At 58.2% G+C, this 56917-nt stretch carries 54 protein-coding genes and 1 pseudogene (1 of these 55 cut by a window edge); 26 read left to right on the top strand and 29 right to left on the bottom strand.

The window, feature by feature from the left end; all coding sequences use genetic code 11:
- The 10 genes in view from atzF to ALO80_RS23915 are tightly spaced (at most 26 nt apart) and all read left to right on the top strand, a layout consistent with a single transcriptional unit that may run on beyond the window.
- Positions 1 to 604 carry the final stretch of an allophanate hydrolase gene (gene atzF / locus ALO80_RS23960; RefSeq protein ID WP_055010780.1) on the top strand. It extends 1202 nt beyond the left edge of the window, so only the last 604 of its 1806 coding nucleotides appear in the window; the start codon falls outside the window, past its left edge; the stop codon is at positions 602 to 604.
- 15 nt (positions 605 to 619) lie between these two features.
- Complete coding sequence (locus ALO80_RS23955; RefSeq protein WP_055010779.1) at positions 620 to 1729, top strand: BMP family ABC transporter substrate-binding protein; 1110 nt, start codon at positions 620 to 622, stop codon at positions 1727 to 1729.
- A 9-nt stretch (positions 1730 to 1738) separates the two neighbouring features.
- Entirely contained in the window at positions 1739 to 2848 is a 1110-nt protein-coding gene (locus ALO80_RS23950; RefSeq protein ID WP_055010778.1) for an ABC transporter permease, read from the top strand.
- The gene (locus tag ALO80_RS23945; protein WP_055010777.1) at positions 2841 to 3761 is read left to right on the top strand and encodes an ABC transporter permease; all 921 of its coding nucleotides are present in this window, start codon (positions 2841 to 2843) and stop codon (positions 3759 to 3761) included. The genes ALO80_RS23950 and ALO80_RS23945 overlap by 8 nt, the downstream gene beginning before the upstream one ends.
- A 26-nt stretch (positions 3762 to 3787) precedes the next feature.
- Positions 3788 to 4804: a formamidase gene (locus tag ALO80_RS23940; protein WP_055010776.1), complete on the top strand. Its 1017-nt coding sequence runs from the start codon at positions 3788 to 3790 to the stop codon at positions 4802 to 4804.
- 4 nt (positions 4805 to 4808) lie between these two features.
- Complete coding sequence (biuH, locus tag ALO80_RS23935) at positions 4809 to 5495, top strand: biuret amidohydrolase (protein ID WP_054985868.1); 687 nt, start codon at positions 4809 to 4811, stop codon at positions 5493 to 5495.
- Positions 5496 to 5497: 2 nt separating this feature from the next.
- Entirely contained in the window at positions 5498 to 7033 is a 1536-nt protein-coding gene (locus ALO80_RS23930) for an ABC transporter ATP-binding protein (RefSeq protein WP_055010775.1), read from the top strand.
- Positions 7030 to 7707: a cysteine hydrolase family protein gene (locus ALO80_RS23925; protein WP_055010774.1), complete on the top strand. Its 678-nt coding sequence runs from the start codon at positions 7030 to 7032 to the stop codon at positions 7705 to 7707. The genes ALO80_RS23930 and ALO80_RS23925 overlap by 4 nt, the downstream gene beginning before the upstream one ends.
- Positions 7707 to 8102 (top strand): oxalurate catabolism protein HpxZ, encoded by a 396-nt coding sequence (gene hpxZ, locus ALO80_RS23920; protein ID WP_054985871.1) that lies wholly within the window; start codon positions 7707 to 7709, stop codon positions 8100 to 8102. The genes ALO80_RS23925 and hpxZ overlap by 1 nt, the downstream gene beginning before the upstream one ends.
- On the top strand, positions 8099 to 8785 hold the full coding sequence (locus ALO80_RS23915) for a GntR family transcriptional regulator (protein WP_054985872.1): 687 nt from the start codon (positions 8099 to 8101) through the stop codon (positions 8783 to 8785). The genes hpxZ and ALO80_RS23915 overlap by 4 nt, the downstream gene beginning before the upstream one ends.
- A 14-nt stretch (positions 8786 to 8799) precedes the next feature.
- On the opposite strand, the gene ALO80_RS23910 is transcribed toward ALO80_RS23915, so the two are convergent.
- Together ALO80_RS23910 and ALO80_RS23905 are read right to left on the bottom strand one after the other, a co-directional pair.
- Positions 8800 to 9918 carry an HWE histidine kinase domain-containing protein gene (locus ALO80_RS23910; RefSeq protein WP_055010773.1) on the bottom strand — a complete coding sequence of 373 codons (1119 nt, stop codon included), beginning with the start codon at positions 9916 to 9918 and terminating at the stop codon, positions 8800 to 8802.
- A 132-nt stretch (positions 9919 to 10050) separates the two neighbouring features.
- Entirely contained in the window at positions 10051 to 11421 is a 1371-nt protein-coding gene (locus ALO80_RS23905) for a GntT/GntP/DsdX family permease (protein WP_055010772.1), read from the bottom strand.
- Positions 11422 to 11810: 389 nt separating this feature from the next.
- Here ALO80_RS23905 and ALO80_RS23900 point away from each other — a divergent pair, with 389 nt between their 5' ends.
- Complete coding sequence (locus ALO80_RS23900; protein WP_055010771.1) at positions 11811 to 13088, top strand: sensor domain-containing diguanylate cyclase; 1278 nt, start codon at positions 11811 to 11813, stop codon at positions 13086 to 13088.
- A 64-nt stretch (positions 13089 to 13152) separates the two neighbouring features.
- Here ALO80_RS23900 and ALO80_RS23895 read toward each other — a convergent pair whose 3' ends face one another.
- The 3 genes and pseudogenes from ALO80_RS23895 to ALO80_RS23885 form a co-directional block, all read right to left on the bottom strand.
- Positions 13153 to 14166, bottom strand: coding sequence for an SMP-30/gluconolactonase/LRE family protein (locus ALO80_RS23895; protein ID WP_055010770.1), 1014 nt, complete (start codon positions 14164 to 14166; stop codon positions 13153 to 13155).
- A gap of 17 nt (positions 14167 to 14183) precedes the next feature.
- Positions 14184 to 14756: a cupin domain-containing protein gene (locus ALO80_RS23890; protein WP_055010769.1), complete on the bottom strand. Its 573-nt coding sequence runs from the start codon at positions 14754 to 14756 to the stop codon at positions 14184 to 14186.
- A gap of 151 nt (positions 14757 to 14907) precedes the next feature.
- Positions 14908 to 16646 (bottom strand): annotated as a pseudogene (locus ALO80_RS23885) (dipeptidase).
- Between the two features lie 131 nt (positions 16647 to 16777).
- Between ALO80_RS23885 and ALO80_RS23880 the strand changes: the two are divergent.
- Positions 16778 to 17740, top strand: coding sequence for a DUF6508 domain-containing protein (locus ALO80_RS23880; RefSeq protein WP_055010768.1), 963 nt, complete (start codon positions 16778 to 16780; stop codon positions 17738 to 17740).
- Between the two features lie 54 nt (positions 17741 to 17794).
- Here ALO80_RS23880 and ALO80_RS23875 read toward each other — a convergent pair whose 3' ends face one another.
- Positions 17795 to 18232, bottom strand: a complete 438-nt coding sequence (locus ALO80_RS23875) for a GNAT family N-acetyltransferase (protein WP_055010767.1) — start codon at positions 18230 to 18232, stop codon at positions 17795 to 17797.
- A gap of 152 nt (positions 18233 to 18384) precedes the next feature.
- Between ALO80_RS23875 and ALO80_RS23870 the strand changes: the two genes are divergently transcribed.
- Positions 18385 to 18594, top strand: a complete 210-nt coding sequence (locus tag ALO80_RS23870) for a hypervirulence associated TUDOR domain-containing protein (protein WP_055010766.1) — start codon at positions 18385 to 18387, stop codon at positions 18592 to 18594.
- Between the two features lie 167 nt (positions 18595 to 18761).
- Positions 18762 to 19997 (top strand): DUF1835 domain-containing protein, encoded by a 1236-nt coding sequence (locus tag ALO80_RS23865; RefSeq protein WP_055010765.1) that lies wholly within the window; start codon positions 18762 to 18764, stop codon positions 19995 to 19997.
- A 222-nt stretch (positions 19998 to 20219) separates the two neighbouring features.
- On the opposite strand, the gene sodC is transcribed toward ALO80_RS23865, so the two are convergent.
- The 3 genes from sodC to ALO80_RS23850 all read right to left on the bottom strand — a co-directional run bounded on the left by sodC (position 20220) and on the right by ALO80_RS23850 (position 22348).
- Positions 20220 to 20738, bottom strand: a complete 519-nt coding sequence (sodC, locus tag ALO80_RS23860) for a superoxide dismutase family protein (RefSeq protein WP_054985884.1) — start codon at positions 20736 to 20738, stop codon at positions 20220 to 20222.
- A gap of 234 nt (positions 20739 to 20972) precedes the next feature.
- Positions 20973 to 21983: a zinc-dependent alcohol dehydrogenase family protein gene (locus ALO80_RS23855; RefSeq protein ID WP_055010764.1), complete on the bottom strand. Its 1011-nt coding sequence runs from the start codon at positions 21981 to 21983 to the stop codon at positions 20973 to 20975.
- A gap of 56 nt (positions 21984 to 22039) precedes the next feature.
- Entirely contained in the window at positions 22040 to 22348 is a 309-nt protein-coding gene (locus ALO80_RS23850; RefSeq protein ID WP_082427165.1) for an ArsR/SmtB family transcription factor, read from the bottom strand.
- Positions 22349 to 22494: 146 nt separating this feature from the next.
- On the opposite strand from ALO80_RS23850, the gene ALO80_RS23845 reads away from it, so the two are divergent.
- Positions 22495 to 23283, top strand: a complete 789-nt coding sequence (locus tag ALO80_RS23845) for a transporter substrate-binding domain-containing protein (protein WP_055010763.1) — start codon at positions 22495 to 22497, stop codon at positions 23281 to 23283.
- A gap of 293 nt (positions 23284 to 23576) precedes the next feature.
- The gene (locus tag ALO80_RS23840; RefSeq protein ID WP_055010762.1) at positions 23577 to 24569 is read left to right on the top strand and encodes a hypothetical protein; all 993 of its coding nucleotides are present in this window, start codon (positions 23577 to 23579) and stop codon (positions 24567 to 24569) included.
- A gap of 54 nt (positions 24570 to 24623) precedes the next feature.
- Here ALO80_RS23840 and ALO80_RS23835 read toward each other — a convergent pair whose 3' ends face one another.
- The 9 genes from ALO80_RS23835 to ALO80_RS23795 form a co-directional block, all read right to left on the bottom strand.
- A complete protein-coding gene (locus ALO80_RS23835) occupies positions 24624 to 25643 on the bottom strand; it encodes a branched-chain amino acid aminotransferase (protein WP_055010761.1) in 1020 nt (339 codons plus the stop codon).
- 148 nt (positions 25644 to 25791) lie between these two features.
- Complete coding sequence (locus ALO80_RS23830; protein ID WP_055010760.1) at positions 25792 to 26433, bottom strand: CatB-related O-acetyltransferase; 642 nt, start codon at positions 26431 to 26433, stop codon at positions 25792 to 25794.
- 43 nt (positions 26434 to 26476) lie between these two features.
- Positions 26477 to 27361, bottom strand: coding sequence for a glycosyltransferase family 2 protein (locus tag ALO80_RS23825; protein WP_054985892.1), 885 nt, complete (start codon positions 27359 to 27361; stop codon positions 26477 to 26479).
- A gap of 255 nt (positions 27362 to 27616) precedes the next feature.
- Complete coding sequence (gene cyoE, locus ALO80_RS23820) at positions 27617 to 28504, bottom strand: heme o synthase (protein WP_054985893.1); 888 nt, start codon at positions 28502 to 28504, stop codon at positions 27617 to 27619.
- Between the two features lie 10 nt (positions 28505 to 28514).
- The gene (gene cyoD, locus ALO80_RS23815; protein ID WP_024643949.1) at positions 28515 to 28847 is read right to left on the bottom strand and encodes a cytochrome o ubiquinol oxidase subunit IV; all 333 of its coding nucleotides are present in this window, start codon (positions 28845 to 28847) and stop codon (positions 28515 to 28517) included.
- Entirely contained in the window at positions 28847 to 29491 is a 645-nt protein-coding gene (locus tag ALO80_RS23810; RefSeq protein WP_055010759.1) for a cytochrome o ubiquinol oxidase subunit III, read from the bottom strand. Before ALO80_RS23810 ends, cyoD begins: the two co-directional genes overlap by 1 nt.
- Before the next feature lie 3 nt (positions 29492 to 29494).
- Positions 29495 to 31507, bottom strand: a complete 2013-nt coding sequence (cyoB, locus tag ALO80_RS23805) for a cytochrome o ubiquinol oxidase subunit I (protein WP_011266851.1) — start codon at positions 31505 to 31507, stop codon at positions 29495 to 29497.
- 3 nt (positions 31508 to 31510) lie between these two features.
- On the bottom strand, positions 31511 to 32452 hold the full coding sequence (gene cyoA, locus ALO80_RS23800) for a ubiquinol oxidase subunit II (protein ID WP_054985894.1): 942 nt from the start codon (positions 32450 to 32452) through the stop codon (positions 31511 to 31513).
- A 464-nt stretch (positions 32453 to 32916) separates the two neighbouring features.
- Positions 32917 to 33426 carry a disulfide bond formation protein B gene (locus tag ALO80_RS23795; RefSeq protein ID WP_055010758.1) on the bottom strand — a complete coding sequence of 170 codons (510 nt, stop codon included), beginning with the start codon at positions 33424 to 33426 and terminating at the stop codon, positions 32917 to 32919.
- Positions 33427 to 34037: 611 nt separating this feature from the next.
- On the opposite strand from ALO80_RS23795, the gene ALO80_RS23790 reads away from it, so the two are divergent.
- The 3 genes from ALO80_RS23790 (at position 34038) to ALO80_RS23780 (ending at position 36332) form a co-directional block, all read left to right on the top strand.
- Positions 34038 to 34934, top strand: a complete 897-nt coding sequence (locus ALO80_RS23790) for a chemotaxis protein (RefSeq protein WP_055010757.1) — start codon at positions 34038 to 34040, stop codon at positions 34932 to 34934.
- 65 nt (positions 34935 to 34999) lie between these two features.
- On the top strand, positions 35000 to 35461 hold the full coding sequence (locus tag ALO80_RS23785; RefSeq protein ID WP_055010756.1) for a GNAT family N-acetyltransferase: 462 nt from the start codon (positions 35000 to 35002) through the stop codon (positions 35459 to 35461).
- Positions 35462 to 35576: 115 nt separating this feature from the next.
- The gene (locus ALO80_RS23780; protein WP_054985898.1) at positions 35577 to 36332 is read left to right on the top strand and encodes a YkgJ family cysteine cluster protein; all 756 of its coding nucleotides are present in this window, start codon (positions 35577 to 35579) and stop codon (positions 36330 to 36332) included.
- Positions 36333 to 36350: 18 nt separating this feature from the next.
- Here the strand turns inward: ALO80_RS23780 and ALO80_RS23775 are convergent, their stop codons facing one another.
- From ALO80_RS23775 to ALO80_RS23745, 7 genes are all read right to left on the bottom strand, one after another.
- Positions 36351 to 36575: a hypothetical protein gene (locus tag ALO80_RS23775; protein WP_055010819.1), complete on the bottom strand. Its 225-nt coding sequence runs from the start codon at positions 36573 to 36575 to the stop codon at positions 36351 to 36353.
- 93 nt (positions 36576 to 36668) lie between these two features.
- Entirely contained in the window at positions 36669 to 37667 is a 999-nt protein-coding gene (locus ALO80_RS23770; RefSeq protein ID WP_055010755.1) for a fimbrial protein, read from the bottom strand.
- A 1-nt stretch (position 37668) separates the two neighbouring features.
- Positions 37669 to 38454, bottom strand: a complete 786-nt coding sequence (locus ALO80_RS23765; RefSeq protein ID WP_055010754.1) for a fimbrial biogenesis chaperone — start codon at positions 38452 to 38454, stop codon at positions 37669 to 37671.
- Positions 38451 to 40994, bottom strand: coding sequence for a fimbria/pilus outer membrane usher protein (locus ALO80_RS23760; protein WP_055010753.1), 2544 nt, complete (start codon positions 40992 to 40994; stop codon positions 38451 to 38453). Before ALO80_RS23760 ends, ALO80_RS23765 begins: the two co-directional genes overlap by 4 nt.
- A gap of 131 nt (positions 40995 to 41125) precedes the next feature.
- Positions 41126 to 41878, bottom strand: coding sequence for a fimbrial biogenesis chaperone (locus ALO80_RS23755; RefSeq protein ID WP_055010752.1), 753 nt, complete (start codon positions 41876 to 41878; stop codon positions 41126 to 41128).
- A 63-nt stretch (positions 41879 to 41941) separates the two neighbouring features.
- On the bottom strand, positions 41942 to 42526 hold the full coding sequence (locus ALO80_RS23750) for a fimbrial protein (protein WP_055010751.1): 585 nt from the start codon (positions 42524 to 42526) through the stop codon (positions 41942 to 41944).
- A gap of 332 nt (positions 42527 to 42858) precedes the next feature.
- Positions 42859 to 43236 carry a hypothetical protein gene (locus ALO80_RS23745; protein WP_055010750.1) on the bottom strand — a complete coding sequence of 126 codons (378 nt, stop codon included), beginning with the start codon at positions 43234 to 43236 and terminating at the stop codon, positions 42859 to 42861.
- Positions 43237 to 43529: 293 nt separating this feature from the next.
- Here ALO80_RS23745 and ALO80_RS23740 point away from each other — a divergent pair, with 293 nt between their 5' ends.
- The 5 genes from ALO80_RS23740 to ALO80_RS23720 all read left to right on the top strand — a co-directional run bounded on the left by ALO80_RS23740 (position 43530) and on the right by ALO80_RS23720 (position 51576).
- A complete protein-coding gene (locus ALO80_RS23740; RefSeq protein WP_055010749.1) occupies positions 43530 to 44696 on the top strand; it encodes an efflux RND transporter periplasmic adaptor subunit in 1167 nt (388 codons plus the stop codon).
- Positions 44693 to 47797 carry a multidrug efflux RND transporter permease subunit gene (locus ALO80_RS23735; RefSeq protein ID WP_055010748.1) on the top strand — a complete coding sequence of 1035 codons (3105 nt, stop codon included), beginning with the start codon at positions 44693 to 44695 and terminating at the stop codon, positions 47795 to 47797. Before ALO80_RS23740 ends, ALO80_RS23735 begins: the two co-directional genes overlap by 4 nt.
- Before the next feature lie 10 nt (positions 47798 to 47807).
- Positions 47808 to 48485, top strand: coding sequence for a heavy metal response regulator transcription factor (locus ALO80_RS23730; RefSeq protein ID WP_002552331.1), 678 nt, complete (start codon positions 47808 to 47810; stop codon positions 48483 to 48485).
- Positions 48475 to 49839 carry a heavy metal sensor histidine kinase gene (locus tag ALO80_RS23725; RefSeq protein WP_083493391.1) on the top strand — a complete coding sequence of 455 codons (1365 nt, stop codon included), beginning with the start codon at positions 48475 to 48477 and terminating at the stop codon, positions 49837 to 49839. The genes ALO80_RS23730 and ALO80_RS23725 overlap by 11 nt, the downstream gene beginning before the upstream one ends.
- A 207-nt stretch (positions 49840 to 50046) precedes the next feature.
- On the top strand, positions 50047 to 51576 hold the full coding sequence (locus tag ALO80_RS23720) for a sensor domain-containing diguanylate cyclase (RefSeq protein ID WP_055010746.1): 1530 nt from the start codon (positions 50047 to 50049) through the stop codon (positions 51574 to 51576).
- Positions 51577 to 51646: 70 nt separating this feature from the next.
- Here ALO80_RS23720 and ALO80_RS23715 read toward each other — a convergent pair whose 3' ends face one another.
- Complete coding sequence (locus ALO80_RS23715; RefSeq protein ID WP_055010745.1) at positions 51647 to 52117, bottom strand: PA2169 family four-helix-bundle protein; 471 nt, start codon at positions 52115 to 52117, stop codon at positions 51647 to 51649.
- A gap of 214 nt (positions 52118 to 52331) precedes the next feature.
- On the opposite strand from ALO80_RS23715, the gene ALO80_RS23710 reads away from it, so the two are divergent.
- Positions 52332 to 52571, top strand: coding sequence for a DUF3820 family protein (locus ALO80_RS23710; protein WP_055010744.1), 240 nt, complete (start codon positions 52332 to 52334; stop codon positions 52569 to 52571).
- Positions 52572 to 52715: 144 nt separating this feature from the next.
- Here ALO80_RS23710 and ALO80_RS23705 read toward each other — a convergent pair whose 3' ends face one another.
- From ALO80_RS23705 to zwf, 3 genes are read right to left on the bottom strand one after another with little or no spacing between them, the layout of a single operon-like run.
- Entirely contained in the window at positions 52716 to 53390 is a 675-nt protein-coding gene (locus ALO80_RS23705; RefSeq protein WP_054988043.1) for a bifunctional 4-hydroxy-2-oxoglutarate aldolase/2-dehydro-3-deoxy-phosphogluconate aldolase, read from the bottom strand.
- Between the two features lie 17 nt (positions 53391 to 53407).
- Entirely contained in the window at positions 53408 to 54121 is a 714-nt protein-coding gene (gene pgl, locus ALO80_RS23700; protein WP_055005244.1) for a 6-phosphogluconolactonase, read from the bottom strand.
- The gene (zwf, locus tag ALO80_RS23695) at positions 54108 to 55577 is read right to left on the bottom strand and encodes a glucose-6-phosphate dehydrogenase (protein ID WP_054988045.1); all 1470 of its coding nucleotides are present in this window, start codon (positions 55575 to 55577) and stop codon (positions 54108 to 54110) included. The genes pgl and zwf overlap by 14 nt, the downstream gene beginning before the upstream one ends.
- A 218-nt stretch (positions 55578 to 55795) precedes the next feature.
- Between zwf and ALO80_RS23690 the strand changes: the two genes are divergently transcribed.
- A complete protein-coding gene (locus tag ALO80_RS23690; protein WP_002552324.1) occupies positions 55796 to 56662 on the top strand; it encodes a MurR/RpiR family transcriptional regulator in 867 nt (288 codons plus the stop codon).
- The last annotated feature ends 255 nt before the right edge of the window (positions 56663 to 56917 follow it).

The raw sequence follows: 56917 nt of genomic DNA, 5'->3' as shown, positions 1-56917 counted from the left end.
CTTCGTCAACCTGATGAACATGTGCGCCATCGCCATCCCGGCAGAGCGCCGTGCCGACGGGTTGCCTGCGGGCATCACGCTGATTGGCCCGGCCGGTGCCGATCAGCGCCTGGCAGAGATCGCCGCTGCCTGGCAGCCGCTGTTCGGCCAGGCTGACCAGCGTGACGCCGTGGCGATGGCTCCCCTGCCCTATAACAGCCCCACTGTGCAGGTTGCGGTGGTCGGTGCACACCTCGTTGGCCAGCCACTCAACTGGCAATTGCTCGAAGGCGGCGCACGTTTACTGCGCACCACAACCACCAGCGCGGATTACCGCCTGTATGCGCTGGCAGAAACGTCGCCGCCGAAGCCGGGACTGGTGCGCGTAGCTGAACAGGGCGCGAGCATCGAGATAGAAGTCTGGGAAATGCCACTGAGCCAGTTCGGCGCTTTCGTCGCGGCCATTCCCGCACCACTGGGCATCGGCTCGCTGCAATTGGCCGATGGCCAGTGGGTCAAGGGTTTCATCTGTGAGCCTGGCGGCCTTGAGGGCGCGCTGGACATCACCGACTACAAAGGCTGGCGCGCCTACCGCGCCGCGCACACATCTTCCATCGCTCATTGATCAGGGGTAGTAGGCATGTCGAACGTTGATCGTCGCAGTTTCATCAAGTTGGCAGGCATTATCGGCCTGAGTGCGGCGCTGCCTTTTGGTCGCGCCTACTCAGCCGATGCCCCGCTGGTGGTGGGTTTCATTTACGTCGGTGCTCGCGACGACTTTGGTTACAACCAGGCACACGCCCAGGCGGCCGCCATCATCAAGTCGCTGCCCAACGTCAAAGTGATTGAAGAGGAAAATGTTCCGGAAACGGTGGCCGTGCAAAAGACCATGGAAGCCATGATCCGTCAGGACGGTGCAACGCTGATTTTCCCGACCTCGTTCGGCTACTTCGAGCCGCACGTGGTCAAGGTCGCGAAAAAGTACCCGGACGTACGTTTCGCGCACTGCGGTGGTCTGTGGCAGAAAGGTCGCGACCCGATGAATGCGGGGAGCTTTTTCGGTTACATCGACGAAGCGCAATACCTCAACGGCGTGATTGCCGGACACATGAGCAAGAGCAAAAAACTTGGTTTCGTCGCCGCCAAACCTGTGCCTCAAGTGCTGCGCAACCTGAACGCGTTCGCCCTGGGGGCCCGTTCGGTCGACCCGAGCATTGTCACCACGGTGATCTTCACCGGCGACTGGTCGTTGCCGGTCAAGGAAGCGGAAGCGGCCAACGGCTTGATCGACCAGGGCTGTGACGTGCTGACCTGCCATGTCGACGGCCCCAAGGTGATCGTCGAAACGGCTGAAAAACGCGGCGTCATGACCTGTGGCTATCACGCCAGCCAGGCTGCGCTGGCTCCCAAGGGCTACCTGACCGGCGCCGAGTGGAACTGGGAGACGCCTTATCGTGCTCACGTCGCGGCAGCCCAGAGCGGCGCGCCGATGATCAACTTCTTGCGCGGCGGGCTGAAGGAAGGCTTCGTCAAAACGTCTGCCTACGGGCCTGCGGTAACAGCCGACGCCAGGCAGAAAGCAGATGCCATCAAGGCGCAGATGATGGCGGGCCAGTTCGTGATTTTCAAAGGCCCGCTCAAGGACAACAAAGGGGCCGTGGTGATTGCCGATGGCGTCGCACAAGGCCAGACCGACATTGCTCTGGAGAGCATGAATTACCTGGTCGAAGGCGTGCTTGGCCAGCTCTGAGGGACGTTCATGAGTTCATCGAGAAGTCTGCGCCGCCTTGCCAGCGCGTTGTTGCCGGGACTGCCGACGGTGCTGGCGGTGTTTTCTTCGTGCGTGCTGTTCGGTCTGTTTCTGGCGGTTCAGGGCAAGCCTGCGTGGCAAGCCCTGCAACTGGTCGGCGAAGGCGCGTTTGGCTCATGGTTCGCGCTGGAAAACACCTTGCAGCGCGCAGCCCCGTTGATGTTGACCGCACTCTGCGTCGCCCTGCCGGCAAGGGCCGGGCTGATCATCATCGGCGGCGAAGGCGCGCTGGTGCTGGGCGGCCTGGCAGCGGCAGTGACGCCCTTGTGGCTCGGCCAGTTGTCATCCGGGCCGATGCTTGTCTGCATGGCCTTGGCGGCGATGACCGTGGGCGCGTTGTGGATCGGCCTGAGTGGCTGGATGCGCCAGCGCCGCGGGGTCAACGAAACCATCAGCAGCCTGCTGCTTTCGTATATTGCGCTGGCGCTGTTCCGGCAATTGGTCGAAGGACCATTGCGCGATCCGGCAAGCCTGAACAAGCCCTCGACCCCGCCGCTGGACGAGCCCTATCTGATCGGCACCATCAGCGAAAGCCTTGAAGTGCACTGGGGTCTGGTGGCAGGCGTGGCAGCCTGCCTGCTGGCGTATGTGCTGGTGCGCCACAGTATCAAGGGGTTTGCCCTCGCCGTGGTGGGCGGCAATGTTCGCACGGCATTGATGATCGGCCTGCCGGTAGACCGTCTGATTCTGCTCAGTTGTCTGCTGGGCGGTGCTGCGGCGGGTCTGGCCGGAATGTTCGAAGTCACTGCCGTGCAAGGCAGCGCCAACGCCGCGCTGATTGCAGGTTATGGCACCAGCGGCATTCTTGTCGCCTTCGCCGCACGCCATCATCCGCTGGCAATCATCGTTTGCGCGGTACTGCTTGGCGGGCTGGAAGCCAGTGGCGGGCTGCTGCAACGACGGCTTGGCCTGCCGGACGCCACCACGCTGATTCTTGAAGGCTTGCTGTTCACCAACCTGTTGCTCTGGGAAGCCCTGAGTGGCCGTATCGCTGCCTGGAAGATCAGGCTGGCGGCCGTCAGCGCGCCTGCGGGGAAAGGAGCGCTGCAACATGGCTGATATCGACCTGAGCACTTTTCTGCTGGCATTACTGGCTGGCGCGATCCGCGTCGGTACACCTTTTCTGTTCGTCAGCCTGGGCGAATGCCTGACCGAGAAAAGCGGACGGATCAACCTGGGGCTGGAAGGCATTCTGGTTGCCGGCGCGATGTCTGGGTACGCCGTGGCGTACCTGAGCGGTTCGGCATGGCTGGGCGTCGGCGCAGCCGCCGGAGTCGGCATTCTGTTAGGGCTGCTGCACGGCCTTGCATGCTCGTTGCCACGGGTCAACGACATCGCATTCGGCATCGCGCTGATTCTGCTCGGCACCGGGCTGGCGTTTTTTCTTGGCAAAGCCTTCATTCAGCCGCAAGCCCCCATGTTGCCCTCACTGGCACTGGGAGCCTGGAGCAACGAAGAACGCGTGCGCTCGGCGCTGAACATCAATGTGCTGTTCTTCGTCGGCGTAGCGCTGGCGTTCATCCTGCACTGGGGGCTGCGCGCAACGCGCTGGGGGTTGATGTTGCGCCTGGTCGGTGATCATGGCGAAACGGCCCAGGCGCTGGGCTATCGACCGCTCAAGGTACGCATTCTGGCCACGGCAACTGGCGGCGGGCTGGCCGGGATCGGCGGTGCCTACCTGTCCCTTTACTATCCCGGCAGCTGGAATGAAGGCCTGTCCAGCGGACAAGGGTTGATGGCCGTGGCGCTGGTGATCTTTGCCCGCTGGCGTCCACTGGCGTGCCTGTGGGCATCGTTGCTGTTCGGCGCTGCCGGTGCCATCGGCCCGGCCTTGCAAGCGGTGGGCATCAGCTCCGGTTATTACCTGTTCGCAGCAACACCTTATGCGCTGACGCTGGTGGTGATGTACGCCACCTGCCGCCGTGGACGCACCCTGAACGGTGCTCCTGGCGAACTCAGCCTGACGCGATGAACTGATCTTTTCGAGGAGGCATGCACATGGCCAGTGGTCTTGGCGGTTTGAACAAGTCGCCCAATGGGGTGGTGATCGGCCTGGCGCAACTGGCGCTGCCCGATCCGCATACCCGCGAGGCGTTGTGGGCACAAACGCAGAAAGTGGTCAGCATGGTCGCCAAGGCGCGGCGCAGCAATCCGGGCATGGACCTGATCGTGTTTCCTGAATATTCCTTGCACGGTCTGTCCATGAGCACCGCCCCGGAGATCATGTGCAGCCTCGACGGGCCGGAAGTCATGGCGCTGCGTCAGGCGTGTCAGGAGCACCGGATATGGGGCTGCTTCTCGATCATGGAGGCCAACCCCCACGGCAATCCATTCAACAGTGGCCTGATCGTCGATGACCTCGGTGAGATTCGCCTCTACTACCGCAAGCTGCACCCGTGGGTGCCGGTCGAGCCGTGGGAACCTGGCGATCTGGGCATTCCGGTGTGCGACGGCCCGCGCGGCAGCAAGCTGGCCCTGATCATTTGCCACGATGGCATGTTTCCGGAAATGGCCCGCGAGTGCGCCTACAAGGGGGCCGATATCATGCTCCGCACTGCGGGGTACACCGCGCCGATTCGCCACGCCTGGAAAATCACCAATCAGAGCAACGCCTTCACCAACCTCATGCAGACCGCGAGCGTCTGCATGTGCGGCTCCGACGGCACATTCGACTCCATGGGCGAGGCCATGTTTGTCGACTTCGACGGTACGGTCATGGCCGAAGGCGGTGGCCGGGCCGACGAAATCGTCTGCTGTGAACTGCGCCCCGATCTGGTCCGCGAAGCCCGCGTGCACTGGGGCGTGGAAAACAACATCTATCAATTCGGGCATCGCGGCTATGTGGCGGTCAAGGGCGGCGCACGCGACTGTCCTTACACCTACATGCACGATCTGAGCGCAGGCCAGTACCGTCTGCCCTGGGAAGACGATGTCATGCATACCGACGGCAGCGCCTGTGGCTTTAGCGCGCCTGAGCGTGAGTTCAAGCCTGCACCCTGCAGCTGGAAGGAGTAATGCCATGAGCGAACGTCATATTGCATCGGCCCCCTACCCCTGGCCCTGGAACGGGCAATTGCATGCGCACAACACTGCGCTGATCGTGATCGACATGCAGACCGACTTCTGCGGCGTCGGTGGTTACGTCGACAGCATGGGGTACGACCTGGCGCTGACCCGCGCGCCCATCGAGCCGATCAAGGCACTATTGGCCGCGATGCGCCCGCTCGGATTTACCATCATCCATACCCGCGAAGGTCACCGTCCGGACCTCAGTGACCTGCCTGCCAACAAACGCTGGCGCTCGCAACGCATCGGTGCCGGCATCGGCGACCCCGGCCCGTGCGGCAAGATCCTGGTACGCGGCGAACCGGGCTGGGAGATCATCGACGAACTGGCACCAGTGCCCGGCGAAATTGTTATCGACAAACCCGGCAAAGGCTCCTTCTGCGCTACCGATCTGGAACTGATCCTGCGCACACGCGGCATCGACAACCTGATCCTGACCGGCATCACCACCGATGTCTGTGTACACACCACGATGCGCGAAGCCAATGACCGCGGCTTTGAATGCCTGCTGCTGGAGGACTGCTGCGGTGCGACCGATCCTGCCAACCATGCGGCGGCACTGAGCATGGTCAAGATGCAGGGCGGAGTATTCGGTGCAGTCGGCCACTCCTCCATGCTTCGCGACCTGTTGGGAGCATGAGCATGCGCGCCCCGAGCCTTGAGACGATTGGTGTCAGCAAGCATTTCGGCACGTTTTGCGCACTGGACGAGGTATCGTTCAAGGTCCGCGCCGGCACCGTTCACGCCCTGCTCGGCGAGAACGGTGCCGGCAAGAGCACGCTGGTCAAAGGCATCATCGGCTACAGCCCGCTGCAATCGGGCAGTATTCTGGTCAACAATCGCGAGCATGCCATCAACACTCCGCGCGACTCTCATCAGTTGCAGATCGGCATGGTGTATCAGCATTTCACCGTCGCACCGGGCCTGAGCGTGGCTGAAAACCTGGTGCTGTCGCGCGGCGATCTGCCGTGGCGTATCAACTGGACCCGCGAGCACGAACGCCTTGAAGCGTTCATGGCGACGATGCCTTTTCGTCTGGATATCCATCGCCCCGTCAGCAGCCTGGCGGCAGGTGAAAAGCAGAAGCTGGAAATTCTCAAGCAGCTGTATCTGGAACGTCGGCTGATCATTCTCGACGAACCCACTTCGGTGCTTACCCCGCAGGAAGCCGATGAGGTGCTGGGGCTGATGCAGTCGATGGCGCATCGCGGCGACATCACGGTGCTGATGATTACCCACAAGTTTCGCGAAGTCAGCACCTATGCCGATGACGTTACCGTGCTGCGCAAGGGGCGTTGGGTAGGGACGGCAGCAGTGGCTGACATCTCTACGCAGCAAATGGCGGCCTGGATGATGGGCGAAGCGCGCGTGCGTAGCGTGAGCAGCGAACGCCCGGAGATGGCACCCCGCCCACCTCAGTTACACATGGAGGCGCTGAATGTGCCCGGTGACAAAGGCACGCTGGCAGTGAAAAACCTTTCTCTGGCGGTCCATCCGGGAGAAATCGTCGGAGTGGCAGGCATCTCCGGCAACGGTCAGCGCGAACTCACCGAAGCGCTGCTCGGCCAGCGTTCTTTCAGCGCCGGACGGCTATCGGTCAACGGCCAGCCCTACCATGCACGGCGTGAAGAGATGCAGCGCCTGCGTGTCTTCAGCCTGCCCGAAGAACCCTTGCGCAACGCCTGCATCGGCAGCTTCAGCGTCGCCGACAACCTGGCCCTGCGCAACTTCGACCGGCCGCCTTTGTGCCGTCAGGGCTGGCGTCTCGATCGCCGTGCCATAGGCGCACAGGCACGCGCACTGATCGAACAGTTTCAGGTGTCGCCCAACGACCCGGACCGACCGATCGGCACCTTGTCCGGGGGCAATGTGCAGCGCGCCGTCCTGGCCCGCGAACTGACCCGTGATGTCGCTGTACTGATCGTCGCCAACCCGGTGTTCGGCCTGGACTTCGCCAGTGTCGCCCTCATCCACCAGCGCCTGATCGACGCGCGCAACAGCGGCACGGCAGTGCTGTTGCTCAGCGAAGACCTCGACGAGCTGTTGAGCCTGGCAGACCGCATTGTCGTGATTCATGACGGCGAACTGGTCTTCGAAACCCGCGCGGCGACCGCTGATCGAACCGAGCTGGGTCGATACATGGCCGGTGCCGAGCATCTGACCGGAGAATCGGCATGATCAGCGTCAATGCGCGTCCGGACAGTTTCACGTTCGACAGGTCCTGTGCCGCTGTGGTGATCATCGACATGCAGCGCGACTTCCTTGAGCCCGGCGGCTTCGGTGCCGCGCTGGGCAACGATGTCGCACTGTTGCAAGCCATTGTGCCGTCGGTGCAAAGACTGCTGGCACTGGCCCGTGATCAGGGCATAGCAGTGATCCATACCCGCGAATCACACAGCCCGGACCTTGCCGACTGCCCGCCAGCCAAACTCGACCACGGTTCACCCGGCCTGCGCATCGGCGACCCCGGCCCGATGGGACGTATCCTGATCCGCGGCGAACCCGGCAATCAGATTATCGACAGCCTGACCCCGCTTGCCTGCGAGTGGGTCATCGACAAACCCGGCAAGGGCATGTTCTTCGCCACCGATCTGCATCAGCGATTGAGCGAAGCGGGCATCACCCATTTGATCTTCGCGGGTGTAACCACCGAAGTCTGCGTGCAGACCAGCATGCGTGAGGCCAATGACCGGGGCTATCGCTGTCTGCTGATCGAGGATGCCACCGAAAGCTATTTCCCGGCCTTCAAGCAGGCCACGCTGGAGATGATCACCGCACAAAACGCGATTGTCGGACGGGCAGCGTCTCTGGCTGATCTGCAGCGGGCTTTACAAACGAGGAGTACACCGTAATGGACATCAATCTTCCCCACGTCGTCGCCGAAGTCACCAACGCCTTCATCGATTACGAGCGCGCCCTGCTCGCCAACGAACTGACTACGCTGGACGCGTACTTCTGGAATTCCGAGCAGACCGTTCGCTATGGCGTAGCGGAAAACCTGCACGGTGCCGAAACCATTGCGCGCTATCGACGTGAGTGCCAACCGGTCGGGCCTGGTCGAAAACTATTGCGCACCGTGGTGAGCACCTTCGGCGAAGACTTCGCCACCGTCAGTACCGAGTTTCACGAGGATGCTACCCGGCGGCTGGGACGGCAAATGCAGACCTGGGCGCGACTGGATGGCGGCTGGAAAGTCGTTGCAGCACATGTCAGCATTGACCTGAGCAGCCTGGAGCCACGCCCTTGAATTCCCCGAACACCACCAATGCGCTGGCAGAAGACGTCTATCGCCGCCTCAAGCAGGAGATCTTCGATTTCTACCTGCTGCCCTACGACCGGTTTACCGAAACGCAGTTGGCAGATCGTTATCAGGTCTCGCGGACGCCGGTGCGTGACGCGTTGTACCGGCTTCAGCGCGAGGGTTATCTGGACGTCGAGTTTCGCCGGGGGTGGTCAGTCAAACCGCTGGATTTCGACCAGATCGACCAGCTGTACGACCTGCGCATCGTGCTTGAATGCGCTGCGGTCGAGCGCATCTGTGCGTCCCACGAGGTGCATCCGGAGCTCAATGTTCTGCGCCAGCACTGGCTGATTGATCGCGATTGCTGGCAGATCGACATGCAAGTCGTCGCAGACCTGGACGAACAGTTTCACACTCAATTGGTGGCCGCCTCGGGCAATCTGGAAATGGCCCGTGTTCATCAGGAAGTGACCGAGCGTATCCGCATCGTCCGCAGACTGGACTTCTTCAAAAGTGCCCGTATCGAACACACCTACCTCGAGCACGCTGCGATCCTCAATGCGTTGCAGGCACGCAAACGGGACGAAGCACTGTTATTGCTGCGCTCTCATGTGGAAATCAGCAAGCTCGAAGTACGCAAACTGACGATATCCATGCTCAGCGATGCGCGGCGGCGGCATGAGGCATAACGTACTCATTCCGATCAGTTGCTTTTGCCCAGTTTCCCGGTGAACGGTGCAGATATCTCGCACTTCACGCCACAGGGTTCATAGAAGAACGTCGCCACACCATCAAACGCATTGCTCAGGCTGCCCTTGATCATTGCCGTGCCGTAGCCTTTTCGATCCGGCTGCTCAACCAGCGGACCGTTGCGCTCGGTCCACATCAGTTTGAACGTGGCATCGAGATCATCGACACCCTGCGCCACGATCAACCACTCGATGTTCAGCTCTCCACCGGGTTGAGACAGTGCGCCGTACTTGGCAGCATTGGTGCCCAGCTCGTGTACGACCAGCGCCAGCGCCGAGGCCGCCTCCTGAGTCAATAGAATATCGGGGCCCGAGAAATGGATGCTGCAGTCTGTTCGATAAGGCGCGAGCATTTCCTGAATCAGCATGACCATGTCGATTTCGCTGGTGCTCAATGCCAGCGAATGCGCCCGGTGCATCATCACCAGCCGTTCACCGAAGACCGCCCTGAACTGTACCGGCTCCGGATAGCGCTTCATGGTCAGATTGGCCACCCCGCCAATGGTCAGAAACAGGTTGCGAATTCGGTGTTCAAGCTCGCCCAGCATCAGTTTGCTGGACTCCTGCGACCTGCTGTACGCACAGATAGTGGCGCATAGCGACGAGGCCGACTGGAGAAAGTCGCGCTGTTCAGCGGTAAACGACATCCCGTAAGGATGAATGACGGCGACACTCCCCTGTGCACTTCCATCAGCACTCAGTGCCGGTATCGAAATCATCGATTTCAGGTCATGCCTGGCGAACAGCGCTTTCCACTCTGGTGAAAAGCGCGGGTCGGTGGCCACTTCGGGCACCTCGATGGTTTTCCCGTTGAGGATGCCCAGCCCGCAGGAACCATGCTTGCCGGTAATGATGTTGCCCGTCAGGGCTTGAGAAAACCCGGAGGGAAGATTCGGAAAAAGAGACTGGCGAAATGTTCTGCCGGCCTTGTCCAGCACATTGATGCCGACGATCACGCCAGGCAATCTGGCCTGCAGTGCAAGGGCAAAATCTTCAAGAAGCGACTCGGCAGGCAAAGCCGATGACATGACATCCAGTGCGCGATTACGAAAAACCTCAAGAAACTCACGCATGGCAGCCACATCCCGGGGCGAAAAAGAACTGACATGGTACACCGGCGCCGCGAGGCATTGTTGAGTGGGACGAAGCGCGTTCGTGACGCGCACTGACTCGTCCTCGCGCTGCGAACCATCAATGTAATGGGCTCATGCCCACCAATGCCACAACAACAGTGTCCCTGCCAGCCCGACCACCGAGACAATCGTCTGCAACACCGACCACACCCAGAGCGTCTGTTTCAGTTGCAGGCCAAAGTATTCGCGTACCATCCAGAAGCCAGCGTCGTTGACATGACAGAAGAACACCGAGCCGGCACCGATCACCAATGCGATCAGCGATGCCTGCACCGGTGCCAGGCCAGCCATCATCGGCGCGAGAATGCCTGCGGTCGTGGTGGTTGCTACGGTCGCGGAGCCGGTTGCCTGACGCAACGCCACGGCAATCAGCCAGGCCAGCAGCAGATACGGCATGTGTGCGCCTTCCGCCACTTTGCTGATGGTCTGGCTGACCCCGGCGTCCAGCAACGTTTGCTTGAGGCCGCCACCGGCGCCGATGGTCAGCAGCAGCACCGCAATGGGCGCAAGGCTTTTGCGCAATGTTCCGCCGACCCGTTCACGGGACAGCCCGTTGGCCCAACCCAGGCAGACCGTCGCAGCCAGTACCGCGATGCCCAGGGCAACCAGCGGTTCGCCGAGAAACTTCAACGCCAGGGCCGCACTGCTTTCAGGCTCCATGGTGACCTTGGCCAAGGTGCTGCCGAGCATCAGAATCACTGGCAAAAGGATGATCAGCAGTGAAATGCCGAAACCTGGCTGACGGCGGCTATCAGGCTTGGCACTGAACAACTCGCCCAGCTCGGCGGGCTCTTCAATCTGCATACGCCCGGACAGCCAATTGCCGTAAAGAGGCCCGGCGAGAATCACGGCGGGCACCGCGATGCACAAGCCCAGCAGCATGGTCAGGCCCAGATCGGCGTGCAAGGCGCTGACGGCAATCAACGGCCCGGGATGCGGCGGCATCAGGGCATGTAACGTGGTCATGCCTGCCAATGCCGGAATCGCGATTTTCAGGAGCGGCTGACCGGACTGACGCGCCATGACAAATATGATCGGCACCATCAGTACCAGGCCGACCTCGAAAAACAGCGGCAGACCGATGATCATCGCCACCAGCGCCATGATCCACGGCAACGTCCGGCCCTTGCCCAGCCTGAGCAAGGTAGAAGCGATACGATCCGCCGCCCCCGATTCGGCCATCAACGCACCCAGCATCGCACCCAGCGCGATGATGATTCCCGCCTCGCCAAGAATGGCACCTGCACCTTTACTGAAGGCTTTTGCAACGGATTCGGCAGGCAATCCGGCACCTATGCCCGCAATGAAAGTGCCCACGAGAATCGATAGAAAAGGGGGAAGTTTCGTGGCGCTGATCAGTACGATAATCGTGGCGATGGCGATCAGGCAGCAAATAATCAGACGGGTGTCGTGAAACACCCAGACAGTAGACGACAGATCCAACACGAGCCTCCTGGGGTTCGGTTTTTCCAGGCCGCTTTTCAGCCTGCCTTCCGAAAAAACAGAAACAATTGGTTTCAATTGACCGAACAATACCGGAATGCGACATCGCGTCGCAGCTAATATTTGCCGACTCAACCAGAAACGCAGGTCCCTCGGAAAACGTCCCCAGCCTCGGCAACATCTTCGGCAGAGGCGATCACAGACGCCTTGCAATACGCCGGATGACGTTGTTACGTACGTAATGCACCCTGTGAATCATGTGGGTATAGTGCCTGTGCAACATGTGCTGAGCGCGCGCGGTCTTACGGTATCCATCAACCGTCCGGCATTGCCTCACCCTATCTGATCAGAGCCGCTATCAATTAACGGATCACTCGACAGGAAATCAGATGACCTCATCCAGCCAGCGCCTGGCCTTGCTTGAAGCAGTTGTCGAGCAGTCATTCGATGCCGTATTGATCACCGACGCCAACCTGACGAACGGCGGCCCGTTCATTGTCTATGTCAATCCGGCATTCTGCGCGATGACCGGCTATGCAGCCGAGGCCTTGATCGGCCTTTCGCCACGGATTCTGCAAGGCCCCGACACCGACCCTCAGGTGATCGCGCGTATGCGCCAGTGCCTGAGCGAGAGTCTTTTTTTCGAAGGGTCGACGGTCAACTACCGCGCAGATGGAAGCCCCTACGTTGTCGAGTGGAAAATCTCCCCCGTGCGTAACGATGGGGGCATGGTGTGTAATTTTGTTTCGGTGCAGCAGAATATCAGCCCGCGCATCCGGGCAGAGCGCGAACAACACTTGCTGGCTCAGGCACTCAACGCTGCGCTCGATCCGATTATCATCACCGACTGCAACTCTACTATTGTGTTTGCCAATGAGGCGTTTCAGCACATCACCGGCTACAGCGCGTCGGAAATCATCGGCGAAAACCCGCGCGTGCTGCGCTCGGGTAAACATGACGAGACGTTTTATGCGCAATTCAAAGAAGCGCTGTCGAGTGGGGCCCCGTTTCGCACGACCTTCATCAACAAGCGCAAGGACGGCTCTCTGTTCTATGCAGAGCACAGTATTTCTCCGCTGTGTAACCTGGAGGGAGCCATCACGCACTACGTCAGCATCAGCCAGGATGTGACCACGCGGCTGGGCCGTGAACAGAAGTTGCTGGAAATCGCTCACCGTGACCCGCTGACCGGGCTGGATAACCGTAGAGCGGCCGAACATGCGCTTGAACGCCTGATCGATACCGCACGGTTATCGGGCAGGCCGTTCAGCCTTGTCATCGGGGACATCGACCATTTCAAGTCGGTCAATGACCGCTACGGCCACCCCGCTGGCGATAGCGTATTGACCAGCGTCGCGGCCATCCTCAAACAACGGATCCGCCTGCCGGATGTCGCTGCCCGATGGGGAGGAGAAGAGTTTCTGATACTGGTGCCCGACAGCTCGCTGAAGCAAGCGGCCGAATTGGCCGATCGCATCCGCAAGGGCGTTGAAAGTCTGGTCATGCCGGAAACAGGCTCCGTGACCATTTCTCTGGGTGTGGCGGAACTTGGCCCTGGGGAAACTGCGGCCAGCCTTATTCAGCGTGCAGACAAGGCGCTCTATCAAGCCAAGCGCCTGGGTCGCAACCGCGTCGAAGGCGCGCAGGCCGACAAGCCGGTTTATTAAGGTTGTCTGCCACCGGGTCATCAGCGGCCCAAGTGGGCTATCCGCTTTGCCCATAACGCAATCGTTACGGGCGACTACCGCCAACAAGCGCAGGTACTCTCAGCACCTTGTTGGCCGCCGTGATGTAAATCCAGTGCTTTGAACCGGCAGAACAGAACGCAAGATTGCCGGTGTCCTTCGCAGCGACCTGCAGCTTACCCAGCAACTCACCGCTGGCGGAGAACACCTGAACACCGTCCTTGCTGCTGCTCCAGACATTACCCTGCGCATCGACCTTCACGCCATCAGGGATGCCGGGCGCGATTCTGGCAAACACCTTGCCATTACTCAGCGCACCGTCACGCACCTGATACACCCGGATGCTATGTGCCAGTTCCGGATTCTTGAAGTCGTGCGCCAGTTGTGAGTCCGCGACATACAGCAGGCTCTGATCGGGTGAAAACGCCAGGCCGTTTGGCGAATGAAGCCCGGGGGTGTCCAGCCTCAGCAGTTGGTTGTGCTCCGGGTCATAGCGGTATACAAACTCGCCGCCCTGCTCTGGCTTGCCGCCGTAGCTTTCTGCCTTGTTCAAAACGCCGAACGTCGGGTCGCTGAACCAGATTTCACCACGGTCGTCGACCACGACGTCATTGGGACTGTTCAAGCGTTTGCCCTGATACCGGTCGACCAGTGTGCGCCATTGACCATCTGCCTCCTGCCGGACAATTGCGCGTTCGCCATGAGATGCGGCGACGACGCGCCCTTTGGCGTCCAGAGCATGGCCATTCTGATAATGGGCAGGGTCCAGCCATACAGTGACGCCCTCATGCTCTTTCCAGCTCATGACTTTGTTCGCTTTTACATCACTCCAGATCAACCGACCATCGGGCAAACACAACGGACCTTCCGCCCACTGCGCATCGGTGGCAAGCACTTCGGCCTGCGCACCTGGCTCGACAAGCGAGGCGAACCGGGGATTACTGGCGACCACCGTGACTGGCGATGCGTCCGAAGCCATCACTGCGCCCGCAGCAAGAAGCGCGCTAGCCAGCAAGAACGACGTTGATTTCTTGCCAGGATGACGGAAGACTCGTTTCATGCATTTCGCCCCATTGATCAATAGGCACAGCGGCCAGAGGAACGTTTGGCAGCGGCATCCGGCTTGAGTTTCACGATGAGCTGAACATTGGGCTGATCACCGACAGTACGACTCAGATGCCCGACCCTGTCGTCGCCAGGCCGCGCCCTTGAGTGACTGTCAGCGTTGAACTGCATCTCCCCGGGTCCCTGAACCAGCACCGTGCCGTCAGTGGTTTCCACCGACCACTGGCCCTGCAGGGTCATCACCCACTGAGGGCCGGGCGCATGGTGCCAGCTACCGACATAACCCGGCGGCAATACCGCGTAGGCAATACTCTCTACCTCGTCGGGCGACACGCCGATCCACTGCGGTTCGGCGGGTGGCGCATAACTTTTGAATTCCAGCCCCTCGATACGGCAGTGGTCGACATGGGTGGCCCCTGTCTCATCGGACCAGACGGTGGCGTAGGTAACGGGGGGCTGAAGCTTGCCGTTGCTGGTGGTGCTTTCTTGAGAGTTTGCGGGCACAGCCAGCAGCGCAGCATGGGCACTGTTGCCTGCCGCACAAACCGCAGCACAGGTCAGTGCAAATGCGAAGAACGCTTTCATGGGTTAAATCCTTGTTGACGAGAACACTGAATGACAGGGCAACATCAATAATATGCGCCTGGCGATCATGAAGCCGGTCGCACGGAACAGCGCAATGAAACAATGGCTCATCCAGACCGGACCTGCCCTGACAGCAGGCCCGGAGGCTGGATCAGAGTTTTGGCAACTGGCCGATACGTCCCATCATCTCGGTGACGATCTGCAGGTCCAGCAGAAACTGTCCGGTCGTCTTGAACTCGTCATCGGTATGACCGGTGTATTTGACTTCGGGCCGCGCCAGGCCGAACTGCACGCCATTGGGCAACTCATGTACCGATGTGGCACCGGCCGAGGTGCCGAATGCGTGTTTCATATCCAGGTTTTCACTGGCAACAGCGAGCAGCGCCTTGACCCACTCGCCTTCCGGGTTTCGGTACATCGGCTCGGCAATCGAATAGTCGAACGCTGGTTTGATACCGGTCCTGGAGCTCCAGGCAGCCAGTTTTTCGGCGATTGCGGATTTTAGCGCTTCCGGCGACCTGCCCTTGGGCACGCGCAAGTTGACCGCCAGTTTGAACGCTTTCTCATCCATTGCGACGTAGGTAAGAGAAGCGGTCAACGGCCCCATGAAGTCGTCGGAGAAACCAACGCCCAACTTGCTGCCCAGATAATCAAGTCCCCAGTTGTCGGCAGCATAGCGGGCGGCATCCGTAATCTGGTTATGTTTAAGCGCGCCCCTGCCTTGAAGGCTGTCGATGAAGTCCAGCATCCTCGCGACCGGGTTGACGCCGGACTGGGGCGACGATGAGTGCGCGGAAACACCGGTCACTGTCAGCTTGACGTCATTGCCGTCGACCTTGGCATCGACTTCGAAATCCCCACCATTGCGTTTCACGTATTCGGCACCGGCCTGTTGCAGGCTGGCGGACAGTTCCGCAGGTTTATCGGTCACCAGCGTGACAACTGATTTCGACGGAATCTGGTTAGTGGCCATACCACCGGTCATCGAGACGATTTCAGCACCCTCGCCTTCTGCATTGCGTCGGGCAAAGCTGGCCATGACCGTGCCATAACCTTTTTCCGCGATCACAACCGGATAGCTGCCATCCAGCGCCAGGTTGTAGGCGGGTGTCGGATTGCGTTCAAAGTAATAGGGAATGGCGTCACCGGTGGTTTCTTCAGTGGTATCGATCAGCAACTTGAAGTTTCTGGCCAGCGGCAGCTTTTCTTCCTTGATGACTTTCATGGCATAAAGCGCCACGACGATGCCGTTTTTATCATCTTCGGTGCCACGTCCATACAGGCGGTCTCCGATCAGCGTGACCTTGAACGGGTCCAGTCGGGTGCCATCGGGCAACACCCAGTTCTCAGGCGTGACCGGCACCACATCGGCATGGACGTGAATACCCACGACTTCATCGCCCGCACCGTCGAGCGAGACTTCATAAACACGGTTATCGACGTTGCGGAATTTCAGATCGAAGCGTTCGGCAATGGCTTTGATCGCGTTGGCGATCTTGATGAATTCGGGGTTTTCGTGCTGAGCCACGCCGTCGACGCGCGCGGTTGGATGGCGACCAGTTCACGCAACGTTTCGGTTGCCGCACTGCCATACTTCAACCGGGTATACAGACCGAGCAGGCGATGAATATCGTTTTGTTGCGCTTCGGAAAGTGTTTTGTTATCGAGAAAGGCGGTGATGGCCGGAGCAAAATCGGCCGTTTTAACACCCTCGGTATCGGACAGGCTTGTCAGAAACTGCCTGAAATCCTTTACCGATGTATCGTTGAACGTATTGAAGATGACGGCGCTCTGTTGTGCGGTGATATTGGCACTTGCCAGACTGGTGAACGACGAAAGACTGGCGAGTATCAAGGTGGTTGCGGCCAGGTGTTTGAGTGACAGGTTCATTATTGAAGGCATTCCTTGGCAGGCAAAGCGCGAATTTTCTGATCGTTTGATCAGGATGCTTTCCAACTTACACCAAGCGCAATGATGCGAGAATCCCCTTTTAAAACGAAGCAATGCAGTGGAGCGCTCATATGATCAAGCTGCTGATGCGCCTGAAAACGCGCCTCGACCGAAAGCCCAAGGCGCATCTGCCTGACCGGTTATCGCCCGCGCAGCCTGTCGATCAGCAAGAATCCATGTCACGCGTGCAGGCAAATCTGGCCTGGCTGCCAGTCTGTCAAGAGCTGCAGCCACTGCGTCTGCAGCCACCTGCCTGCCCGCCTGTGGGGCAACAGAACGAACCGCTGCGAGCTCGCTATCACGCCTACGTTGCGCACATGGAACAGGCCGATCCAGACGCTCAAGACCAATCATGCCGCGAAACAGGCCGACAGTTGGCCGGCGAGCTGCAGTCGGCGGCTATCGATACAGTCACGTCGAAAGCCGAAAACTCGCCGCAGGTTTATTGGCTGACTCAATCCGCGGCTATTGCTTCGTTATTTGCCGAAGGCGCGCAGTCGGAAGCGTTTCAACGCTATCGAGACGATGTGTGGCACTACAAAGAACAGCCACTGACGGCCGGGCAAGTATGGGCGTTCGATAGGTATGTGGCCGAACATACGCCAAGGCAGGTCAGGACATTTCTGCCACATCCCTCTGATGCGACACGTTTGCCTGATGAGCCCGCGCCAGGGCCCGAAGATATTGACCAGTTACTCTCCTACCTGCCGCTGCTGTACCCCGACGGCGTGGCGATCAAGACTTATACCGTCAGGGCAAACACCTACTGGCCAGACTACTTTCCAGTAGTCGAAGCGTTTTATCGCGCGGTGGCCAACGAGTGCTGGTGTGACATTGATTACCTTAATCATGGCGCGGCGGACATGCTCGAAGATGACACCTACATTGCCCAGGCAAACCTCGCTGACATGCAAACCCTGCTGACCTATTGCATCAGAGGCGAACGGTTTTGCGATGGGCATCATGGCTCGATGATCGAAAAAGACTACGTGCTGAAGATCCTGCGCAGGCTGGCAGTGTTGCGCGAGGATTGAAGCTTGCGACAGGCATGCAGTGTGCAGGGCCATGACAGTGCACATCTGACTTTTTCACAAGCAGTCCTCTGCTGCGAACGACTTCAATAGCGTGTGCCGACTCCAGGGGCCACAGTAGCGTGGAAGACATGCGATCGACACGTAACCGCAACGCTCGTACCACTTGGCGACATCGTCATCCAGCGTTTCGATCAGGGCGTCAGTACAGCCTCGCTTGATGGCCAGCGCTTCAAGCCTGTGCAGGGTCTGCGCCCCGAGCCCTTTTCCGCGCGACCTGGCATCAATCCAGAGGTAACTCACAAAGAGCCGTTGAAATTCGGTTCGGCCTGTGGTGCCGCCAATCAACAGGCCGTTCTCCATGATCATGCAGGCAATCGGATCAGCCACTCCCCCTTTCGCCTCGGACAATGCACGGCCGTGTTGCAAGACGCCGTCAATAACAGCCCGGGTTTGATCATTGGTAATCTGCGTGCCTGTAAGCCACGTCCTCATGTAATCACTTCCTTGATAAGGGGACTGCATGTACATGAGCAAGATAAAGGCCAACCACACAACAAACCGCAGTGAATTCTTCCCGCAGCGGACACTCCGAACAGTATCGAGCGAACGCCGCAGATCAGTCGCTCCCTACTCGAGGAAACGAAATGACCACCGCATTCAACGTTGGCGACGCCGTACGCTGGAACTCCGAAGCGGGCGAGATACATGGGAAGGTTACTAAAGTGCATGTGAAAGACGTCACGTTCATGGGCAAACATCGACCTGCGTCAAAGGACGCCCCACAGTACGAAGTGAAGAGCGACAAGACCGGCCACTTGGCATTGCATCATGAGGGTGCGCTCAAACACGCGTGATCAATACAAACGGGCAGGTTGAAAACAACTGTCCGATTACCTATATTCCGACGTGGCGCCTTCTACGCCACCTCCCGCGGAAAGGGCTGCGCCCAGGATACTGATTCAATATTCCGTCACTACGACTCCCGACCTTCAAGCGGACAAGGTTTTTGCAAGGAGATCGTATGTCCAGCACTGACATGTCCTCGTCTCATCACGGCCGTATCAACCTTGAGCAACAGCGCAAGCGTGCCAAAGAGCTTCTGCTGCGGATGAAAAACGGCACCGCGCCCGATCAGCTCATCCAGCTCGGCAAAACGATGCCACTTTTATCGGATGCCCAATGGTTGATCGCGAGGCAGTTGGGCTTCAGCAGTTGGCCCAGACTGAAAGCTCACGTCGAGGCTGTCGACTTCGCAGCCCGACACCCGGATTTCGACGCTAGCGATGAGGTGCGAACCGTACATTGGCGATGCGGCAGCGACATTGCCCACACTCTGAAACTGGCCGGTTTCAAAGGCTCTTTCAAGACGCTTACGGACCCATTGTGCATGGGTCCGGTTCAGGCTCTGCCCGCAGAGGCCTACCAGGCAGCGCGCAGCCAGTACATCAGCCAGGCATTCGGGCTGGGGCGCGCGGATGTTGCACGCAGGTTCGATGATGAGTACGCAGATCTGAGGCACATGAGCAGCGCCGATCACAGTGTGTTGTGGTGCGAGGCAGACGCCTACGACCAGCTTTTCCTGATCAGGGCGCTGGCCGCACTTGAGCAATTGCCTCCCAGACTCGAGCTTATTCAGGTGAAGCAGATCCCCGGCGTCGAACGCTTCATCGGCATTGGCCAACTGGCACCTGATTTGCTTGCCTGGCTGTGGCCGCAGCGCCAGGCGGTGACTGAAGAAATGCTGCATCTGGCCCGCCAGGCATGGGCGGCTTACTGCTACCCTTCGCCAGTTGCCCTTGCCGACCTGGCCCACACCCCGCAGCCAGCATTGCCCTTTCTTGCCCCGGCGCTGTTGCGTCAGTTACAGGAATTACCGGGCGTCAATGATGGCCTGTCGCTCACCGAGCGCCTGTCATTGCAGTACATCGGCGAATCAGCTTCAGTGACCTTCGGCGAGGTGTTTGCAGAGCTGACCAACAAACGCGAGCCCTTGCCGTTTCTGGGAGACATGATGTTTCACGCAATCATGCGTCCTTTGATTGATTCCCCGACTGCGCTGCTGATCGAGTCAGATACCCAACTCGAGTGGCCTCGCCGCTCACTCAGGCTAACGCGCTTGGGGCGGCAAGTGCTGGATGCAAAGGCCTATTGGCCTGATTATTGCCATCAAGTGCGCTGGGTTGGCGGAGTCTGCATTCAGGTTGGGCAACCTCACTGGACGATAGATAACAACATGCGCCCGCTGTGGCGCACCTGACGCTCAGGACGCCAGCTCACCGTGTTCAATGCGCCCTGACAACTGGCGTTGGCAACTGAAGTAGCGGTATCAAAACAAACTGACATTGGAAATGAAATCCGCTAACTGTTTGAGAAGTAAAAAGGACTCTTCGCTCGACGCCTGCACTGCGCAACCATGATCGCCTGCCCCGGCGTTACCGGTGGGTGTGCCTGCACCCGAAGCGGATACAGGCACAGCGCATCAGATCACACCACAGGCTGCACGATCACCGCCACCGCCCAAGGGCGCAGGGTGGTCAGAATGGTTATCGCCACCCGCATGAACCATAAGCGCATGACCTTTGATCTCCGACAGCTTTTTCAAGCGTGGCGCCAGGACCGGGTAGTTAGCGGTGCCATCAGCGTTAACGTACAGCGCTGGCAGATCGCCTAGATGGCCATCAGCGTAGGGCCCCAGGTGCTTGCCGGTTTTACCCGGGTCAAAGTGACCGCCTGCGGCTAGCGCTGCAACTTTTTTGCCGTCCTTCGTGCCCGCTTCGCAACTGCCGTTTTCATGCACATGAAAACCGTGGATGCCTGCTGGCAGGTCTTTCAGGTTCGGGGTAAACAGCAAGCCGTACTGCGTTTCGCTCACCGTCACGTTGCCAACAGGTTTGGGCGCGCCGTCTGCGCTGACCAGATTGATTGGAACGTCCAGCGATGCAGCCTGGACACTGAGGGAGAAAACGCCGAGCAGGCCTAGCCAAAGATGAGGTTTCATGATTTCAATGCGTCCCTGATCTGGTAATCGGATTGAACGTCACGGCGGGCAGCGTGAAACGGCATGCCACGCAACGTCCTTGATGTCACAGAGGGTGTGACCACAGAGGGGCGTACTTGATGCAAAAAAATGAACAGGGAACGTTATGCAAAACGTCACGGCTGGCCCGCCAACACAAAGGATGGCAGGCCAGCGATCCCGACTGGCGCTCAGGAACAGGCGTAACAGTGTGAATCAGATATCCAGGCAGATCTTGCCGAAATGCTGATTGGTTTCCTGATAACGGAACGCTTCGACGATGTCGGTCATCGGGAACGAGCGATCCATGACCGGACGCATCCCGTTGGCGTCAATGGCGCGGATCATGTCCTGTTGCTGGGTACGGCTGCCGACCAGTACGCCCTGCATGCGCAGTTGCTTGACCAGTGCCGGAACGAACTCCAGTTGACCGGCGACACCGCTCAGAATACCGATGACCGAGATATGGCCAGCAACCCGCGCGGCGGTCATGGAATGCTGCAATGTCGAGGGACCGCCAACGTCGATGATGTGATCCACACCACGACCGCCAGTCAGCTTGCGGGCAGTCTCGCCCCAGTTGCTGTCTTTGCGATAGTTGATCAGATGATCGGCCCCCATGGCTTGCAGACGCTCCAGCTTTTCATCACTCGACGATGTCGCGATGACCGTAGCGCCGACCATCTTGGCAAACTGCAACGCAAAGATCGATACGCCGCCAGTGCCTTGCACCAGAACGGTATCACCGGCTTTCAACGCGTCATCAACCATCAGGGCGCGCCACGCGGTCAGGCCAGCGGTGGTCAGCGTGGACGCTTCAGCATGGGTATAACCCAGCGGCGCGTGAGTGAACGAGGTTGCACGGGCAGTCACCTGCTCGCGGGCGTAACCGTCGACGCCGTCACCCGGCACAGTGACAAAACCTTCAACCTGCGGCTCGCCGCTGATCCATTCAGGGAAAAAAGTGCTGACTACAGCGTCGCCGACAGCGAATTCGCTGACGCCCTCGCCTATTGCCGTTACCACGCCGGCACCGTCGGCCATCGGAATGCGCGACTCGCTCGGGCCCCACATACCACTGACGACGGCGAAGTCATGATAGTTGAGCGAGTTGGCATGCAGACGCACGGTGATTTCACCGGCCTTCGGAGCCAGCACTTCGCTGTCACCCACAATCACTTGGTCGTAGCCGCCACCGGCCTGCACGTAGATAGTTGTGTTGCTCATGATCAATCTCCTATCAATTCAACATTACGCAAAATGACGAAATGTTTAAGTAAAACTTACAATTCTTTCTTGAGCCGCTCAGCGAACCGGTCAATGGCTTGCTCGTCGCGACGAAAATAAGTCCACTTGCCGATCCTCGTCGCCTGAACCAGCCCGGCGCGTTGCAGGATGGCCAGATGCGCAGACGCCGTGGAAGCCGACAGACTTGCCTTGGCCTGAATGTGCGACACGCACACGCCTATCGCCGGATCACCGTGGTCCTGTGGAGGGAAATGGGCTTGCGGGTTTTTCAGCCACTCCATGATCAACATGCGAGTGTCATTGCCGACCGCTTTGATTTGCTCAAGAATCATGGGGCACAACATTACGCTTTTTTACGAAATGTTCAACCCCTGATTTATGCCCGTACATCTGAACGCATGTTTTCATTACAGCTTCACATCGGCCTGACAAATGAAGCAATCTGTCGACTCCAACAAAACCGACTGCATGGCTGCGAGCACTCAGACTCATGATGAACCTTAAATACAGCGCATTCACCGCCCTGCTGGGCATGACAGGTATGGCTCAGGCTCAGGATTCCTCCTCGCATCTGGACAAGGTGCTGCAGGCTGGTCAATTGGCGGTTTGCACGACCGGCGACTACAAGCCTTACACCCTGCTCCGCGAAGACGGTGAGTACGAAGGCATCGATATCACCATGGCCCGCTCGCTGGCCAAAAGCCTGGGCGTGAACGTGCAGTGGGTGCCTACCACCTGGAAGAATCTCATGCCGGACATGGTTGCCGGTAAATGCGACATCGGCATGGGCGGCATCTCGGTCAGCCTGGAACGTCAGAAGAAGGCGTTCTTCAGCAATACACTGGACGTGGACGGCAAGATTCCCTTGGTACGTTGTGAAGACAAGGCTTCCTATCAGACTGTCGAGCAGATCAACCAGCCTTCAGTGCGCCTGATAGAACCTGCTGGCGGCACCAATGAAGCCTTCGCCCGTGCCCATCTGCCAAAGGCATCCCTGTCTTTTCACGACAACAAGACCATCTTTCAGGAGCTGCTGGACAAAAAGGCTGACGTGATGATCACCGACGCCTCCGAAGCGCTCTACCAGCAGAAACGCATGCCGGGCTTGTGCGCCATCAACCCGACCCGGTACATGCAGTACGGTGAAAAAGCCTACCTGTTGCCACGCGACGATGTGACCTGGAAAAGCTACGTGGACCAATGGCTGCATCTGAGCAAGGCCACCGGTGAATATCAGCAGGCGCTGGGAGAGTGGCTGGCAGTGCCGGCACAGCTGTAGCCATTACGCAAAGCCTGGGCGGGAGACGCCGATGGTTTTGAACCTGTGCCGTACTTCGTACGGGCTCATTGAGCGCACAGCAGACCAGCGACGCGAGCCGTGAACTGTCGACGCTGAGCTCTGGACCTGACCAACATCGTCGGGCGCCCCCGCCTGCCCTTATCTGACCCGCACTCTGTGCGCTGTTTTTTTAACCTGACCGTCAGCCGATGTGCACGTCTGTGTACATATTCTGTTGCAAGCGCATTACGCCTGAAATAGCGTGGTGTTCTGCACGAACAAGGATGGCCCGCATGAAGCCCAGCAAACCTATCACCCGCGCATTCTGCGTCGATTTGCAGCAAGAGCTGTCGATCGCTGCTGCCCGACGTGAATACTTCTCTCAGGAGCCACCCCGCACACGCTTCGAGTTTCTCTGCTCGAACGAGGCCTGCAGGGCAATGGGAGCGAAGGTGACCGGGGTTCGCTACGACGTGAAGCCTCAAGACAACCCGACCTTCGTTGCTGCGCACTTTCGCGCCAACCCGCATTACGATCACCATCCGGGTTGTGAGTGGGTGGACGACAGTGCAGACGAGCAGCCAGACGATCAGCTGGTAGAGACCGACGTACAGACACGTCTACGCAAGGCCAAACGCAAGCTGGACGACTACATCGATATATTCGACCCGACGATCAAGGTGCCAGCCAAAGACAAGTCCAGTGTCGAAAAACCTGATGCTGGCAATCAGCGCCCTGCTGCCGCGCTTGCGCCCCAGGAGCCCGCCACCCCTAAAGCGGTTCGCTACAGTGAAACCCGCACCAATAATCTGGAACGACTGGTGGACAGCTACCGGCAAGCCAAGGCCGAGCTGCCGCTGGAAGATTTCAAGTTGCTGAAGCTGAAAGTGCCGGGCCAGGGCGAAGTGTCGCTGCGCGCTTATTTTCGCCATATCAAATACGCGCAAACAGGCGATAACGGTCGTGTGCTGTTCGGCGGAGGATTGATCGAGCAACGTTACGGACTGGGGTTCAAGTTCAGGTTCTTCGACCGTCTCGACGGTAAACTGGTGACACTCTACGTCTCGCCCGCACAGATGCAGGCCTACCGCTCCAGCCGTTACATCAGCGAGTTGCTGAGCCACGCGGAGGAGGTGAAGTTCTTCACGGTGTACGCGCTGGGAACGGTAACACAAAGCCCCTCAGGCAAGAGCTATGGCCTGGAAGTCGATGACTTGCGGCATCTGGCAATTGTGCTGGGGCCTGCGAAAGAATGGGGTGAGGAAGGGAAGGCGCCTGCCACTTGAGCAGGCAGCCAATGATCGCTCCAGAGTGAGACTGGAACGATCAGCTTCAAGTCGTCAGACCTTGACGATCCAGCCTGCGGGTGCTTCGATATCGCCGGATTGAACGCCGGTCAATTCCTTGTACAGACGCTGGGTCACCGGACCGACTTCGGTCTGGCTGTAGAACACGTGCAGGTTGTCCTTGTAGGAAATCCCGCCAATCGGCGTAATCACCGCAGCTGTACCGCAAGCGCCTGCTTCCTTGAAGGTGTCGAGCTGGTCGATGAATACGTCACCCTCCTCGACCGTCAGGTTCAGACGGGATTTCGCCAGTTCGATCAACGACAGACGGGTGATGCCCGGCAATACCGAGGGTGATTTCGGCGTCAGGAACACATCGTCCCTGGTGATGGCAAAGAAATTGGCCGAACCCACTTCCTCGATCTTGGAATGGGTCTGCGGATCAAGATAGATGCAATCTGCAAAACTGTGTTTCTTGGCTTCGGATCCGGGCATCAGGCTGGCGGCGTAGTTTCCGCCAACCTTGGCAGCGCCTGTACCGTTGGGCGCAGCGCGGTCGTAGCCCGAGATGACGAAATTGTTCGGCTTCAGGCCACCCTTGAAATAAGCGCCCACCGGGATGCAGAAAATCGAGAAGATGAACTCCGGTGCCGTGCGCACACCGATGTTGTCACCCACACCGATAACGAACGGACGCAGGTACAGAGCGCCGCCGGAACCGTAAGGCGGGATGAAGCGTTCGTTGGCCTTGACCACCTGTTTGCAGGCTTCTATGAACACATCGGTCGGGACATGGGGCATCAACAGGCGGGAGCAGCTGCGCTGCATGCGTTGCGCGTTCTGGTCGGGACGGAACAGATTGATCGAACCATCCTTGCAGCGGTAGGCTTTGAGCCCCTCGAAACACTGCTGACCGTAATGCAGCGCAGTCGAACCCTCGCTGATATGCAGTGTGTTGTCTTCGGTCAGCGAACCCTGATCCCAGGCACCGTCGCGCCAATGAGAAAGGTAGCGCTTGTCAGTCTTGATGTAATCGAAACCCAGAGTGTCCCAGTTGATGCTTTCTTGACTCATAACGCCCTCTATCATTTTAGCGACTGCCTGGACGAGTCAGGCCAATGCCTTATTCTGCCAGATCATTCAGGCTCTGAGGCTTGAAATAAATGCAAACCGACATGGCATTTCTGACCCAGGTCCAGATACGGGCGCTCTTCATGTACCGTCAGTTGGCCAACGAAGGTGGCGCTGCCCGACGCTGGCGAACATAGGCAAGAAAAGCTTCCATGTCCGAACTGCAAAGCGTTCGCGCTACCGACTTTACTTCCTCCATAGGCCAGTCCCACCACGCCGTTTGCAACAGCAGGTCGCGAACATCCTCATCGAAACGCCATCGGATGAATTTGCACGGATTGCCACCGACAACCGAATAGGGAGCCACATCGCGCACGACCATTGCACCGGCACCGACGATAGCGCCGTGACCAATGGTGACGCCCGACACGATGACCGCGTTCGCGCAAATCCAGCAGTCACTGCCAATCGTTACGTCGCCCTTGCTGGGCGAGTAATCCTTTATGTCTGATAATTGTTCGACCATTGCGGGGAATGGATAAGTGGTAATCCAGTCTGTGCGGTGCTCGCCGCCCAACAGAATCCTCACGCCTTCGGCAATGGATGTGTACGATCCTACGCGCAACACCGAATCGTCTCCAAACTCGACGATGTCCGGGGTGCCATATGTACCTACTCCCACTTCGGCTCGGGGATAGTGCAACCTGATTTTCTCGGCAAGCCGCTCCAGCTTATCCATCTTGCGAAGGTGCTTGCGTACTTTCCTGGATTTCAGAAGCTCGATGAGTTTCATGGCCACCTTGAATAAAAGGGTTTTATGGACACTAAGGTCACGTTCAGCGATAACTCAGGAGCAAGCGCCTGCAGCGCCGCCAGGTCGTTCGATTGATGTACTTCAGGGGAATGGAAAGCAACAGGCTCCAGGCATGCCGCTTATCCGCGACCGCAGCGTATTTGAGTGCCTTGTTGATGATCTGAGTACGCCCCCGCTGGTAATCAGGATGATCTCGGTAGGGCTCGATGCTTTTCAGGTCGGCCTCGAGCAATACTTTGTATTTGCGTGAGAGGTTGTCGGGGTGACGTCGATAGCGTGTCACGACTTCAGGGATGACATGCATTTCATAACCCAGGCGGGCAATTCTCAGCGTGGCCTGGAAATCCTGAACCTTTATTTCCGGGTCATATCCGTTCGCGTCCCGCATGGCCTGCATCCGATACAACGCCACCGGTGCCCCGACCACGACCGCGCCGCGCAGTATGTCATCGAATGTCAGCTGCTCGACCCTGTCGCGTGACTGGCGCTTGATTTCCCTGCCTTCACAGTCCATGTAGCAGATCAACGCGCCGACGCAGCCCGCCGCAGGATGCTTGTCGAGGTACTCGGCACGGACACGCACCGATGAAGGCAGCATGATGTCATCCAGGTCCGGTGTTGAGAGATAGACGCCTTTTGCATAGCGCAAACCATGATTGAGCGCAGCGCTGACACCCTGATTGACCTGACGGTAAAGCTGAAAGGGATAGTGTTCCTGCAAGGACTCGAGCATCGCAATGCTGTTGTCGGTCGAGCCATCGTCAACAACGATGACCTCGAAATTCTCGTAGTCCTGAGCAAAAATGCTTTGAATCGCGACTTCAAGAAATCGCTCGGCGTTGTAGCAAGGCGCAACAATCGATACCAAGGGTTTGGGCGTAAGGTTCTGACTTTCTGAAGACATCATGGGTAGCAGCCGTAATCATGATCAGCCCTGACGGGCTTGGAAACCGGATATCCATAACAGGTCGCTTGAAAACGGCACATCATGCGGCAAACGATCCTGAGTTTCCATGACAGGTCATAATCGCCGTGTAACCAGGCGTATCCAGCCGCTAAAAATCGGCTATCCCGTCATGTCATCGTCAAGTGTAGAACTGCGCCCGAAAAAAAACCCCGTTCTTCACAGAACGGGGTTTTTCATGTCGCACATCAGGTGGCATCAGAAGGCGTAAGTCACCAGCAATTCTTTTGTCACCTGAAAGTCGACCGACATCATCACGCTCAGGGCTGTGATGGTGAAGATCGAGAATACGAACAGCTTGCGAGCCCAGACAGTATCGTCAACGGCCTTGTAGCCTTTCCAGGCCATGTACAACCAGTACATGCCCATACCTGCTGCAACAGCCAGGTAGTTGAGGCCCGCGTAACCACCGACGGTCAACATCAGGGTCGCCACGAGGAACGCCAGGATGTAGAGCATGATGTGACGCTTGGTAACCAGAATGCCGCGCTTGACCGGCAGGACCGGAATTTTCGCCGCACGATAATCATTGAAACGGAAAATCGCGATCGCATACGAATGCGGCATCTGCCACAGGCTGAACATCACCAGTAGCGTCAGGGCTGCAAAGTCGAAGCTGTTGCTCACTGCGCAGTAGCCAATCACTGGAGGCATCGCCCCCGAGAGACTGCCCACCAGTGTGCCATGAACGGATCTGCGTTTCAGGTACAGGCTGTAGAGGCCGACGTAGATAACGAAACCGATCACTGCAAACAGTGCGGCCAACGGATTGGCCTCGGTGTACAGCAGGCCAACGCCTGCAACACCAAGCAGGGTTGCGTAGAGCAGCGCCAGTTTCAGTGAAACCAGACCCTGCACCAGGACCCGGTTACGGGTCCTTTCCATTCGCTGATCGATATCGCGATCGATGCAGTTATTGAACACGCAACCAGACGCAACGACCAGGGAAGTACCGATGACCGCAGCGAGAAACACGCCGAAATCGATATTTCCCTTGGAAGCCAGAAAAAAGCCACCTGCCACCGAAAGCACGTTACCGAAAATGATCCCCGGCTTGGTGATTTGGATAAAGTGCTTCAGTGACATCTGGTATTCCTCAATGCGCCATCATTTCGCGGTGGACGCTGAAAATGATCCACAGCGACAAGCCGACCAGCAGGACGATAACCATCGTGGTAAAGGCGAAGGCCATCACGTTGTTACGCTGCACGCTCGTGAAGTCCAGATGCAGGAAGTAATGCAGATGCACCAGAATCTGGATGATCGCGAAGACCAGAACGATTGCGATCGTCATGTCCTTCGGCAGCGAAGGCGACATCACCAGGGCAAACGGAATAGCGGTCAGGATGACCGACAGTACGAAACCGATGATGTACGACTTCACGGAGCCGTGACTATTGTCTTCAGCGGAGTGATGCGAATTTGACATTACAAAGCTCCCATCAGATAGACAACGGTGAACACGCCGATCCAGACAACGTCCAGGAAGTGCCAGAACAGGCTGAGGCAGCTCAGGCGCGTCTTGTTGGTGTTGGTCAGGCCCTTTTTCTGGACCTGGAACATCATGATCGCCATCCAGATCAGACCGCTGGTCACGTGGGCGCCGTGCAGGCCGACCAGCGCGAAGAACGCTGACAGGAAGCCGCTGCGGCTCGGACCGTAACCTTCGTGGATCAGGTGATGGAATTCATAGATTTCCATACCGATAAACGCAGCACCACACAGGAAGGTCAGTGCCAGCCAGCCCAGTACCTGGCTCTTCTTGCCTTTGTACAGTGCCAGCATGGCGAAGCCGTAAGTGATACTACTGACCAGCAGGAACGCGGTTTCCACAGCCACGAATGGCAGCAGGAAAATGTCCTGGCCCGATGGACCACCCGCGACACTGTTGACCATCACGGCGTACACCGCGAAGAACGAGGCGAACAACACGCAGTCGGTCATCAGGTACAGCCAGAAGCCGTAGACCGTCATTCCACCGCTGTCGTGGTGATCGTCATGCCCATGATCATGGTCGTGACCGTGATCGTGATCGTGATCGTGGGCTCCGGAGTTGATTGCAATATTTGACATTGTTTAAACCTGTTCCAGCGAGGACTTGACAGGAGTGTATGCACCGTTGGCCGCCAGGACCTTGTGATGCTCACCTTCAATACGCGCTACATCTTCAGCGGGCACCATGTAGCCCTGGTCGTCACGGACAGCGTGAGCAACGAAGACTGCGATGGTAGCAACCAGGCTTGCGCCTACCAGCCACCAGATATGCCAGATGAATGCAAAGCCGAACACCGTCAGCAACATACCCATGTACAGGCCGGTCGCCGTGTTGTTAGGCATGTGGATCGCCGAGTAGCGGGCAGGAACCTTGTAAGCAGTGCCGGCACGCTTGGCGTCGGTGAACGGGTCGATGTCGTCAGCTTTTGGCAGCTCGGCAAAGTTGTAGAACGGCGGTGGCGAAGAAGTGGACCATTCCAGAGTATGGCCATTCCATGGGTCACCGGTCAGATCGCGGTTGTTGTCACGGTCACGGATACTTACGAACAACTGGATCAGCTGCGAAGCGATACCCATGGCGATCAGTACGGCACCGAACAGCGCGACGTCCAGGTAGATGTTCCACTCAGGCATGTCGGTAGCGTTCAGACGACGGGTCATGCCCAGGAAGCCCAGCGCGTAAAGCGGCATGAACGCGACGAAGAAGCCGACGATCCAGAACCAGAACGCTGCCTTGCCCCACTTCTCGTTCAGGGTGAAACCGAACGCTTTAGGGAACCAGAACGCGAAGCCGGCAATGTAACCGAATACCGCACCGCCAATGATGACGTTGTGGAAGTGAGCGATTACGAACAGGCTATTGTGCAGCACGAAGTCAGCACCCGGGATCGCCAGCAGAACGCCGGTCATGCCGCCGATCGAGAAGGTGACCATGAAGCCCAGGGTCCAGAGCACTGGCGCAGTGAAGCGCAGACGACCCTGGTACATGGTGAACAGCCAGTTGAACAGCTTCACGCCCGTCGGGATCGCGATCAGCATCGTCGCCAGACCGAAGAAGGCGTTGACGTTGGCACCCGCACCCATGGTGAAGAAGTGGTGCAGCCAGACCATGAAGCCCAGGATACAGATCGCACCGGATGCGAAGATCATCGACTTGTGGCCGAACAGACGCTTGCCGGAGAACGTGGAGATGACTTCCGAGAACACACCGAATGCCGGCAGGATCAGGATGTACACCTCAGGGTGACCCCACGCCCAGAACAGGTTCACGTACATCATGGGGTTACCACCCATTTCGTTCGTGAAAATATGGAAGTCCAGGTAGCGGTCAAGGGTCAGGAACGCCAGGGTAGCGGTCAGGATCGGGAACGAAGCCACGATCAGGATGTTTGCCCAGGTGCAGGTCCAGGTGAAGATCGGCATGTCCATCAGCTTCATGCCAGGGGTACGCATCTTGAGAACGGTCACGAGGAAGTTGACCCCCGTCAGCGTCGTACCTAACCCGGATAACTGTAGCGCCCAGATATAGTAGTCAACGCCTACGCCAGGACTGTATTGCAACCCGGAAAGAGGCGGATAGGCTACCCAGCCGGTCTTGGCGAACTCACCGACACCCAGGGAGATGTTGATCAGCAGCATGCCTGCGACCAGCAGCCAGAAGCTCAGGGAGTTCAGGAACGGGAACGCCACGTCGCGAGCACCGATCTGCAGAGGCAGAACGATGTTCATCAGACCGGTAAAGAACGGCATCGCCATGAAGATGATCATGATCACACCGTGAGCGGTGAAGATCTGGTCATAGTGCTCCGGCGGGAGGAACCCTTCGGAGCCGTTCTGGGCCATCGCCAGTTGGGTACGCATCATGATGGCGTCGGCAAAACCACGCAGCAGCATGACCATGGCAACGACGATATACATCACGCCGATTTTCTTGTGGTCGACAGAGGTCAGCCATTCAGACCACAAGTACGTCCACTTGCGGAAATAGGTGATCAACCCGACAACCGCAATGCCGCCGAGCGCGATCATGGCAAGTGTCACCATGACTATGGGCTCGTGGAACGGCACCGCTTCCAGACTTAATTTGCCAAACATCGTTTACTCCTCTGCCCCAGCAGCTGAATTTTTGCCTTTTTCCGCACCAGCGTCACCGGCCACTTCCTTCTCACCAGCAACAACCTTCTTGCCTGGATTCATACCTTCATACTTGTCGATGACGATCTGGAACAGGTTCGGGGTGACCGAGGAAAAGAGTTCGACAGGGTTGCGTTCGCTCGGCTTGATCAACTCGGCGTATTCGGCCGTGCCAAGCTTTTTAGGTGAGCTCTTGACTTCGCTGACCCAGCTGTCGAAATCAGCCTGGCTGGTAGCGATAGCCTTGAACTTCATGCCGGTAAAGCCTGCGCCACTGTAGTTGGCCGAAATACCGTTGAATTCATGATTCTCGTTGGCAATGAGATGCAGCTTGGTGTGCATACCCGCCATCGCGTAGATCTGACCACCCAGACCAGGGATGAAGAACGAGTTCATCACACTGTCCGAGGTGACCTGGAAGTTGATCGGAGTCTTGGCAGGGAACACGATCTTGTTGACCGTGGCGATGCCGTAGTCCGGGTAGATGAATACCCATTTCCAGTCAACCGAGATCGCCTGAATGGTGACCGGCTTGACGTCCGACTCCAGCGGACGGTAAGGGTCCAGCGAGTGGGTCGAGACGTAGGTGATGTACCCCAGGAAGACCAGCAACAGCATGGGTACGCCCCAGACTGCGATTTCGATCTTGGTGGAGTGAGACCAGTCCGGCGTGTACTTGGCGGCCTTGTTCGAAGCGCGATACTTCCATGCGAAGATCAGGGTCATCAGAATGACCGGGATCACGACGATCAGCATCAGCAACGTAGCGATTACGATCAGGTTCCGCTGCTCGATACCCACCTGCCCTTTTGGATCGAGCAGAGGTACGCCATCGCATCCACTGAGCAAAAGCATACAGAAAAGGGCCAAGAAGCCAAAAAACCTGGGGTACCTTTTTTTACTCATTTCACGACCTCTAAAAGCAGCTTGCGCGGTGCAGTTGGGTTTCGACCGCCAACACTTCGCCCTGCCAGTGCCGGCTAATTTTTTTGAATTGAACAAGGGCCTGCCAGTACGCACAGCGGCATATCGACAAGTCCGGGTTTAGCTATGGATTCTTGTTTTTTGAGTTGCTGGAACTGCCCAAAATAGCGGGCAGACGCTTTCGACGCGGCCATTATACGCCCTCAGAGGCAAGCGTTGCGCTGCCTGTTCAGAGTGCACAGGGGACGCTCCAAGCCTCAAAATGCTGATCGTTCAGCCAGGCTGGACGACAAGTGGTGGGGATTGTAGATACGTAAATTTTCAATGACTATGCCTAATTTTGTAACAGTTATTCTCCATAAACGTAACAATCAACCTGAAAACATGTCATTCCGCCCAAAAAAAGCCCCGTAATCACGGGGCTCTTTACTTGAAAGCCCCTGTATTTAGTAAGGTTTGCGGCGGTTGCGAATGATGCACGCCGGTACCAGAACGGCCGTCAGGACAAACGCTACCAACGCCCATTGTGCGAGTGACAACCCGAGAACCGGCGGATACGGCGTCGTGCAGAATCCGCTGACCTGGAACCCGACAGGAAACAGTGTAGCCAATGGCAGGCCATCGACAATCGGTTGCAGAATATCGATACCGCAGCTGTCGGACGGATGGGCGAGAATCCATACATGCCGGCCGGCAGCAGCAATCCCGCCCAATGCACTGAAGGTAACCAGCGTTTCAAATACCGTTACGCCACGGCGTCCGGGCATGGCTGCGCCGAGGAATGCGAAAATGGCGATGAACAGCAACGCGTAGCGCTGCAGGATGCACAGCGGACAAGGCGCTTCGCCCAGCACGATCTGCATGTACAGGGCACCGCCGATCAGGGCCAGGCAGATAATCCCCAGCAAAACCAGAAAGCGCTTTTCGCGTCTCAGGTACAACGTGTTGTCGCTCATTCACTTACCTTACTGAACTGATGAGGTGGTTGGCCAACGCCATGAACCCGGGGCCGAAGCCTGATCCGGAGTGTACGGCCGGCTGCGCCGAAGCGTGCGCGATGATCTTCTGTCTGATTCGGCAACTCAAGCATTCGCCAGCCGTACGGGCGCATTTGCCAGCCGGATGGTCTGCGCAGCCGCACCGATGCGTCGCACCTGAAGATTTTTTGTCAGTAGCCGATGCAAAGCCCTTCTATATATAGAAGGGTGCGTCAGTTTGTCGCACCACTTCTTCTATATATAGCTGCGGTATTTTGCCGCAGGCCCCGAATCTGTCAAAGGGCAGCAGCTTTCGAACCCGCGACGCGATCTGTCGGACCGGGCAGAGCGACAATGTGCCGCTCTCGCCCGGTTTGACGCAACCGAAGCCAGACTGCCACTATCAGCGTCTGCGCAGGCAGCTCATGCAGCCTGCCGGGATGTGCTGAAACGACTTTCCATGATGAGCGAACGGCCAGGTCGGCTGTCCGTTAAAAATCCTCAAGCCTGCTCGCCGCAGGTCGATAACCTGACATAGAAAGTTGTTTGCCGCTTCCAGGCGACGAAACACCTACAGCCAGAAGGTTCATATGTCCAAGAACGTCCGAGCAGATTCACTTTCGCTGCTCCTCTTCACGTTGCGCAGCGGCAAGCTGATGGCGATCAACCTGCTCAAGGTCAGTGAGATCATTCCCTGCCCTCCCCTGACCCATCTGCCCGAATCGCACCCGCACGTCAAAGGCATCGCTACGTTACGCGGCTCTTCGCTGTCGGTCATTGACCTGAGCCGTGCCATCGGTGAGCGTCCCTTGGCCGATCCCGACGGCGGCTGCCTGATCGTTACCGACGTCAGCCGCTCGAAACAGGGCCTGCACGTTCAGGCCGTCAGCAAGATAGTGCACTGCCTGACCACCGATATCCGTCCGCCGCCCTATGGGTCCAGCAGCAAGTCGTTCATTACCGGGGTCACTCAGGTCGACGGCGTGCTGGTACAGGTGCTGGATATCGAAAAAGTCATTCACGGCATTGCTCCGGCGCAGATCGTCGTGCAATCGACAGAACTGGCCAAAGAGGATGCGGAACTGCTGAGCAAGGCGCGGATTCTGGTCGTCGATGACAGCCAGGTTGCCCTGCAGCAGTCGATCATTACCTTGCGCAATCTGGGCATCGAATGCCACACGACGCGCAGTGCCAAGGAAGCTATCGACGTTCTGCTGGATCTGCAGGGCACTGCAAGGCAGATCAACGTCGTGGTTTCCGATATCGAGATGTCGGAGATGGACGGCTACGCCCTCACCCGTACACTTCGCGACACACCCGACTTCAGCGACCTGTACATCCTCTTGCACACGTCGCTCGACAGCGCGATGAACAGCGAGAAATCCCAGATCGCCGGAGCCAACGCTGTGCTGACCAAGTTCTCGTCGCCCGAGCTGACCAAATGCCTGATCGAGGCCGCACGCACGGTGGTCGCCCAAGGGCTCTGATCCCTGAGCGCACACCGACGCAACGTCCTGACCTGACCGACGCATCTGCCGGACATTACTGGCTGATGCGTCGGCCGCTCGCCATACCCGTACCCGCTGCGGTCTGGCCGCCGCGTGTCCTGCCGCAGCCTTTCACCCTTGACCGGGCACAGGAGGTTCACCACCTGCTGGCACTGGGTTATGCCAATGGGCAAGGCAGCGTTCCGGATTATAAGAGCTGGCTGGCCGCCTTCGAGCGAGACCCTGAGTTCGATACATCACGCTGCTTTGTGGCCACGCTCGACGAAACGGTGGTGGGCGTGATCGTCTGCTGGACCAGCGCATTCATCAAGGACCTGGTCGTGAATCCTGATGTGCGAAATACCGGGATCGGTTCGGCGCTGCTCAACCACCTGTTCGCCCATTTACAGCGATGCGGCGAAGCGGCGGTCGATCTGTACGTCATGGAAAACAATCTTGCAGCGCGGCACCTTTACGCCAAATCAGGAATGTCCTGCCTGAGGCGTTTCGAGACCCCTGCGCCCTGAATTGTGTATCGCCCGACAGGCGGCTGGCGCACAACTTGCTTCCTCAGCTGCATCAGCCCGGCGAACGACCAGTTGTTGTCGGCCGGCGCGCACCTCTGAAAGGGTCATCGAGACAATGGACACGAAGTTTTCCTGTGTGGGTTGTGGCGGTTGCTGCACCGATCACCACGTCCCCCTTACGCTCGGCGAAGCCAGGCAATGGGCGGCAGACGGCGGCAACGTCATTGTCTTGACCGAAGCATTTCTGAGCAATGGCTATGGCGTCTCCGAAACGCAGCTGACCCATGCCAGCCGTCGCTCGACCGAAGTGAGCAGTGGCAGTACAACAGCCTTCGTGGCGATCACCTTCGCGGCCTACAACGTCGGGCGCTGCCGGAATCTTGACGAAAAAAACCTTTGCCGCATTTACGAGCGCCGACCGCTGGTGTGCCGGATTTATCCGATGGAGATCAACCCGCATATTCCGTTACGCCCTGAAACCAAAGGTTGCCCACCCGAATCCTGGGAACAGGGCCCCGACCTGATCGTTGCCGACAGGCTGGTAGATACACAGTTGATGAACCTGATCGAACAGTCGCGTCAGGCCGATCGGGACGAAATAGAGGTCAAACAGCGGATCTGTCAGAAGCTGGGTATTCGTACCACAGCCCTCAAGGGCAACGGTTTCGTGGCGTACCTGCCGGACATGAGCGCATTCGCGGCCGCCATCGAGGAAGTCACGAATTCAGCGCAGAGTATGCTGCCCGAGAGGTCACACTGGGCGTTTCATGTGGCTGGACAGCAGGTACTCAGCACCCTTCAGCAGGAGGGTGCGGACGTCACTGATCGGGATCCGGTGTCCTACCTGTTCATACCGTTGCAGGCAGCCTGAACCGGATCGCTCACGCGTTCAGCGTTTACCCATCGATCTGCGCGTACCGGCAGGGGCGACGCCAGGCGTCTTGTGATGGCCATGCTTATTGGCTTTCTGATGCCATGCCGGCTCCTTTTTGGCCTGGGCAAACTCCGAAGGCTTGAACGGAAAGCTGAAAGGCGCGATGACAGCCTTCTTTTCAGTGTCTGCGACGGGCTCGGCTGCGGCGTCTTGAACAGGAGGTTGTTCAGGAGTGGTCATGGTGTCACCAGAAAGTCGAATTGGCCGGGCACGTGCCCGCGGTCGCGCAGCATACATCAATCGCCGCGCAACCGCCCGAGCCTCCTGTCGCCGTCATTTGTAGATCAGATCGACCATGATCTCGGCATTGAACGGTCCAGGCCTTGGCGTGTTCGTGTTCCAGAGCAGCTCAGCGTTGAAGTCGGCACTGGCAGCATTGGTTTCACCCAGCAATTCCGCCAGATGGAAGGGCTCGTTGTAACGTAATAGCTGACCATTGACTGCGCTTGCAATGCGAATCCCCAATGAATCGTTGCCGGAAGGGACGAGCAGATCGCCTGACAGATTGCCTGTGACCGGCCTGAAACGCGCATCGATGCTGAAGGGCGAGTCACAGGTCCGGCTGGTCAGCAGGGAAAATGTCTGTGCGGCTATCACCTTGCCAATAGCCACCTGGTGTATGGCAACGTCGCCGAACTCCACGGTTTCAGGGAGTACTTGCAGGTCGGCATCGCAGGCCACGAACCGCAGCCCCCGCAAGTTGTTGATCACATAACTGAGGCTGCGCCCCGGCACCCGGTTCGAATCTGTTGCGCCGCCCAGCTGAAAAAACCGGTAGTCCAGTAAATCACTGGCCACGCCTGTAGGCGGTGTGGCACCGAACTTTTGAATGAATACGGAGAACGCCAGAGTGAATCTCACCTTCGGACAGTTATCGACATTGCCGTCGCCTGCATGACAGGTCGGCAAGTGGCTTCCGGTACTGATACGTCCACTGCCTTGCAGGTGGTCGATGCCCTGAAGCGTCATTCCGGCCCGGATACCCTGACCGATCACACGATTGTCCGGATTCAGATAGACAAAAATTTCCTCCTCGACAGACTGCAAACCTTCCCTGGCGCATTCGACCTGAATATTCAAGGGTTCGGAACGCCACACCACTTCCCCGTCGGGCGTCGATTCCGGAATCGCCACGGTACTGCTCAGATCGTTGTGGATTTCGGTTTCGCCAGTCCCCTGAGCGGTACAGACCAACGCGAATACCGCCGTCGGATTCAGTATCAGCAATACGGCAATGGAGTGCAGACAGCGTCTGGCAGACAGAAATTTCATATCAGCATTCATCCTGAACGGAATTGTTCTCCAGCAGGCGCGCCGTAACGGCCACCTGCCCCTTGAGCGGTGTGCAATAGGTTCGCTGACCGCCATAGTCGGTCAGCGCCTTATAGGAAAAACGATGGGTTGCGGAAGGCAGAAGACCCGTTGGCGCAGCGAGATCAACACGAGCACCCGGTGCCAGCAGCAGGTGCCCGCCGAGTTGAATGCCGTCGATGCGCAACGCGTGCAGAGCGGCGTAGTAAGGCGTTGGGTTACTGACCGTCAGCAATACCACATCCGCCTGGTCGTGAGTCAGCGTCCACAGCAACCTTGCGGCGGTGTCGGCCGGGTCACCTTCGAGACCGGTTGGCCGGTAGAACACATTGATGCGCTGACGCACGGCGACGTTCAACTGATGAAGGCCATCCTGGCGTCGAGGCACCTCAAGCACATACAAATGTACAAGCGACTCGCGCTCCTGCGGCATCCCGGTGCCCTGATACAACACGCGCAAAGCCTGCCTGCCGCCAACCGGCAGACGTGAAAGTGGCGGCGTGACCACGAACGGCAGCGCATTGCGCCGGTTCAGGGGAGTGTCGTCATCATCCAGCGGATCACTGAGCCAGGCCTGTAAAAGAGCCTCGGCCTTGCCGCGATTGCGTACCTCAATGCTGACTTCACGATACTGGCCATCGAAGACCAGTCGCGTCCCGGACAGCGAAACCGCCCCTTGCACGTCAACGCCGCCGCCTAGAAGCAAAACCGCCAACAATACCTTGCATGGGTAGACAAGGGCGTTCATTGGCAGGTCACTCTGATCCGCTCGTAGGCACGGGCAGGATCTCTGGGCGGCAGAGAGAATGCGGCCTGACAACTCTGATCGGACCAGCGCACCCGCAAACTGCCGACATCCTGCTCACTGAGCACCAACGCCTGACTGTCCGGGTCGACCACCGCCAGCGCCCTGCCCTGTTCATCCTCGACACTGGCACCCAGCGGTAATTTGCTGCCGTCGAAGCGCACCAGCTCAAACTGGACACGGCGACCCACAACGGCCCTGAAGCGTACCACCGGCATCGCTCCCCGGCGCGGCACGACCTGGGTGATGGCATTTTCCAGGTCGATATCTGCGCCCAGTTGCCGGGTGTCGAGGCTGACCCAATTGGTCCGGTAGGGTTGTGCATACGGCAAAATCGCATAGCCGTTGCCTGCCGTCTCGACGTTACTGAACGACTTCAAACGTGCCCCACTGACATCCGGAACCTGAATCAGGGCGAAGGTTTCACCGAGCGCCTGCCCCAGATTCAAGCCACCGGCATGAGCCACCAGTGAACCTGCCGCAGACAGACTGAATGCATCGTAATCCTGGCCTTGGCTGTAACCGGCCTCGAAGCGACCGAATCCGCTGGTCGTACTGATCTTCCCTGCACCAAAGCCGCCAGAGCTGCTGTCACGTCCGGCCTGTACCGAATAAAACGTGTCGCGATCCCCCAGCACCTGCCCGTTGAGCCCGGTCTGGGCGTTGTATTCGCCCGTGCTGTCGCGCACCGCATTGAAAGACAGTCGCGAAGAACCCGGGCTCGATCCAAGTGGCAGGGTCACGCTCAAGGCGACACGATTATCCGTGCTCGCTTGACCGTTTCGACCAAAGTCCTCGTTCCGTTCGACGGAAAGGCTGTAATTGACGCTGCGCCAGGCAGCGTTATAGGACAGATAGAGCTGCCGGGTTTTGCCGGGCAGGTTCCAGTAGCGCTGCTCGGAAGCGGTCAGGCTCAATGATGCGGCCTGGCTCGGCACTATCTGAGTAACACTCAGTTCAAGCCGATCTCGTGCCAGACCAGCGGAAAAAGCACGTCTTTGCGGATCGGTATCGCTGACGTGCTGGCTCAGGGTGCGGTACGCTTCATTGGAATACCGGTAACCCGCTACCGCCAGGGTGGTGTCGGTGACGTCCAGCGTGTTGGCATAACGTACCCGCAGGCTTTGACCGCTGAGCGACTGCCGGTCTGTCTGGCTGACAGATCGGGTGATATCCAGCGACACCGCGCCCAGCCCGGTATTGACCCCGGCGCCTATATTCCCGGCCTGATAATCTTCGGCCAACTGCAGACCACCGAACCCGGTAATTCGCTCGGAAAGCCCATAGATCAGGGCTGCGCCGACAAAACCGGGGGACGCCTGAAGATCGTCATTGCTGTCGACCTGGCCGACAGCAAGGCTGTAGCGCAAGGATCCAGAGGGCACCATGATCGGCAGCGAGGCATAGGCCTGAGTGAAGGTTCGTACCCGGCCGTCGGCTTCAATGACCGACACTGACAAGTCCCCATTGGAACCACTGGGATAGATATCGGAAATTTCAAACGGCCCGGGCGAGACACTGCCGCTGTACAGCAGGAAGCCGTTTTGACGAACTTCCACCGTAGCGTTGGTTTCGGCAATCCCGCGGATGACCGGGGCATAGGCCCGCTCGCTGTCGGACAGCATGCCATCGTCCGAGGCCAGTGCCGCCCCCTTGAAGCGAACACTGTCGAACACTTGCGAGTCGCTGAAGGTTTCCCCCACTGTTAACTGGCTTTTGAGGGACGTGATGTCGCGCTGAGCGAAGGTACGATTGCTGCGGTACAGCCAGGACCGGTCACTGCCACCGACCAGTGATGATTCGTTGCGCAATCGCCAGGCTCCGAGGTTCAGGCCATTTCGCAGACCGAGATAATACTGGTCAGCGTGCAAATCCTTATTACGGCGTCTGCTGCCGTTGGCGTTGTAATTGATAAAACCGGCTGTCTCGCCTTGGTCCCAAAGCTCTGGTGAAACATAACCACGGGTACCGCGCGACATGAAGGCTTGCGGCACGCTGATAGTGAGTCGCAGCGCACCGGGTTGATAGTCGACGCGTGCAAACTCGATACGCGCAGGCAGATCGAAACAGGCCTGAGCAGGAGCTTCATCTTGAGCTAGGCGACTCAAGTCCAGGCCGAAGCTCTGTAACATCTCAAGCGACAGGCAGGGTTCGATCAGGCCTGATACCGGGTTCTTTGAAAAAGTAATATCTCGTCTGCCACTCAGCTTGCGATTGACATAGATATCGACCCGATAAGTGCCGGGCAATACGCTGTTGGTACGTAGAAACTCCTGCAGGTCAGGTGGCTGATCGGTTCCCTGGATAAACGCCGTATTGAATTTGACGGCCCCCTCGCCACGGGCGCTGCCAGGCTGAGCCGCGAACGTGCCGAGCGAAAATATCAACGTCAACCCAAGACCGATAACCGGCTGGAATCGTTGGAGGTGAGGGGGAGCGAACTGAGCAATGACTCCCTTGTTATCTTTTTTGCGCCATTCCATAGCGGTCTTCACTCTACTTCGGCTGTCGCGCGCGCCGCGCAATCCTTTTACACAGACGCAGGTCTGCCGGGCCGGCTTGTCGCAGAGGCCCAACGGTTTGAACAGTGAACGCTGACGGTTGATGCGGCAGGTTATCGAGGCAAGGCCTTGCGGGCGTAACCCGGTTCTTGATCGGCAAGTGTCGCGTGATAAGACACTTGCCCGCCGAAGTCATTGATACTGACGAAACTCAGCATCAACGGTGCACTTCCCGGCGTGCGCCGCAACGGAATACGCAGACGCTGGTAAGGCGCAAGCATCTGACTGTCGAGACTGGCAAGTTCAGTGTCGTGTTGCTGTATGGACACCTTGAGCATGGAGACGTGATAAGGCCCTGGATTGTCGACCTGCACAGTTGCGTTATCGGCCAGTTGCCAGTTCAGTGTTTCCGGTGCCTGCTGTGGGTCACCGGGCAAACCGTCAGGCCGGAAAAACACTTTGATGCGTTGACGTATTGCAATCTGCAGTGTGTTCTCTGCCGCAGCCTGAGGAATTTCTTGAACATTGAGCCACAACACTGACTCTCGATCGCTGGGCATGTCAGTACCGGAATGAATAATGCGCAACAGTTGCCTGCCACCTCCGGCCATACGTGCCAGTGCGGGTGTCACGATAAAAGGCACAGGCTGCGCGGTGTTTTTGTTAGTGCCTGCCCCTGCCGGAGACTCAAGCCAGGATTGCAACAGAATTTCCCCCCCGCCACTGTTTTGAACACTCAGGCTGGCCTCTTTTTCATTGCCTTGGTATATAACCCGCGTCGTGTTCAATACGATCCCCGCCTGAACAAAGGACGCCCAGCACACCATCGCAACAAGCACCGTGCAGCGAAAAAAATCAGGAAACATACGGGTGTTCGCCTTGAATTCTATAGAGGACAGAGCGAGCCGTGCCCGCTCTGTCCGACACGGTTACTCGTAATCCATCACGAACGGCAGGAAGCCGTCGGCATTACCCGGGTTGGTCGGCGTGCCGTTAAGCACATACACCGCGCCAAAGTTGATTTCAGCAGTTGCACCGCTGGCACCGTCCTTGATAAGAGTGGTATCGACGGTTTCAGCGCCGCTGAGGTCCATCAGGACGCTGGAGGCATTGAGCAGGCCGATGCCGACCCCGTCTGCGGCACCGGTGGTGCGCAGAAGTTTGGCATCGTTGTTGTCCAGACCACTGCCGTTACGGGCCGTAAGGCGCATCTTCACCATGCTGTACTGCTCTGCGCCCGCGCTGCAGTTGACCAGCAACTGAATAGGCGCAGCCGTTTCAAATCGACTTTCGCTCGAGACACCGATATCAGAGAAGGAAACGTTGCCCAGGTCGACATTGATTTCGCCAGGGTTGGTGCCCGCACTGACGCCCGTGCCCGGTCCCACATCGCAGGAGATATTGGTCAGTGTTCCGTTAAAGACCATTTTTCCGTTGTTCGCCGCACTGGCAGTACCCGCCATGCCAACGCCCATCACGCCCAGAACTGCCAATGTAAGAGAAAGCTTTTTCATGCTAACGACCTTCCTTGTGTTATTTCGTGTGTGCCCGCTATCGGACGGCGAGCACTATAGAGCCCGCTCTGTTTCAGCGCTGTCAGCTTGATAACTTTTAACCCGCAGACAACACAACACGACGCGCAGGACAGGTCTGTAGGAATAACCATAGTCTTGCGCGGACACGCTAATAAGGAAGTTGCACAGCCTCTGTACGTGCGCCTGCATTCGACACGGGCGCTTTTATAATTCTGCGGCGCGACTCCGGCATGCCGGATGGCTGATCGGGCATTGGACGGCCACTCAATAAGACATGACAGTCCGGACAGAAAAACAATACAGACGTGTCGTTATTGATAGCTTACCGTAATCAATGCGGCACGGACCTGCAGGGCCTCTCCATCACTGTGGGCGGAAGGTAATACCTGATACTGCGCAACGAAGGGCACCGCCTGATCGGTACACGCATTGTGTTCGGTGCTCACCTGCATATTGACCCCAGGCGCAACTTGCAGCATTCGTGCATGCGTAACAGGCGTATTCACATAACGCTCGGTCATTGCGCAACTGCTATTGACGATGCTGCCATGCAACGTAATCGCGCCATCCTTTGCCCAGGAAATAGCAGGCGCAACCAGCAACGGGATCGACACAGTCAAGACCCCCAGCCCCTGACGGAGAAAGACAGATTTCAACATGCCTGTCCAGGTTGATTTTTTACTGTTCATGGCGTTCTCCACTCATAGGCTCATACAGTGAGTTAAGTTGACGGGAGAATTAACTGCCAGAAGCCGGCCTAGGAAAATGTAAGAAAATTCCTAGGACTTTATAAACATCTGGACAAATATCCCTTCAACATAGATATCGTCCGGCGCTGACTTTTCTTGACTGGACGCCTTGCCCGATGGAGGCTTTCTGACAAACCTGACAGCTGAAAGTCATTCTGCTGACCGGGTTTGCAGGCTATAAGGAAGCTGTAAAAAAACATGACTCCCGTACCGACATTTGGCGTTTTCTTCATATGCGCAGACAGACCCTGACCGTCACCGCCGTAGTTCTGCTGATCACCTGTGCGGCCTTTGCCGGATGGAAACTGACACGCCCTGCCACACTCCCGAAAAATTCCGTTGCGGCGGTGCCGGTCAAGGTGATCAGGGTAAACATCGAGGATGTGCCACGCTTCGTCACAGGGATCGGCTCGGTGCTGTCACTGCAAAGCGTGGTAATTCGTCCTCAGGTAGACGGCGTACTGACGCGCGTGCTGGTCAAGGAGGGCCAACAGGTGAAGGCCGGCGAGCTGCTGGCGACGCTGGATGACCGTTCGATCCGCGCCTCGCTGGAGCAGGCACGTGCCCAACTTGCGCAGAGCAAGGCGCAACTCGACGTCGCGCAGCTGGACCTTAAACGCTATCGCCAGCTCACTGAGGATAACGGCATTTCACGCCAGACCTTCGATCAGCAACAGGCACTGGTCAGGCAGCTCGATGCTACGGCGAAAGGCAACGAAGCCAGCATCAATGCCGCCCAGGTGCAGCTTTCCTACACCCAGATTCGCTCTCCGGTTACGGGTCGGGTCGGCATTCGCAATGTCGATGAGGGCAACTTCCTGCGCGTCAGCGATGCTACCGGGCTGTTTTCGGTGACCCAGATCGACCCGATTGCGGTGGAGTTCTCTCTGCCACAGCAGATGTTGCCGACCTTGCAGGGGCTTATTGCCGAGCACACTTCTGCGGTGGTCAAAGCGTATCAGGGCGACGGCGCTGCAAATGGCCTGCTACTGGGCGAAGGCACACTTTCACTGATCGACAATCAGGTGTCGGCAACCACCGGCACGATCCGCGCCAAGGCTCAATTCAAAAACCCCGCGGAACAACTCTGGCCGGGGCAACTGGTGACGGTGAAGATCCAGACCGGCGTAGAGCTCAACTCGCTCAAGGTGCCGCCACAAGTGGTACAGCGTGGCATCGATCAGCATTTCGTCTACCGGCTTGGTGCGGATAACAAAGTGGAAGTCGTACCGGTCAAGGTGCTTTATCAGGACAGCGAGCAGACATTGATCAGCGGGCCAAACGCCGGAGATACGCTGGTCAGCGACGGTCAGTCGCGGCTGCGGCCGGGGGCAACTGTGGAGGTGGTCAGCGCGCCCGTCCCGGATGTGGCGAGTGCACACGTGGAGCATGCACGATGAATGGCCGAGGTTCGGTATCGGCGTGGTGCATCGACCATCCTGTGGCCACATTGTTATTGACCTTCGCGCTGGTATTGCTGGGGGTCATTGCCTTTCCCCGGCTGCCGATTGCACCGCTGCCGGAGGCCGAGTTTCCGACCATTCAGGTCACCGCGCAGCTTCCCGGTGCCAGCCCGGAAACCATGGCGTCTTCGGTTGCCACGCCGCTGGAAGTGCAGTTCAGCGCGATACCCGGCATGACCCAGATGACCTCCAGCAGCGCGCTGGGGTCCACCAACCTCACACTGCAATTTACCCTCAACAAAAGCATCGACACGGCAGCCCAGGAAGTCCAGGCGGCGATCAACACCGCGGCAGGACGCCTGCCTGCCGACATGCCCAGTCTGCCGACCTGGCGCAAGGTCAACCCGGCCGACAGTCCGGTGCTGATCCTGAGCGTGAGTTCAGGCCTGATGCCCGGTACGGAACTGAGCGATGTCACCGAAACCATTCTGGCGCGCCAGCTCAGCCAGATCGAAGGCGTGGGCCAGGTGTTCATTACCGGCCAGCAACGGCCGGCGATTCGTGTTCAGGCCGCTCCTGAAAAACTTGCCGCGCTGGGGCTGACCCTCGCAGACATCCGTGTAGCGGTGCAACAGACCAGCCTTAACCTGGCCAAGGGTGCCTTGTATGGCAAGGACAGCATCTCGACCCTGTCGTCCAACGACCAGTTGTTCAAGCCGCAGGACTACGCGCAACTGATCGTTTCCTACAAAAACGGCGCGCCTGTCCAGCTCAAGGATGTGGCGCGGGTGGTCGCGGGTTCGGAAAACGCCTATGTCAAAGCGTGGTCCGGCGACCAGCAAGGCGTCAACATCGCTATTTTTCGCCAGCCTGGTGCAAACATTGTCGACACGGTAGACCGCATCCAGCGTGAACTGCCACGGCTGCAGGAAATGCTCCCGGCAACCGTTGACGTATCGGTACTCAACGACCGGACCCGCACCATTCGTGCCTCGCTGCATGAAGTGGAGCTGACCCTGATGATTGCAGTGCTGCTGGTGGTGGCGGTCATGGCGCTGTTTCTTCGCCAGCTGTCCGCCACGCTGATCGTCAGCGCAGTGCTCGGAGTATCGCTGATCGCCAGCTTTGCGATGATGTACCTGTTCGGGTTCAGCTTGAACAACCTGACATTGGTGGCCATCGTGGTTGCGGTCGGGTTCGTGGTGGACGACGCCATCGTGGTGGTGGAGAACATCCACCGCCACCTCGAAGCCGGACAAGGCATGCGCGAAGCAGCGATAAAAGGCTCGGGTGAAATCGGTTTTACCGTGGTGTCGATCAGTTTCTCGCTGGTAGCAGCGTTCATTCCATTGTTGTTCATGGGCGGCGTGGTCGGGCGGCTGTTCAAGGAATTTGCGCTGACCGCAACGGCGACCATCCTGATCTCGGTCGTTGTCTCGCTGACCCTGGCCCCGACGCTGGCGGCACTGTTCATGCGCGCGCCCACACACAACCCGCATCGGAAACCGGGGTTCGGTGAACGCCTGCTGGCCTCCTATGAGCGTGGCTTGCGCAAGGCGCTGGCCCATCAGCGGCTGATGCTCGGGGTGTTCGGCCTGACCCTGGCGCTGGCGGTAGTCGGCTATATCCTCATACCCAAGGGGTTCTTTCCGGTTCAGGACACTGCTTTTGCACTCGGCACTACCGAGGCCGCTGCCGATATTTCCTATCCGGACATGGTGGAAAAGCACCTGCAACTGGCGAAGATCGTTGGCGCGGACCCAGCAGTGCTGGCGTTCTCGCACTCGGTAGGCGTCTCAGGCAGCAACCAGACCATTGCCAACGGCCGCTTCTGGATCTCGCTCAAACCGCGATCCGAACGCGATGTGTCGGTCAGTGAGTTCATCGACCGCCTGCGCCCCAAGCTGGCGAAAGTCCCCGGCATCGTTCTGTACCTGCGCGCCGGACAGGACATCAACCTCAGTTCCGGTCCGAGCCGCAGCCAGTATCAGTACGTGCTCAAGAGCAACGACGGCGAATTGCTCAATACCTGGACGCAACGGCTGACCGAAAAGCTGCGCAGCAACCCGGCGTTTCGTGACATGTCCAACGACTTGCAATTGGGCGGCAGCGTCACACATATCGATATCGATCGCAGTGCTGCCGCACGTTTCGGCCTGACCACCGCAGACGTCGATCAGGCGCTGTACGACGCATTCGGCCAGCGGCAGATCAGCGAATATCAGACTGAGGTCAATCAGTACAAGGTGATCCTTGAACTGGACGCTCAGCAGCGTGGCAAGGCCGAAAGTCTGGCTTACTTCTACCTGCGCTCGCCGCTGACCAACGAAATGGTGCCGCTGTCGGCGCTGGCCAAAGTCAGTGCTCCACGCATGGGTCCGCTTTCGATCAGCCATGATGGCATGTTCCCGGCAGCGAACCTGTCGTTCAACCTTGCGTCCGGGGTCGCGCTGGGCGATGCCGTGCGCATGCTCGATCAAGCCAAAAACGAAATCGGCATGCCAGCCTCGATCATCGGCAGCTTTCAGGGTGCGGCACAGGCCTTCCAGAGTTCGCTGGCCAATCAGCCGTGGCTGATCCTCGCGGCGTTGGTGGCGGTGTACATTATTTTGGGTGTGCTCTATGAAAGCTTCGTACATCCGTTGACCATCATCTCCACGCTGCCCTCCGCAGGCATCGGGGCATTACTGCTGCTGTGGATGATGGGGCAGGACTTCTCGATCATGGCCCTGATCGGCGTGGTATTGCTGATCGGTATCGTCAAGAAGAACGGCATTCTTCTGGTGGACTTTGCCCTGCAAGCACAGCGCGAGCAGGGCCTTACGTCACAGGAGGCCATCTATGAGGCCTGCATCACACGTTTCAGGCCGATTATCATGACCACCCTCGCCGCCCTGCTCGGCGCATTGCCGCTGATGCTGGGTTTCGGGGTCGGTGCCGAGTTGCGTCAGCCGCTGGGTATTGCAGTGGTCGGCGGTCTGTTGGTGAGCCAGATGCTGACCCTGTTCACCACGCCAGTCATTTATCTGCAACTCGAGCGACTGTTTCATCGACGCCACCCTGCGCCTGCCGCCCCGGCGCTGGCCCTTCACAAGTGAGAGTCGCCCGATGCGCGTGCTGATTATCGAAGACGAAGAAAAAACCGCTGACTACCTGCGTCGCGGCCTGACCGAACAGGGCTATGCCGTCGACGTCGCCCGCGACGGCATCGAAGGCCTGCACCTGGCGCTGGAAAACGACCACGCAATCATCATTCTTGATGTGATGCTGCCGGGCCTCGACGGTTTCGGCGTGCTGCGTGCATTGCGCGCACGCAAGCAGACGCCCGTCATCATGCTGACGGCTCGCGAGCAGGTCGATGACCGCATTCGCGGTCTGCGCGAAGGTGCCGACGATTATCTCGGCAAGCCGTTTTCCTTTCTGGAACTGGTCGCCCGTCTGCAGGCGCTGACCCGTCGCAGCGGCGGTCACGAGCCGGTGCAGATTACCATCGCCGACCTGTGGATAGACTTGATCAGCCGCAAGGCGACACGCGCCGGCATGCGTCTGGACCTTACCGCCAAGGAGTTCTCGCTGCTCAGCGTGCTGGCCAGACGTCAGGGCGACATCCTCTCCAAGACCTCAATCGCCGAGATGGTCTGGGACATCAACTTCGACAGCGATACCAATGTCGTCGAAGTCGCGATCAAACGCTTGCGCGCCAAACTCGATGGTCCTCACGAGCACAAACTGCTGCACACCATTCGCGGCATGGGCTATGTGCTGGAGAACCGCAGTGCGGGTTGACTCGATTGCCCTGCGCCTTAGCGGCCTGTTCGCGCTGGTGGCGCTGGTGGTGTTCCTGCTGATCGGCTGGGCGTTGTATCTGCAGGTCGACAAGAGCCTGGACCTGTTGCCGCGCGCCGAGGTCGATGCGCGCTACAGCGTGCTGGAATCGGCGGTCAATCGTTTTGGCAACCCGGAGCATTGGGGCAAGATCAAGGCAAAGCTCGCGTTGCTCAGCGAAGAAGACAAACGCCTGCGCTTCTGGGTGGTGAGTGACAATCCGCTCTACGAGTTCGGCAATCCCGGCGTGGACATTCGTCGCTTTGCGCAGGGTCCGCTGGGCATGCACGACCTGAAACTGGCTGACCACCCTTTTGCGTTCAAAGTGCTGGTCAGCGAGTTCCCGGCCAAGGAGCAGCGCCCGGCGTTACGCTTTCTGACCGCCATCGACACCGAGACGTTCTGGCACACACAGCACTCGCTGCTGGTCGCACTGATCAGCCTGGCCACGCTAGGGATTCTGCTGGCTTCGGTGCTGGGTTACTGGGTCGCGCGCATTGGCCTGCGCCCGCTGACCAGCCTCTCGCAGGAAGTTCAGAAACTCGCCCCGCCACGGTTGTCGGGGCGCTTGCAGCTGTCGCCGCTGCCACCCGAGCTCGAGCAGTTCGTGGCCTCGTTCAACTCCACGCTGGAACGGGTCGAGCAAGCCTACTCAAGACTGGAATCGTTCAATGCCGATGTCGCGCACGAGCTTCGCTCACCATTGACCAACCTGATCGGTCAGACCCAGGTGGCGCTGACTCGCGGTCGCTCTGCCGAGCATTATTTCGAGGTATTGCAATCGAACCTCGAAGAACTGGAGCGTTTGCGCTCGATCATCAACGACATGCTGTTTCTGGCCAGCGCAGATCAGGGCACCAAGGTCAAGGCACAGACCTGCGCGTCACTGGCAGATGAGGTGGCTACCACGCTGGACTACCTGGACTTCATTCTGGAGGACGCGCAGGTGAAAGTTCGGGTAGCGGGCGACGCCAGTGCGCCGATTGAAAAACCTCACCTGCGCCGCGCCCTGATCAACTTGCTGCATAACGCTGTGCAGCACACCGATGCCGGCAACGTCATTCAGGTCACTATCGAATCCTGCGGTGCCCATATAAGTATCGGCGTAACCAATCCGGGCGCGCCAATCGCTCCGGAACATTTGCCCAGACTCTTCGAGCGCTTTTATCGGGTCGATGCGTCACGCAGCAACAGCGGCGCCAATCATGGCCTGGGGCTGGCCATCGTCAAGGCGATTGCGCTGATGCATGGCGGCACTGTATTCGTGAATAGCGGCAAGGGCGTCAACACATTCGGTATCCACCTTCCTCGCTGATACTTGAAGACGTCAAGTGGGCACAACCTGTTTTGCGTGCCCTTTCATGTGCGTCTGTTCGCATCCTTTTAAATACACTTGCTTTATTCACATTCCATTCATATGAGGCTATAAGGAGCGTGCTATATACCCAGCCGCAACACCCGGAAAACAATTTAACTGTCTTAACCATTTCTCAAGACTCACCGTCTGCAGGTAGAACAACCAATGATGTTGTTTGCGTTATCTCGGCGCGCCCGGCTCGCGTGGACCCGTCCGGAGCTCCTGCTGGTCTTCGGCAGCTCGGTTTCAATGCTCGCCATTCTGGCGATCGTGGCATCTCTTCTGGCCCGGGAACGCGAGGATGCAGCCGATACGGCGGCCCGTGCAGCGGCCAATATCGTGCAATTGATCGATGCAGACGTCCTGCATAACGCAGAACTGTACGACTCGTCCCTGCAAGGCATGATCAGCGCGTGGCAACGTCCTGACCTCAAGGACCTGTCACCTGAACTGCGACAACTTGTCCTGTTTGATCGCTCCACCGCAGCGTCATACAAGGGTGATCTGGTGTTGCTCGATAACAAGGGCGCAATACTGGCTGACTCACTGTCCGTCATGCCCCGAAATGACAACTTTTCTGACCGTTCATATTTCAAAGAGCACGCTGTGGATCCCTCGCTGAATCTCCACGTCAGTTCGCCGTACAAGACTCGCTGGGGCTACAAGGACTGGTGTATCAGTTTCAGCCGGCGTATGTCGGGACCCAACGGTGAATTCGCCGGGATTGTGAGTGCGGCCATGCGCCTGGTGTATTTCAAGCACTTGTTCATGAGCCAGAACCTGGGCAGCGACAGCAGTATCAACCTGATCAATACCGCAGGCATCCTGATTGTTCGCTACCCCGATCTGGAGGGTGAAGACCTGATCGGCAAGGATTACAGCCACAGCCCCAACTTTCAGCGCATTATTCAAGAAGGCGACGGCAGTTTTGCCGCCATGTCGACGCAGTTGAACGCTCGTCGGCTGTATACGTTTTCCAGGGTCGGCAATCTGCCGCTGGTGGTCGTCATCGGCCAGTCCGAGGACGAAGTGTATGCCGTATGGCGGCGCAACGCCTGGCTGGTCGGCTCCGCCACCAGTGTGCTGTGTCTCGGAATCCTGTGGCTCACAGGGTTGCTGAGTCGCGAGTTGCGAAGACGTCACCGTGCCGAAGATGCGCTGGCCAGCCTCGCTGCGACGGACGGCTTGACCGGTCTCGACAATCGTCGTCAGCTCGACGAAGCCATGGAGACTGAATGGGCGCGGGCACAGCGCTCCGGCAAGCAGCTTTCCTTGCTGATGATCGACGTGGACCATTTCAAGGCATTCAATGAACGCCACGGCCATCAAGGCGGGGATGAGGCGTTGCGTCTGATCGCACAGACCATCTCGGATAACATTCGTCGACCGGGTGACCAGGTTGCGCGCTATGGAGGGGAGGAGTTCGTGGTTGTGCTGCCGGAAACAGAATTGCCGGGAGCCATGCTGATCGCGGAAAAAATCCGCAAGGCCGCAGAGTCACTCCCGCTGTTCATGAATGCCAAGCATCCCATCACCGTGAGCATCGGGGTCGCTTCGGATATCGTTCGCCAAGGCGACAAACTGGAGGCATTTTTTGGAGTGGCCGACAAGGCGCTGTATCAGGCCAAGGACAATGGGCGTAACCGGGTCGAGTACCGCAGTGCAGTTGCCAGAAAAGTGATAGATGAGGTTTGACGTGCCATCTTCGGGCATAAAAAAACGCCAGGCTGGCTGGCGTTTTTTCGGTCAGCGCTGACGCATCGGCTTACGCCGCAGCGCGGGCCGCGTCACGCAATGCTTTTACTTCGTCGTGGTTCTTCAGAACACCTTGGTACTGATCTTTGACCAAGGCAACCACGGTTGCATCAGCGCCTTTCTCATTCAGCTTCTCGATTGCCTTGCTGTAGGCCTTCTTGGCGACGTCTTCACCACGCTCTGCTTCCTCCAGCACAGCCAGATCATCATTGCTGGTGAACGCAGTTTTCAGCTTGACCCATGCCTGATGGATGTCAGCCGATACGCTGGAGGAATCTTCCGGCTTGCCGCCCAGTCGCTGTACATGCGCCTGCAGGTCAGTGACTGCCTTGCCAACTTCAATGGCACGACGTGCGAAGAATTCTTTTACGCTTGGAGTCTTCGCGTTCTTGGCGCTGGTTTCGAAGCCTTCTTTGCCGTCGATGCTGGTTTCGACCAAGTCATTCAGAATAGAGATCGTTTCTTTGTTGATATCAGTCATTTGATAATTTCCTAATGGCAGGTTGATACGAAAGTGTTCGATATCTAGGTAATTGCAGACACCGTGCCAGTTATTGAAATGAAAATAATGCTTTAAAATCAAATATTTACGAAATTTTCACAATTACCCGATCGTGACTTCTGCATGATCTGTCGATTGGCCTGCATGCAGAATGCACGTATCGTCGGCGCAAACGAGAACACAGGTATCGGCGATGAATCCGGACACACTCAAGCTGTTGGTCACACAGGAAATGCCGTTCGGTAAATACAAGGGTCGGCTGATCGCTGATCTACCAGGGCATTACCTTAACTGGTTCGCACGTGAAGGCTTCCCCAAAGGTGAATTGGGAAGTTTGTTGGCCCTGATGCAGGAAATCGATCACAACGGCCTGAGTGGACTGCTGGACCCGTTGCGCACACGTCCGCGTCAGTCATTCAAGGACAAGGGGTAGAACACACGCGGGCAAACAAAAATTGCACGGTCCTGAAAGGAAAAAAACGGTGCCCCGGACCAGGGGGCACCGCAAAGCCATACAACCAACAACAACTTCTTTACCTGAGCCGTCCACCTGGACTGACTCTGAAATGCCTGTCGATCAGTCGAACAGGGCCAGGGCTTGGGCAGTGGCCTCCTGAATACGGCCCCAATCGCCATTCCTGACCCAGGCGTTATCGATCATCCAGGTCCCGCCAACGCACATGACGTTAGGCAGGGCCATGTAGTTCTTGAGGTTCTGCTCGTTGACGCCGCCAGTCGGGCAAAAACGCACTTCATTGAAAGGACCGCCCAGGGCCTTGATCGCTGCAACACCACCGCTGATCTCTGCCGGGAAAAGCTTGAAACGGCGATAGCCCATGGCATAACCGATCATGATTTCCGAGGCACTGCTGACGCCTGGCAGCAGGGGCAGCGGGCTGTCGACTGCGGCCTGCAGCAAGTCTTGCGTACTGCCCGGGGTAACGATGAACTGCGAACCGGCCGCTTCGGCGTCTGCCAGCATCTTGCGGTCCAGAATGGTTCCGGCGCCTACACACAACTCGGGACGCTGTTCACGCAGGGTGCGGATCGCGCTCAGGCCGAACGCCGAGCGCAAGGTAACTTCCAGTGCGGTCATGCCGCCAGCGGCCAGGGCATCGGCCAGGGGCAGCACATCCTGATCACGGGCAATGGTAATGACCGGCAGAATCTTCGCCTTGGCGCAAAGTTCGTCGATCCGGGCAATCTTGTTCGCCATGCTGATGAGCGGCTGATTATTTTCGTTCTGTGTCATGGCGACGGTTCCTTTGCTTATGGGCACCAGTAGATCTCGAGAGACGGGTTGAGAAAGGCACGCACCGGCATTTCGGCGAGGTCATCGCCCGCCAGCGCTGTGCGCAGGGTGTCGAGTTTGGCCTGACCGGACACCGACAGGATCGGCGAACGCGCCGACGCCAGCAGACGGCGGGTCAGGGTCAGACGCTGATGCGGTACGCTCGGTGCCAGCATCGGCAGGCAGCGGCGCTCGCCTTGCAGATCAAGGGCTTCTTGCAAATTCGGACTGTCGGGAAACAGCGACGCGGTATGCCCGTCGTCGCCCATGCCCAGAACAAGCACATCAATGGGCGGCAGCTCGGCCAGTGCCTGATCGGCAGCCAGAGCTGCCTCCTCGACACTGCTCGCTACGCTGTACAAGCCAAGAAACCTGGCCTTCGCCGCAGGGCCCTGCAGCAGGTGACGCTGCAACAGCCCCGCATTGCTGTCGGCATGCTCGGTCGGAACGAAACGCTCATCGGCCAGACTGATAACCACTTTCGACCAGTCCAGCGGCTTTACCGCCAGACTCTGAAAAAAAGCCACCGGACTGCGGCCACCGGACACCACCAGGGTCGCTGCGCCGTTTTCACCGATTGCCTGTTGCAGACGCTCGGCTACATTGGTAGCCAGTGCATCGGCCAGTTGCTGAGGCGTGTCGAAATCACGCGCTACCAGTCCTGCCGGTAGCTGAAGGTCACATATCGCCATACCAGGATCTCCCGTCGCGAGTAATCAGAGCAATGGAGCTCATTGGCCCCCAGGTTCCGGCCGGATAAGGCTTGGGCGCATCGCCCGCTTTTTTCCAGCCAGCGATCAACTGATCGCACCATTGCCAGGCGTACTCGATTTCATCTTTGCGGACAAACAGGTTCTGATTGCCACGCATGACTTCCAGCAACAACCGCTCATAAGCGTCGGGGACACGAGCGCTGCGGTAGGTGTCGGAAAAGTTCAGTTGCAAAGGTCCGCTGCGCAACTGCATGCCTTTGTCCAGGCCCTGATCCTTGGTCATCACCTGCAAGGAAATGCCTTCGTCCGGCTGCAGGCGGATGATCAGGCGGTTGCTGATCTGCAAACGCTGTTCAGGCGCGAAGATGTAGTGCGGCGGCTCTTTGAAATGGATCACGATCTGCGACAGCTTCTGCGGCATACGCTTGCCGGTGCGCAGGTAGAACGGCGTGCCCGACCAGCGCCAGTTGCGGATGTCGGCACGCAATGCGACGAAGGTTTCGGTATCGCTCTGGGTGTTGGAGTTTTCCTCCTCCAGATAACCCGGCACTGCCTTGCCTTCGCTGTAGCCGGAGGTGTACTGGCCACGCACCACCTGGGTTGCCAGACGCTCGGGGGTAAACGGCGCCAGGGCCTTGAGCACCTTGACCTTCTCGTCACGAATGCTGTCGGCCGACAGGTCGCTTGGCGGGTCCATGGCAATCAGGCAAAGCAGTTGCAGCAAATGGTTCTGGATCATGTCGCGCAACTGGCCGGCCTGATCGAAATAGCCCCAACGGCCCTCGATGCCAACCTTCTCGGCGACTGTGATTTCCACATGAGAAATATGGTTCTGGTTCCACTGGGTCTCGAAAAGGCTGTTGGCGAAACGCAGGGCAATGAGGTTCTGAACCGTATCTTTGCCCAGATAGTGGTCAATGCGATACACGCGGTTTTCCGGGAAAAACTGCGCCACAGCGTCATTGACCCGGCGCGAAGAGGCCAGGTCGTGGCCAATGGGTTTCTCCAGTACGGCGCGCGTACGCTCGGCCAGATTGACCGACGCAAGGTTCTCGCAGATCGCACCGTAGACCGAAGCGGGTGTGGCGAAATAGGCGATCAGGGTTTCGGCATTGCCGACGCGCTCGGCCAATGCGACGTAATCCTCAGCCTTAAGGAAATCGACATGCAGATAGCTTAGGCGGGCTAGAAACCGGGCCAGATTTTCAGGCTCGAGTTCTTTCTCGGGAATGAAGCGACGCATGGATTTTTCGATATACGCCAGATGCGACTGTTCGTCGCCTGGTTCACGCGCCAGGGCAAGAATTTTTGTGTCTTCATGCAGCAGTCCAGCGCGATCAAGCTGATAAAGAGCCGGGAACAGCTTGCGTACCGCCAGGTCTCCCAAGGCACCAAACAGGGCAAATGTGCACGGTTCAACCGTAATCAAGGGCATAATGTTGGTTCTTTTATCAAGTTAGGCTACAAATACCTTTTTTAAAGGCGTTACTCAAGGCCATATGTAGTAATAACCACAACATTCTGCCTGAAAGCATATTCCAGTGGTGATCAACACAGGCCCTCAGTACGATAGGCCACCTTTGCTACAGGCTAAAGGGCTAATAAAAGCCCCAGACAAAACCGTTGGTAAATCAGCCCCGACAAGGACTTTGAATGGACCGCGTAAGAAACCTCCTGGAGCAAATCCAGGGCCGGCTCGACGAGCTGAACAAGGCCGAGCGCAAAGTGGCCGAGGTCATCCTGCTCAACCCGCAGATGGCAACGCGGCTGAGCATTGCAGCGCTTGCCCAGGCCGCCAAGGTCAGCGAACCGACGGTCAATCGCTTTTGCCGTTCGTTCAGCGTCAGCGGCTATCCGGAATTGAAACTGCAGTTGGCCCAAAGCTTGGCCAGCGGCGCAGCCTATGTCAGCCGTGCGGTCGAAGCCGACGACAATCCCGAGGCATACACCCAGAAGATTTTCGGCAGCGCCATCGCGTCACTGGACAGCGCCTGTCAGCAGCTGGACCCTGCGCTGATCAGCAAATCTGTAGACATGCTGATCCAGGCGCGGCAGATCCACTTTTTCGGACTGGGTGCTTCAGCGCCGGTGGCCCTCGATGCACAGCACAAATTCTTCCGCTTCAATCTGGCGGTCACGGCGCATGCCGATGTGCTGATGCAGCGGATGATTGCGTCGGTGGCGCACACCGGTGAGCTGTTCGTGATCATTTCCTACACCGGCCGCACCCGCGAACTGGTGGAAGTGGCCCGTATTGCGCGGGCCAACGGTGCCTCGGTGCTGGGCCTGACGGCAGCGGGCTCGCCACTGGCTCAGGCCAGCACTGTGAGCCTGAACATTCCACTGCCTGAAGACACCGATATCTATATGCCGATGACCTCAAGGATCATCCAGCTCACGGTTCTCGATGTTTTGGCCACTGGCATGACGCTACGCCGCGGCGTCGACTTCCAGCCGCATTTGCGCAAGATCAAGGAAAGCCTGAACGACAGCCGTTATCCGATTGAGGATCAGGGCTGACAGCTCTTTCGTCGGGTTCCGTCGCCCTGTCACTGATCTGCGCCAGGACTCAGCCGTCCACTTACGTCGCAATCGGCGTCGTTTGTGCTATCGCGGTGAAAAGCGTTTTAGAGCAGTTTGGCTGAAGGCACGGATAACGGCTGAAGGCACGGATAACTATCGTGCCCACGCTCCGCGTGGGCATGCAGTTCGTGACGCTCTGCGTCACACAGCGGTTTTGTGGTCTCAGGGGGGGCTGGGGTTCGACTCGGGTCG

Source organism: Pseudomonas caricapapayae (genome assembly GCF_001400735.1).
Taxonomy (GTDB): Bacteria; Pseudomonadota; Gammaproteobacteria; order Pseudomonadales; family Pseudomonadaceae; genus Aquipseudomonas; species Aquipseudomonas caricapapayae.
This window is presented reverse-complemented; position numbering and strand designations above follow the sequence as displayed.

What these genes read in the sequence shown, in the direction of transcription:
- ALO80_RS23955 (WP_055010779.1), top strand. Translation starts at nt 620, where the DNA reads ATGTCGAACGTTGATCGTCGCAGTTTCATCAAGTTGGCAGGCATTATC.
- ALO80_RS23950 (WP_055010778.1), top strand. Translation starts at nt 1,739, where the DNA reads ATGAGTTCATCGAGAAGTCTGCGCCGCCTTGCCAGCGCGTTGTTGCCG.
- ALO80_RS23945 (WP_055010777.1), top strand. Translation starts at nt 2,841, where the DNA reads ATGGCTGATATCGACCTGAGCACTTTTCTGCTGGCATTACTGGCTGGC.
- ALO80_RS23940 (WP_055010776.1), top strand. Translation starts at nt 3,788, where the DNA reads ATGGCCAGTGGTCTTGGCGGTTTGAACAAGTCGCCCAATGGGGTGGTG.
- biuH (WP_054985868.1), top strand. Translation starts at nt 4,809, where the DNA reads ATGAGCGAACGTCATATTGCATCGGCCCCCTACCCCTGGCCCTGGAAC.
- ALO80_RS23930 (WP_055010775.1), top strand. Translation starts at nt 5,498, where the DNA reads ATGCGCGCCCCGAGCCTTGAGACGATTGGTGTCAGCAAGCATTTCGGC.
- ALO80_RS23925 (WP_055010774.1), top strand. Translation starts at nt 7,030, where the DNA reads ATGATCAGCGTCAATGCGCGTCCGGACAGTTTCACGTTCGACAGGTCC.
- hpxZ (WP_054985871.1), top strand. Translation starts at nt 7,707, where the DNA reads ATGGACATCAATCTTCCCCACGTCGTCGCCGAAGTCACCAACGCCTTC.
- ALO80_RS23910 (WP_055010773.1), bottom strand. Translation starts at nt 9,918, where the DNA reads ATGCGTGAGTTTCTTGAGGTTTTTCGTAATCGCGCACTGGATGTCATG.
- ALO80_RS23900 (WP_055010771.1), top strand. Translation starts at nt 11,811, where the DNA reads ATGACCTCATCCAGCCAGCGCCTGGCCTTGCTTGAAGCAGTTGTCGAG.
- ALO80_RS23895 (WP_055010770.1), bottom strand. Translation starts at nt 14,166, where the DNA reads ATGAAACGAGTCTTCCGTCATCCTGGCAAGAAATCAACGTCGTTCTTG.
- ALO80_RS23890 (WP_055010769.1), bottom strand. Translation starts at nt 14,756, where the DNA reads ATGAAAGCGTTCTTCGCATTTGCACTGACCTGTGCTGCGGTTTGTGCG.
- ALO80_RS23880 (WP_055010768.1), top strand. Translation starts at nt 16,778, where the DNA reads ATGATCAAGCTGCTGATGCGCCTGAAAACGCGCCTCGACCGAAAGCCC.
- ALO80_RS23875 (WP_055010767.1), bottom strand. Translation starts at nt 18,232, where the DNA reads ATGAGGACGTGGCTTACAGGCACGCAGATTACCAATGATCAAACCCGG.
- ALO80_RS23870 (WP_055010766.1), top strand. Translation starts at nt 18,385, where the DNA reads ATGACCACCGCATTCAACGTTGGCGACGCCGTACGCTGGAACTCCGAA.
- ALO80_RS23865 (WP_055010765.1), top strand. Translation starts at nt 18,762, where the DNA reads ATGTCCAGCACTGACATGTCCTCGTCTCATCACGGCCGTATCAACCTT.
- sodC (WP_054985884.1), bottom strand. Translation starts at nt 20,738, where the DNA reads ATGAAACCTCATCTTTGGCTAGGCCTGCTCGGCGTTTTCTCCCTCAGT.
- ALO80_RS23855 (WP_055010764.1), bottom strand. Translation starts at nt 21,983, where the DNA reads ATGAGCAACACAACTATCTACGTGCAGGCCGGTGGCGGCTACGACCAA.
- ALO80_RS23850 (WP_082427165.1), bottom strand. Translation starts at nt 22,348, where the DNA reads ATGTTGTGCCCCATGATTCTTGAGCAAATCAAAGCGGTCGGCAATGAC.
- ALO80_RS23845 (WP_055010763.1), top strand. Translation starts at nt 22,495, where the DNA reads ATGATGAACCTTAAATACAGCGCATTCACCGCCCTGCTGGGCATGACA.
- ALO80_RS23840 (WP_055010762.1), top strand. Translation starts at nt 23,577, where the DNA reads ATGAAGCCCAGCAAACCTATCACCCGCGCATTCTGCGTCGATTTGCAG.
- ALO80_RS23835 (WP_055010761.1), bottom strand. Translation starts at nt 25,643, where the DNA reads ATGAGTCAAGAAAGCATCAACTGGGACACTCTGGGTTTCGATTACATC.
- ALO80_RS23830 (WP_055010760.1), bottom strand. Translation starts at nt 26,433, where the DNA reads ATGAAACTCATCGAGCTTCTGAAATCCAGGAAAGTACGCAAGCACCTT.
- ALO80_RS23825 (WP_054985892.1), bottom strand. Translation starts at nt 27,361, where the DNA reads ATGATGTCTTCAGAAAGTCAGAACCTTACGCCCAAACCCTTGGTATCG.
- cyoE (WP_054985893.1), bottom strand. Translation starts at nt 28,504, where the DNA reads ATGTCACTGAAGCACTTTATCCAAATCACCAAGCCGGGGATCATTTTC.
- cyoD (WP_024643949.1), bottom strand. Translation starts at nt 28,847, where the DNA reads ATGTCAAATTCGCATCACTCCGCTGAAGACAATAGTCACGGCTCCGTG.
- ALO80_RS23810 (WP_055010759.1), bottom strand. Translation starts at nt 29,491, where the DNA reads ATGTCAAATATTGCAATCAACTCCGGAGCCCACGATCACGATCACGAT.
- cyoB (WP_011266851.1), bottom strand. Translation starts at nt 31,507, where the DNA reads ATGTTTGGCAAATTAAGTCTGGAAGCGGTGCCGTTCCACGAGCCCATA.
- cyoA (WP_054985894.1), bottom strand. Translation starts at nt 32,452, where the DNA reads ATGAGTAAAAAAAGGTACCCCAGGTTTTTTGGCTTCTTGGCCCTTTTC.
- ALO80_RS23795 (WP_055010758.1), bottom strand. Translation starts at nt 33,426, where the DNA reads ATGAGCGACAACACGTTGTACCTGAGACGCGAAAAGCGCTTTCTGGTT.
- ALO80_RS23790 (WP_055010757.1), top strand. Translation starts at nt 34,038, where the DNA reads ATGTCCAAGAACGTCCGAGCAGATTCACTTTCGCTGCTCCTCTTCACG.
- ALO80_RS23785 (WP_055010756.1), top strand. Translation starts at nt 35,000, where the DNA reads ATGCGTCGGCCGCTCGCCATACCCGTACCCGCTGCGGTCTGGCCGCCG.
- ALO80_RS23780 (WP_054985898.1), top strand. Translation starts at nt 35,577, where the DNA reads ATGGACACGAAGTTTTCCTGTGTGGGTTGTGGCGGTTGCTGCACCGAT.
- ALO80_RS23775 (WP_055010819.1), bottom strand. Translation starts at nt 36,575, where the DNA reads ATGACCACTCCTGAACAACCTCCTGTTCAAGACGCCGCAGCCGAGCCC.
- ALO80_RS23770 (WP_055010755.1), bottom strand. Translation starts at nt 37,667, where the DNA reads ATGAAATTTCTGTCTGCCAGACGCTGTCTGCACTCCATTGCCGTATTG.
- ALO80_RS23765 (WP_055010754.1), bottom strand. Translation starts at nt 38,454, where the DNA reads ATGAACGCCCTTGTCTACCCATGCAAGGTATTGTTGGCGGTTTTGCTT.
- ALO80_RS23760 (WP_055010753.1), bottom strand. Translation starts at nt 40,994, where the DNA reads ATGGAATGGCGCAAAAAAGATAACAAGGGAGTCATTGCTCAGTTCGCT.
- ALO80_RS23755 (WP_055010752.1), bottom strand. Translation starts at nt 41,878, where the DNA reads ATGTTTCCTGATTTTTTTCGCTGCACGGTGCTTGTTGCGATGGTGTGC.
- ALO80_RS23750 (WP_055010751.1), bottom strand. Translation starts at nt 42,526, where the DNA reads ATGAAAAAGCTTTCTCTTACATTGGCAGTTCTGGGCGTGATGGGCGTT.
- ALO80_RS23745 (WP_055010750.1), bottom strand. Translation starts at nt 43,236, where the DNA reads ATGAACAGTAAAAAATCAACCTGGACAGGCATGTTGAAATCTGTCTTT.
- ALO80_RS23740 (WP_055010749.1), top strand. Translation starts at nt 43,530, where the DNA reads ATGCGCAGACAGACCCTGACCGTCACCGCCGTAGTTCTGCTGATCACC.
- ALO80_RS23735 (WP_055010748.1), top strand. Translation starts at nt 44,693, where the DNA reads ATGAATGGCCGAGGTTCGGTATCGGCGTGGTGCATCGACCATCCTGTG.
- ALO80_RS23730 (WP_002552331.1), top strand. Translation starts at nt 47,808, where the DNA reads ATGCGCGTGCTGATTATCGAAGACGAAGAAAAAACCGCTGACTACCTG.
- ALO80_RS23720 (WP_055010746.1), top strand. Translation starts at nt 50,047, where the DNA reads ATGATGTTGTTTGCGTTATCTCGGCGCGCCCGGCTCGCGTGGACCCGT.
- ALO80_RS23715 (WP_055010745.1), bottom strand. Translation starts at nt 52,117, where the DNA reads ATGACTGATATCAACAAAGAAACGATCTCTATTCTGAATGACTTGGTC.
- ALO80_RS23710 (WP_055010744.1), top strand. Translation starts at nt 52,332, where the DNA reads ATGAATCCGGACACACTCAAGCTGTTGGTCACACAGGAAATGCCGTTC.
- ALO80_RS23705 (WP_054988043.1), bottom strand. Translation starts at nt 53,390, where the DNA reads ATGACACAGAACGAAAATAATCAGCCGCTCATCAGCATGGCGAACAAG.
- pgl (WP_055005244.1), bottom strand. Translation starts at nt 54,121, where the DNA reads ATGGCGATATGTGACCTTCAGCTACCGGCAGGACTGGTAGCGCGTGAT.
- zwf (WP_054988045.1), bottom strand. Translation starts at nt 55,577, where the DNA reads ATGCCCTTGATTACGGTTGAACCGTGCACATTTGCCCTGTTTGGTGCC.
- ALO80_RS23690 (WP_002552324.1), top strand. Translation starts at nt 55,796, where the DNA reads ATGGACCGCGTAAGAAACCTCCTGGAGCAAATCCAGGGCCGGCTCGAC.